This is a genomic window from Bradyrhizobium sp. UFLA05-89, assembly GCF_059803475.1.
This window is the reverse complement of the sequence record NZ_JBANBA010000057.1, coordinates 1-57,671: the sequence shown is the minus strand read 5'-3', so window position 1 is coordinate 57,671 and position 57,671 is coordinate 1. Positions and strand designations below refer to the sequence as shown.

Sequence of the window (57,671 nt, the reverse complement as noted above, 5' to 3'; positions counted from 1 at the left end):
GTTGCCACCAATAATTCCCTCCCCGGCGACGGCGCTTTTGCGCTCTTTCGTCCATTTCCTTGGGCCGATCCTATATCGGCCGTTCGGACGAAACCATGCAGCCGATGGTCCCGGCCCGATCACGCGATGCGGCGTTGTCCCCATTGGGAACAAAAGCCGCACCGCGAGAGGTGGTCCTCAATAGGGTAAAGCGCTATTTTGAAATGTCTTGTGCCTGACAATTCGTCGGCAAAGTTTTTCGCGGGGTGGGGCCTGCTTCTTTTGCCGCAGGGCGAACGATGCGATCTTGCTGCGGTGCAGCAATCGGGCGGGGTGACGTTACGGTGCGGTTGGGCTTGGGATCATGATTTCGGAGGATCAGTTGAAGCGCGTCGCCGCCTGGTCGCGCGAGCTCACCATGCGCGAGATTGAGGTTGCCCGCGCCGGGATCATCGAAAAATCCTACGTCAACGGCGAGACCGTCTTCATGCGCGGCGACAAGTTCGACTATTGGGCCGGCGTGGTCAGTGGGCTCGCGCGGATGGGCGGGGTATCGCGCGACGGCAAGGAGACGAGTTTGGCGGGGCTCACCGCGGGAGCCTGGTTCGGCGAGGGCAGCGTGCTCAAGAACGAGCCGCGGCGTTACGACGTGGTCGCGCTCCGCGACAGCCGTCTCGCGCTCATGGAGCGCAGTGCCTTCCTGTGGCTGTTCGAGAACAGCGTCGGCTTCAACCGCTTCCTGGTGCGCCAGCTCAACGAGCGGCTCGGCCAGTTCATCGGCATGCTCGAGGTCAACCGCACGCTGGACGCCACCGCACGCCTTGCCCGCAGCATCGCTTCGCTGTTCAACCCGATCCTCTATCCGGATTCCAAGACGCATCTGGAGATCACGCAGGAGGAGATCGGCGCACTCTCGGGCATGTCGCGGCAGAACGCGAACCGCGCGCTGAACCGGCTCGAGAAGGAGGGGCTGCTGCGGCTCGAATATGGTGGTATCACCATCCTCGATGTCGAGCGGTTGCGCGGATATGGGGATTAGGGCTGGCGGCGCCAATCCTTCATCGCGCATTGGCTGGCGCGTGTGCCGGCCACAGATCGTCGCGCCAGCGCACCGCAATCGCCATCATCGCGATGAACCCAGAGATCGCATACAGCGAGCCCGTCGCCGAATAGCCGATGCGATCGATCAAGCTGCCCGCCGCGAGCAGCCCGAGCGGCAAGCCGTAGATCACCATCATGCGCACCCCCATCACGCGGCCCCGGAGGTGCGCGCTCGCGGCACGCATCAGGATCACTGCGGCTGATATCATCGACATGCTCTGGGCGATGCCGGCGAGCACGAGGCAGGCCATGGCGACCGGCATGATCCTCAGTCCGACGAACACCAGCAGCATCGCGTACCAGGCGAGTGTCGCGCCGATCAGAAGCCGGGCGATGCGCAAGCCGCCCATAAGGCTGAGCGTGATCGAACCGATCAGCGAGCCCACGGCGAAACTCGCCGACAGATAGCCGAGACCGGTCTGATCGGTATGAAAGATGTCGCGCGCGACGAAAGGCAATAGTCCGTTCGTCAGCGGAAATGCCGTCAGATTGGCCAAAAACGCGACGCAGAGCGCCGCTCTCATCCCTGGGCCATTCCAGGCGTAAACGATGCCCTCCTTCAGGTCGCGCATCAGTCTCGCGCCGGTGCGGTCGTCCACCGGGCGATGGCTTGCGGCAGAGGACTTTGGCGGCCGGGTCAGGCAGAGCATCAGGATCGCGGCCACGAAGTAGAGACAGGCGATCGCCACATAAACGAGGCCGATACCAAGGGTGGCAAACAGTCCGGCGCCGCTCAAGGCGCCCGCGATGCGCGCACTATCCTGGGTCGTGCGCGACAGGCTGATGGCACCAACCAGTTGTTCGGCCGGCATGATGCTGGCGAGCAGCGCGCCGCGAATGCCGAGATCCGAAGGACGGATCAGGCCCATGACCGCGACGATGATCATCACATTGAGCGGTGCCAGATGGCCGCTTAGGGCCAGCGCCATGATGGTCGAGGACAGCGCCGTATAGGCAAGACGCATGGCGACGAGAAGATCCCGGTGACCCATGCGGTCTCCGATCATCCCGAACACCGGTGCGGTCAGTGTCCCGACATATTGCAACGATGCCAGGATCGTGAGCAGCAGCACCGAGCCGGTCTCCACCATGATGTACCAGCCGAGCACCAGCGTCTCCACCTCGAATGCCCAGGAGGTGAGCAGATCGGATGGCCATTGAAAGCGATAGTTGCGGATGCGGAACGGCGCGAGCGCGGAAGGTCGTGTGGCTGTGCTCAAGATGTGATGACGGGTTTCACGGCGATTCCCTGCCCTTATTATTTGCTTTTTCTGTTCGTCAGCGTAGTGCCGGCGATGCGCGTGTCAATTAACGCTACCGCATGCCGCCATGCTAGCCGACATCAGGCGATGTGCCATGCGTTGCGCAACCCGTCTCGTGGAGGGATAGACGAGCCGCCGCTTGCTCTTCCGGCGCGCCGAGCCCATTCTGGTCCACACCCCGGACCCATTCGGCAGGGGCCAGGGGATCGCGCCATCGCGGCGTACACGAGGTCTTGGGCCATGAAAGGTCTTGGACAGGGTCTTGGGCCATGAACTGCTCGGGTTGCGGTTTCGAGGTTCAGAGTGGCTTTGCCTTCTGCCCGAAGTGCGGCACGAAGCAGCCGAGCGCGTGCCCTGGCTGCGGCTTTCCATGCGCGCCGGATTTCGCATATTGCCCGAAATGCGGCGCTCTCGTCTGTGAGGCCCCCCAAGGCGGCGGGCAGGCATCGGTGCGGACGAGCCCGACGATCATCCCGATCAGGTCCTCCTCTCCGCCGCTTGCGCCGACGGTTGAGACTCAACACGCGTTTCGACCGCAGCCCGAGAAGATCGATAGCGAGGCAAATCGTCGTACCATCACCGTGCTGTTTGCCGACCTCAGCGGCTTCACTGCGATGAGCGAGCGGCTCGACCCCGAGGTCATGCAGACGCTTCAGAACGAATTATTCGAGGAGCTGACGGCCGCGGTGCAGAGCTTTGGCGGCTTCGTGGACAAATTCATCGGCGATGCGCTGCTTGCTCTTTTTGGTGCGCCAGCCGCGCACGAGGACGACCCGGAGCGGGCGATCCGCGCGGCTCTGGACATGATCAGCCGGACGGCGCGCCTCAGCGAACGCGCGAAGGCGTATGCCGGCGCACCGCTGCTGCTCCATGTCGGTATCAACACCGGGCATGTCGTTGCGGGAGGGTTGGGGGTGGGTGTTGCCAAATCCTATTCGGTAACCGGCGACACGGTGAATACCGCACAGCGATTGCAGTCCATGGCGCCTCCGGGCGAGATCCTGGTCGGGCCGCTGACCCACCGTCTGACCCGGCATGCTTTCTCCTATGACTCGCTTGGCGAGGTCTCGCTCAAGGGCAAGATGGGTAGCGTCCTGGTCCATCGTCTGAAGGGGGCGCTCGAGACGCCCCGTGCAGCAAGAGGCCTCGACACGCTGGGCCTCAGCGCGCCCCTGATCGGGCGCGACACCGAGCTTGCCCGCGTGATCGGCAGCCTTGATCGCGCGTGCAGCGGCGCGGCTCAACTGGTGCGGCTGGTCGGCGAAGCAGGAATCGGGAAAACGCGCCTGGTGAACGAATTCGTCGCTCGCATCCGCGATGAGGATCGCTTCGCGGGTGTGGCGATCCGGCAGGCCGTCTGCTCGCCTCTGGGCGAACAATCCTACGGCACGCTCGCCGCGGTGCTGCGCAGCGCCTATGGCATCGCGCAGAAGGCCAGCGCCGCAGAGGCGGAGGCGAAGCTTGCCGAAGCGCTGTCGGAGCTTGGCCTCGCGGCCGAGGAGACCGACCGCTTGATGCCCCTCTATCTGCACGTTCTTGGCCTCGGCGACCCCAGCGCGGTGCTCAGGCATGTCGAGCCCGAACAGCTCCGTCGACAGATCTTTTTCGCGATCCGCACCGTCTTCGAACGCCGCCTCGCCTTGTCACCGCTTCTGATCATCGTCGAGGACCTGCACTGGGCCGATGCGGTGTCGCTTGAAGCACTGCGATTCCTTATGGATCGGCTGGAGCGGACGCGCCTGATGCTGCTGTTCACCCATCGGCCAATGCTCGAGCTTGATCAGTTCGGTTCGAGTCGGATCAGTCACACGACCCTTCGGCTGTCTCCGCTTGGCGATGCTGACGGACAAAAATTGCTCGCGGCCTACTTCAGTCATGGTTGGCGTGAGGCACCGGGACATCTGTTCAGTAGGATCCTCGAGCGCGCGAGCGGCAACCCGCTTTTCCTCGAGGAGATCATTCGCGGCCTCATCGAAGCCGGCGCCCTGGAGCGTGATGGTGCGCAGTGGCGGATGAAGTCGGATGAAGCCGCTACCGATATTCCGGCAAGCGTTCAGGCGCTTTTGCTGGCGCGCCTGGACCGGCTGCCGCACGAGGTGCGCCGCCTGGCTCAGGAGGCTGCGGTGATCGGTCCGCGCTTTGATGCGGCTGTTCTCGGTGCGACAGCAACGGAGCGGGCGAGGGTCGAGGCAGGGCTCGAACGTCTGTGCGACGCCGAGATCATCGAGGAGGTCGCAGGCTCGAACTCGATTTCGCTGCGGAGCTATCGCTTCACGCAAACCATGCTCCAGGACGTGATCTATCAGAACCTGCTATTGCAGCGACGGATCGAGCTCCATGGTCGCATTGGTGCCGCTCTGGAGCGGCTCTATGGCAACGAGCCCGAGCGGCTCGAAGATCTCATCTTGCTTGGACACCACTTCAGTCTGAGTGCAAGCAAGCCGAAAGGAGCGCGTTATCTGCGCGCGGCCGGCGATCGCGCGCGCGCGAGCTATGCCAACGACGATGCCCTGCGTTTCTACCAGCAGTCCCTCTCCGTGCTGTCGACCGGTAGCGAACGGGAGCCGGAGTGCCTGGTCTTGTGCGAGCGCATCGCGGACCTGTGTCGCGTGGCCGGCCGCCGAAGTACTGCCGAGGAGCACTACCAGAGTGCCCTGGAGGGGCACCGCACCGCGCGGGACAGCATCGGTGAAGCGCGAATTCTTCGCAAGCTCGGCCGATTGTTGTGGGACGCCGGCAAGCGCATCAAGGCAGAGGCGCACTATGCCGAAGCGGCTGACCGGCTTGGCGGCATCGAGGCGCCGATCGAGTGGGCGCACCTCCTGCAAGAACGCGGCCGCCTTGCGTTTCGCGTGGGTGATCACGTCGCTGCCGCAAGATGGGCGGAGGAGGCACTCGGCTATGCGAGGTCCGTGCCGGCGGACGCGGACGGGCAGGCCGGGCTCGAGGCGGCGCGCGCCATTGCGGAGGCGCTCAACACCAAGGGGGTCGCGCTGGCGCGGCTTGGACGGCACCAAGAGGCCGTGGGCGAGGTGGAGCAAAGTGTCGCGGCAGCGGAAGCCGCCGGCCTGCTCAACGCGGCGTGTCGCGGCTACACCAACCTCAGCGTGCTCTATACGATCGTCGATCCGGCGCAAGCCATGGAGGTTTGCCGGCGCGGACTCGGGGTGGCGCATCGCATAGGCGATCTCGGCTTCCAGGCGCGACTCCTCGCCAACTTTGCCGTCGCCTGTTGCACTTTCACGGACAGATGTACCGACGAGGGAGTGCCGGCTGCCGAAAAGGCGGTCGAGATCGATCGTGCGCTCGACCAGCGCGAGCATCTCCCGGTGCCGCTGATCGTTCTTGGGCAGATCCATCAATGCCATTTCCGTCCCGACCTCGCCGTCCGCTGCTACAACGAGGCCATCGAGGTGGCGAACGAAACCGGCGAGCCGCAGCAGCTGTTTCCGTGCTATGATGGTCTTGCGACGCTGAACCTTGATCGCGGCGACATGCCCGAGGCCGAGCGATATTTCGCGCTAGCCCAGGACGTCTGCGCCCGGCACGGGCTTGATCCTGCTGGACTGATCGTACTGCCGTTTCTTGACTAGCCAATGTGAGGGAGTTCAATGATGTCAGACCGCCATCTCGATGGACCACTTCAACCGGGCGATCGCGCACCAAACATCGTGCTGGACGCCATCACGCGCGAAGGAAAGATCGCACTCGAGGATTATCGCGGGCACAGTCCAATATTGGTCGGCTTGTTTCGTGGCCTGCACTGCCCGTTCTGCCGGCGCCATATCGCGGCGCAGGCGCAGCTTGACGGCGCGCTGCGCGGGAAGGGCATCGAAAGTCTCACGGTCGTCAATACGCCGATCGATCGCGCGCGGCTCTACTTCCGCTATCATCCATTGCCCAACCTGCTCGCCGCGTCCGACCCCGAGCGGGTCTCGCATCGCGCGTTCGGCCTGCCCAATCTCGAGTTCACGGAAAACGAAACCGAGTGGCCGCGTAAGGTGGGCATGGATGTGGTCATGAGCATGCCGGTCGCGATGCCAGGCGAATTGCCCGGGCCGATGAATCGGCCGGCGGCGGCCGAGTACCTCAACAACAAGGACGGCTACGAGATGATGGAAGCCGATCAGCGCATGGCGGCGACCGGCCAAGGCCAGCTGTTCGGCCAGTTCCTGCTCGATCGGGAAGGGATCGTGCGCTGGACGTTTACGGAGGTTCCTGACGGCGGCCAACGCATGTTCGGAGCGCCGAGCCCACAGGAGTTGATGTCGGCCGCCTCGCAGGTGGCGGGCTAGGTGCCTGGCGATTGACCCGCCACGTTCGGCCGTTTCTCTGCGAGCGCCGCCGCCACCGCCGAGATGAGCGGGCGCATGAAGTAGTGGTCTTCCACCGGTGCGACGTCGGTGCGCAAGCCGTGCGCCGCGAGCTCGCTCGAGACAGCCGGCCCCACCGATGCAATCAGCGTCCGCTCGAACCCAGCGCGCAGGCGCGCCTCGGTGCCATGCGCCCTCGCGGCTTCGATCAGGCGGCGCACCTGGCCTAGATTGGTGAGCGCGATGGCATCGATCCGCCCTTCCGCCATGTCGTCGATCGCGGTGACGATATTCGTATCCGCCGCCTTCGGATCGTAGACATAGGGCAACACGGTATCGACTTCGGCGCCTTGCGCCTCGAGCGAGCCGATCAGCGCGCTGTGATCCTTGTCCGGATAGACCTGCAGGCCGAGGCGGTGCCCCCCGAGATCGATCTTTGCCAGCATCTCGATGACGCCCTCGGTGGTCGGCTTTTCCGTGGTCTGCTGCGCCTCCAGCCCAACCTCGCGCAGGGCGCGCCCCGGCTTCGGCCCGCGGGTGAATTTTCGCGATTTGGCGAGCGCTGCGACAAACGCCTGATCGATCCCGCGCTCGCGCGCGAGCTTCATCATCCGTCGCAGGCCTTCGCCGGTCATCAGCACGAGGTCGTCGAGCGGCTTGTCGATACAGCGTCGGATCCAGGCCTCGACCGGCGCGGGATCCGGCGCGTCGTGAATGGCGAACATCGGGCATTGCACGACGTCGGCGCCTTGTTCGGCGAGAAGCTTGGAAAATTGGGCCTCCTCGCGCGTTTCCAGGATCAGGATGCGGTAGCCGTTCAGCCGGTCGGCCATGGTCGAGCCTCGCTTTGCAATTGCAATGTTACGTTCATCCTGACTCCGCTCTTGGGATTGGCGCAAGGCCGGCGCCGGTGATAGAGCAGGGCGCAAATCGGCCTGTTCCGTATCGTTTGCCCAAACCTTCATCAAGCTCATGCCCGACCATCAATACGTTCTGACGCTTTCCTGTCCGGATCGCCCCGGCATCGTCTCGGCAGTGTCGACCTTCCTTGCCCATAACGGACAGAACATTCTCGACGCCCAGCAGTTCGACGACGTCGAGACCAAGAAGTTCTTCATGCGAGTCGTGTTCACGGCGGCCGATCTCGCCGTCGAACTGTCGGCCTTGCAGACCGGCTTTGCCGCGATCGCGGAGCGCTTCGGCATGGAATGGCAGATGCGCGACCGCGCCGCGCATCGCCGCGTGATGCTGCTGGCGTCGAAGTCCGACCACTGCCTGGTCGACATCCTCTATCGCTGGCGGACCGGCGAATTGCCGATGAGCCCGACCGCGATCGTCTCCAACCATCCGCGCGAGGCCTATGCCGGGCTCGATTTCGGCGAGATCCCGTTCCACCATCTGCCGATCACCAGGGAAACCAAGCGCGAGCAGGAGGGGCAGATCCTCGATCTCGTCGCCAGGACGAAGACCGATCTCGTGGTGCTCGCCCGCTACATGCAGATCCTGTCGGACGATCTATCCGCAAAGCTGTCGGGACGCTGCATCAACATCCACCACTCGTTCCTGCCGGGCTTCAAGGGCGCAAAGCCCTATCACCAGGCTCATGAGCGCGGTGTGAAGCTGATTGGAGCGACCGCGCATTACGTCACGCGCGATCTGGACGAAGGTCCGATCATCGACCAGGACGTCGAGCGGATCAGCCATCGCGACACGCCGGCGGATCTCGTCCGCAAGGGCCGCGACATCGAACGCCGCGTGCTGGCGCGCGCGATGCGCTACCATCTCGACGACCGCGTCATCCTCAACGGGCGCAAGACCGTGGTGTTCGTGGATTAGTGGATGACGAGTGGCGAATAGTGGGTGGAAGAAGCGGAGCTTCCTATTCGCTACTCCCTATTCGCCATTCGCCATTCAATGCACCGCGTCGCCTGATGTCGCGCCCGTGGTGCCTTTCTGCGCCTGCTCTCCTTTTTCGCGATCCGCAGCCGGCATCATCCGCTTGCGTTCGCGTTCCTTCATCCAGGCGTCGTATTGCGGCGTGCCCGGGCGGGGAGGGGCGTCGGCTGGCAGGCCGCCGGCCCACTGCGGAACGTAATCGCCCATCCCGGCGACAAACTTCTCGTTGACTGTACCGCAGCCCGACAGCGCCGCAGCGAGCACGAGGAGGATCAGGAGACTGCTGAAACGTTTCGACATTGTAAGTAGCGTAGGGAATCGGAACGGGTTAGCCGGAGGCCGGCTGGAGCCGGCGCCGAGGAGACGAGCCATCAACAAGGTAAAATAGACTTATTCGAGATGGGTAATTTGATACCATTTCAGGGCCGGCTAGAGAATTTCCGGATATACAGATTCTGCAAGGAGAAGACGATCCTCCATCCACGCCGCTCGTCCCATCTGTGGACTGCCGCGGCGGCTTCGCGACAAAGTGCCCTGTTCGGCGACGGGGTTTTTCGTTGACAAGTCCATTTTATTTGTACAAGCGTACAAATAGTATGGCTAGCGTCGGGGTGCTCGGGTTACCTCGACGTAACCGCAATACGGCTCCCGCTGCTGGCAACCGGAACGCGGCTTGCGCCGAATGGTCGCCAAACGTCCGATTGACAATGGGGGCGCGAAAGACGCCATGTGGCGCGCGACAACGCTCGCGCGCGAGCCAGGGTGAGGCAAGGACCAGGCGCTCGGTCCGGCACACGAGAGGTCGAGAATGAAGGGGAGGGACATCTGATGTTCGAACGCAACGTGTTTTCTCGGGCCGCCGCGGTGGCCGCTATCGCGGGCCTTGCGGCCGTCGCGCCTGCCAGGGCGGAGGATACCGTGAAGGTCGGCCTGATCCTGCCAATGACCGGCGGCCAGGCCTCGACCGGCAAGCAGATCGAGAACGCGATCAAGCTCTACATGCAGCAGAAGGGCGACACCGTCGCCGGCAAGAAGGTCGAGATCATCGTCAAGGACGATGCCGCGATTCCAGATAAGACCAAGACGGCCGCGCAGGAGCTGATCGTCAACGACAAGGTCAATTTCATCGCCGGTTTCGGCGTGACGCCGGCGGCACTCGCCGCTGCGCCGCTCGCCACCCAAGCCAAGATTCCGGAAGTCGTGATGGCGGCCGGCACCTCGATCATCACCGAGCGCTCGCCCTACATCGTGCGCACCAGCTTCACGCTGGCGCAGTCCTCGACCATCATCGGCGATTGGGCGGTGAAGAACGGCATCAAGAAGGTCGCGACGCTGACCTCGGACTATGCGCCGGGCAATGACGCGCTCAACTTCTTCAAGGAGCATTTTGTCGCCGGCGGCGGTGAGGTGGTCGAAGAGGTCAAGACGCCGCTCGCCAATCCCGACTTTGCGCCGTTTCTCCAGCGCATGAAGGACGCAAAACCCGACGCGATCTTCGTGTTCGTGCCGGCCGGCCAGGGCGGCAACTTCATGAAGCAGTATGCCGAACGTGGCCTCGACAAGGCAGGCATCAAGGTGATCGGGCCGGGCGACGTCACCGACGACGATCTCCTCAACAACATGGGCGATGCCGTGCTGGGCACCGTGACCGCGCATCTCTACTCCGCGGCGCATCCCTCGCAGATGAACAAGGACTTCGTCGCTGCCTACAAGAAGGCGTTCGGCAACCGTCCGGGCTTCATGGCCGTGAGCGGCTATGATGGCATCCATTTGATCTACGAGGCGCTCAAGAAGACGAATGGCGACACCGACGGCACCAAGCTGATCGAGGCCATGAAGGGGCAGAAGTGGGAGAGCCCGCGCGGCCCGATCTCGATCGATCCCGAGACCCGCGACATCGTGCAGAGCATCTACATCCGCAAGGTCGAGAAGGTCGACGGCGAGCTCTACAATGTCGAATTCCAGACGTTCGAAGCCGTCAAGGATCTCGGCAAGACCAAGAAGTGACGCGCTCTTCTAAACCTCTCCCGCTTGCGAGAGAGGTCGGCGCGAAGCGACGGGTGAGGGCTCGCTCAATACGGGGATTGTCCCATTGCGGAGAGACCCACTCCCCAGCCCTCTCCCGCAAGCGGGAGAGGGAGCACAGCAGACCTCATATCTTTTCGACAACGATCTGCCCTCGATGACCGCAATCCTCACCAACCTGTTCGATGGCGTTGCCTACGGCATGCTGCTGTTCGTGCTCGCTTGCGGGCTCGCGGTCACGCTCGGCCTGATGAACTTCGTCAATCTCGCGCACGGCGCCTTTGCGATGTCCGGCGGCTACATCTGCGCCGTGCTGGTCAACCAGCAGGGCTGGCCGTTTTTCGCTGCACTACCGCTCGCCTTCGTCTCCGCCGCCGTGATCGGCATCGCGCTGGAGCGAACGCTCTACCGCCACCTCTATGCGCGCAGCCATCTCGACCAGGTGCTGTTCACGATTGGCTTGACGTTCATGTCGGTCGCCGCGGTCGACTACGTCATGGGATCGTCGCGGGTGTTCATCAATCTGCCGGCGGCGCTCCAGGGCCAGTTCGACCTGTTCGGCGTCGGTATCGGCCGCTACCGCCTGATGATCATCATCATCTGCGGGCTCCTCACCATCGCGCTCCAGCTCGTGCTGGCGAAGACCCGCTTTGGCAGCCGTCTGCGTGCCGCCGTCGACGATCCGCGCGCCGCGAGTGGCCTCGGCATCAACGTGCCACAGGTGTTCGCCTTCACCTTTGCTTTCGGCTGCGGCCTCGCGGGCCTCGGCGGCGCGCTGAGCGCGGAGATCCTCGGGCTCGATCCGTATTTCCCGCTGAAATTCATGATCTACTTCCTGATCGTGGTCACCGTCGGCGGCTCCTCCTCAATTACCGGTCCATTTCTGGCGTCGCTGCTGCTCGGCATCGGCGACGTCGCCGGCAAGTACTACGTGCCCAAGATGGGTCCGTTCGTGATCTACACCATGATGATCGTGATCCTGATCTGGCGCCCGAACGGCCTGTTCGGCCGCACGGCCGCGCGTTGAGTTGAGCCGATGAGCGCTGCATCCGACGTCGGTTATCACGCCCAGCGACATGCGCGCTGGCACTATGGCGAAGTCGCATTCTGGCTGATCGTGCTGGCCTGCGGCTTCGTGTTTCCCTCGCGCTACCTGATCATGACCGACATCGTGCGGCTTGCGCTGTTTGCGATGTCGCTCGATCTGATCCTTGGCTATGCCGGTATCGTTTCGCTCGGTCATGCCGCCTTCTTTGGCGTCGGCGCCTATGGCGCGGGGCTTCTTGCGCTGCACGGAATCATCAACGAACCCGTGATCGCGCTTATTGTCGCAGGTCTTGCTGCGATGGTGCTCGGCTTTGCCACCAGCTTCCTGGTCATCCGCGGCGTCGATCTGACCCGTCTGATGGTGACGCTCGGCATCGCGCTGCTGCTCGAGGCGCTCGCCGAGCGCTTCTCCAACGTCACCGGCGGCACCGATGGCCTGCAAGGCATCGAGATGCAGCCGATTTTTGGGGTGCTTGCCTTCGACATGTTCGGCAAGACCGGGTTCTTCTATTCCGTCGCCGTCCTGTTCGTCCTGTTTCTGCTTGCGCGCCGCATCGTGCATTCGCCGTTCGGCCTGTCGCTGCGCGCCATCAAGAACAATCCGCTGCGGGCCGCCGCCATCGGCATTCCCGTCAACCGCCGCCTGATCGCGATCTATACGCTCGCCGCGTTTTACGCGGGGATTGCGGGCGGGCTGTTCACCCAGACCACCGCGATCGCCTCGCTCGACGTGTTTGCTTTCGAGCGTTCCGCCGACCTGATGCTCGTGCTCGTGATCGGCGGCACCGGTTATCTTTATGGCGGGCTGATCGGCGCGGTTGTGTTCCGCATGCTCCAGGAATGGTTCTCGACCATCACCCCGCAATATTGGCAATTCTGGATCGGCCTCGTGCTGGTCGTGATCGTGCTGGTCGGCCGCCAGCGCCTGCATCGCTGGGTCCTCTTCGTTCCCAACCTGATTATCAAGCAGATTGCCGGTCGCAAGGCGGTCGTCGCCGTGCCGGAGGGCGACGCATGACCATCGCGCTCGAAACCCGGAATCTCGAAAAGACCTTCGGCGGCCTGCGCGTGACGCGCGACCTGTCGCTCAAGATCGAGCAGGGCGCCCGCCACGCCTTGATCGGTCCGAACGGCGCCGGCAAGACTACGGTGATCAACCAGCTCACCGGCGCGCTCAAGCCGAATTCGGGGCGCATCCTGCTCGAAGGTCAGGACATCACCCATCTACCCGTGCACAAGCGCGTGCTGCGCGGCCTGTCGCGCACCTTCCAGATCAACCAGCTCTATCCCGACCTGACGCCGCTCGAAACCATTGGGCTAGCGGTTTCCGAACGCCTCGGCCATGGCGGCGACTGGTGGCGGCGCATGGGCACCCGCGGCGACGTCAATGGCGAGATCGCCGAGCTCCTCAAACACTTCCATTTGCTCGACGTCATGAACGAGCAGACCGTGACGTTGCCCTACGGCAAGCAGCGTCTGCTCGAGATCGCGGTCGCAATCGCGGCCAAGCCGCGCGTGCTGCTGTTAGATGAACCCGCCGCCGGCGTGCCCGAAAGCGAACGCCACGACATCCTGGCCGTAGTCGCAGCGCTGCCCCGTGACGTCACCGTGCTCCTGATCGAGCATGACATGGATCTCGTCTTCTCGTTCGCCGACCGCATCTCGGTACTGGTTGCCGGCGCGCTGCTCACGGAGGGTCCGCCGGATCAAGTGGCGCGCGACCCGCAAGTCAAGGCCGTCTATCTCGGCGAGGAGGCGGTCAATGTCTGACCTGCTCGCAATCGACTCACTTCGCGCCGGCTACGGCGAGGCGGTGGTGCTGCCCAACATGTCCTTACGCCTCGCCGAGGGGCAGGTGCTGGCGCTGCTGGGCCGCAACGGTACCGGCAAGACCACGCTGATCAACTCCATCGTCGGCGTCACCCGGCGCTTTTCCGGCTGGGTCGCGCTCGCCGGCGCCGATGTCACCGCGCTGCGGCCCGACCAGCGCGCGCGCGCCGGCATCGGCTGGGTGCCGCAGGAGCGCAACATCTTCCGCTCGCTGACGGTGGAGGAGAACATGACCGCCGTGGCTCAGCCCGGCCTCTGGACGGTCGAGAAGGTCTACGAGATGTTCCCGCGGCTGAAGGAGCGGCGGAGCAATTTTGGCAACCAGCTCTCCGGCGGCGAGCAGCAGATGCTGGCGATCGGCCGCGCGCTGACCCTCAATCCCAAGGTCCTGTTGCTGGACGAGCCGACCGAGGGTCTTGCGCCCATCATCGTCGAGGAGCTTCTGAAGGCGATCGGGACCATCACCCGGGCCGGCGGCATCTGCTCGATCATCGTCGAGCAGAACGCCCAAAAGATTCTGGGGCTTGCCGACCGCGTTGTGATATTGGAGCGCGGAACGATCGTCCACGACGCCCCGAGCGCCGCGCTGAAGGCCGACCCATCGGTCCTCGAGCGCCATCTGGGCGTCGCCGGGGCGGCCGCCCACTAGTCTGTCTGACGCGTCTTCTTCACGCGAACCGGTACCCACTTCGCTTGAAAACGCTATTGAAAATTCGGGAGTGAACCAATGCAGCGAACCAAGGCCCCCTTCCGCGCCGACGAGGTCGGCAGCCTCCTGCGTCCGGCGAAGATCAAGGAAGCTCGCGCGAAGCTGGAGAAGGGCGAGATCTCGGCCGATGATCTGCGCAAGATCGAGGACGTGGAGATCGAGAAGGTCGTGCACAAGCAGGCCTCGATCGGCTTGAAGCTCGCGACTGACGGCGAATTCCGCCGCTCCTGGTGGCATTTCGACTTCCTGGCGAAGCTCACCGGGTGCGAAATATTCCACCCGGACACCGGCATCCAGTTCGCGGGCGTCGAGACACGGCATGACGCGGTGCGGGTGATCGGCAAGCTCGATTTCCCCGACCACCACCCGATGCTCGACCACTTCAAGTTCTTGAAGAAGTATGCCGATCAGGCCCACGTCACCGCCAAGATGACGATTCCCTCGCCCGCGGTGCTGCATTTCCGCGGCGGCCGCAAGGCGATCTCCAAGGACGTCTATCCCGATCTCGATGCTTTCTACGAGGACCTCGGCAAGACCTATCGCAAGGCCGTCAAGGCCTTCTACGACGCCGGCTGCCGCTATCTCCAGTTCGACGACACCGTGTGGGCCTATCTCTGCTCGCAGGACGAATTGAAGAAGGCGCGCGAGCGCGGCGACAATCCCGATGGTCTGCAGCAGATCTATTCGCGCATCATCAACTACGCGCTGGCCGAAAAGCCCGCGGATATGGTGATCTCGACCCACGTCTGCCGCGGCAATTTCCGCTCGACCTGGATCTCCTCGGGTGGCTACGAGCCGGTCGCCGAAACCCTGCTCGCCGGCACCAACTACGACGGCTACTTCCTGGAATATGACTCAGACCGCGCCGGCGGCTTCGAGCCGCTGCGCTTCCTGCCCAAGGGCAACAAGGTCGTCGTGGTCGGCGTCATCACCTCGAAGTTCGGCGAGCTCGAGAAGAAGGACGACATCAAGCGCCGTCTCGAGGAAGCCGCCAAGTTCGCGCCGGTGGAGCAGCTCGCGCTCTCCCCGCAGTGCGGCTTCGCCTCGACCGAGGAAGGCAACATCCTCTCCGAGGAGGAGCAGTGGGCCAAGCTCAGCCTGGCGGTTGAGATCGCGAAGGAAGTGTGGGGCAACTAAGAGCACCACGTAATCCGTCACGTGAGTGACGGGACGCCCTACCGCTGTCATTCCCCGCGAAGGCGGGGAATCCAGTACGCCGCGGCTTTTCCGTACCTTGCACTGTCTCTGGAATACTGGATCGGTCAAGCCGGGCGATGACACTTGAGCGTGATGCGAGCAGCGCCGCGCTCCTGTTGGGCAGCGCGCCAGCGCCCTCACTTCTCCGCCAGATAAACCTCGCCCAGCAGCGACGAGTTCGACCACGGCACCTGCTTGTTCCTGGTGGATGAGACCACCTCGGCGCGCACGCGCGTCAGCATCTGCTGCACCTCGAGCCCAGGCGTGCCGATATGGCGGGAAAGGGCCGACGAGAATGGCGAATTGGCGCCTTCGCCGTCGAGCGCAACCTGGCCGGGCGCGGTGGCGAATGCGATCAGCGTGCCGGCCCCCAGCGTCGCGCCCGCGCCGAGACTGGTCGGAGCCGCGAGACCCGAGGCGGCCTCGATGCCGCGATTGGCGCCTGCGCTCGCGATCTGCGGCGCCATCGGGTTGTTACGGCAGGCATCGAAGATCAGGATGTTGGTGCGGACCTGATCATCGAGGCCTGTCATGATCGTATCCATGTCGATCATCGCCTCCGTCAGGTGGGCGCCTGCCTTCAGCTCCACATCGATCGGGATGAGATAGTTGCGGCCGTCGATCTGCACGCCGTGGCCGGCGTAGTAGACCACCGCGACCTGCGCCCGCGCCGCATCGCGCAGGAAGTCGCGCGTCATCTTCTGCATCGCGGCGCGATCGAGGTCGATGCCCTCCGACACCGTGAAGCCGATGTCGCGCAGGCTCTTTGCGACCGCGCGCGCATCGTTGGGCGGATTGGGCAGCGCCTTGACGTGGGCATAGGCGCCGTTGCCGATGATCAGCGCCATGCGCTTGCCGCGGCCTGCCGGAGCGGGCGAGGGCGCCGTGCTTGCTTGCTGCGCGGGCGCTGTCGTCTGCTGCGCCGTCGAGGTCGGCGCATCGCGCGGCGTTGGCACGGTTGCATCTGATAGCAGCGACAGCCGCACCTTTGCGGTCGCCTGATTGGACTTGCTGCCGGCGTCCGACGCAGTGACGCCGAGCGCGCCCTTGTAGTCCTCCCTGGCGTGTGCGTAATCGCCCTTGGCCTCAAAGGCGAGCCCGCGGAACGTGTAGGCCGAGATCAGCACGCTGTTCGGCGGCGTCATGATGTTGACAGGTGGCTTGTCCTTGGCGAGCCGGATCGCCTCGCTGCCGTCGGCAATGGCGCGGTCGAGCTCGCCCTTGGCGCGCCAGATCGTGGTTCGGTGCACCAGCGGCTGCGACAGGATGGGGTCGATGCGGATGGCCTGGTTGATGTCGGCAAGCGCAGCGTCGAGGTCGCCGAGCGCTTCCTTGCAGGCGCCGCGGTTCTGGTAGGAGAAGGCCGATTTCGGGTCGGCCTTTATCGCCGCGTCGAAATCCGCAATCGCCTTGGCGTAGTCCTTCTTGCCTTGATAGGCGTTGCCGCGGTTGTGGAAGATGATTCCGCTCGGCGGCCCGAGCTTCAGCGCGTCGTCGAAATCGGCGATCGCGATGTCGTACTCGCCTTTGTCGAAATAGGCCGAGCCGCGCAGGTTGAAGACCGCCTGGCTCGGCTCCAGGCGGATCGCTTCGGTCGCATCCGCGATGACCTTCGCGTAGTCGCCCTTCTTGTTCCAGCCCACTGCGCGCCAGAAATAGACGGTTGCGAGCTGTCCGCCCTTGAACACCTTCAGCGCGATGATCTTGTTGCAGGCATCGATCTGCTGGTCGGCCGGCGTGGTGTCTGTGGTGCAGAGCGGCCCGAGCTGGCTGCGCGACTGCGCAAGGACGGGTGCGCTCCAGAACGCTGAGACAAGCAGAGAGAGCGCGACAAGCAGGCGGCGCATTTGGCGGAATCCCGGGGGTGAGCGTCCCTTGTTTGTTGCCGGGGCGGGAACGATGGTTCAAGGGCAGAAACAATGACCCAACACGAAGATCGAGTTGGGCCAGTGCGGCAAGGCCGGCTCCTGCTATTTCCTCTGCGTCACGCCGTCGTAACCTGATACGATCCGGGCATTGCTCGGACGTCCAGAGGCGTTGTGCAATGAGGCGGCGGGATTTCACAACGGGTCTCTTGCTTGCCACGGCGATCCAACCCGCGCGGGCGCAGCGGGGGACGCCACCGCGGATTGCGATCTTCCATCCGGCCATCCCCGTTGGCCTCCTGACCGAAACGGGCGGGGGGACGGCGTGGCGCGCGTTTTTCGGAGAGCTCCGTCGGCTGGGTTACGTCGAAGGACAAAATCTGATCGTCGAGCGCTATTCCGCCGAGGGGCATCACGAGCGCTATGCTGATTTCGCCCGGGATATTGTGGCGCGCAATCCGGATTTGATCGTCACCGGGACCAATCCGGTCGTGGTCGCCTTCAAGGCCACGACCAGCACGATACCGCTTGTGGCGTTTATGCTGGATCCGCTGAAGGCGGGGCTGATCGCCAGTCTGGCCCGACCCGGCGGCAACCTGACCGGTATCACGCTCGACGCAGGCATCGAGATTTGGGGGAAGCGCCTCGCGTTGCTGAAGGAGGCCGTCTCTCAGGCTGCGAGCGTCGCCTTCCTCGGGATGCGTGACGGGTGGGAAGGCTCATTTGGGCAGGCCTTGCGCGATGTCAGCAGCCGGTTGGGAATTTCACTGGTCTCGATGGTCCCGAACATCGGGACGACCACGGAGATCGAGCGTGTCTTCACTGATATGGCCGAGCAACGGCCGGACGCAGTCTTGATCACGGGCGAAGGCGACCTCTACGCTCACCGGCAGCTGATTGCCGAACTCGCCCTGAAATACCGCCTGCCGACAATGTGTCCGTACCGCGATTACGTCGATGCCGGCGGACTGATGGCCTATACGGTCGACCTCGCGGAATTGCTCAGGCGCATGGCCCAGGACGTGCACCAAATCCTGAAGGGAGCCAGGCCCGGCGACATCCCGATTTATCAGCCGACCAAGTTCGAGCTCCTGATCAACCTGAAAACGGCCAAAGCGCTCGGCCTCGTCCTGCCGCCCGCGCTGCTGTCGAATGCCGACGAGATGATCGACTGAACCGTCAGGCAGGGCACTAGCCATCTATTCAAAACCCAAACTTCCCCCATTGGGCAGGCCGTGGTAGGAACTGCTTATTCCAACCCGCTGCCCACCTCCGTCCCACTCATGAAGAACGACGAAATCCTCAGCCAGATCACCGAGTTCTGCCGCAAGGCGGACATGGCTGAATCGACGTTTGGCCGGCGGGCGGTGAACGATGGGAAGCTGGTGCAGCGCCTGCGCGAGGGTAAGCGCATCACCATCGATACGCTGGAGCGGATCCAGGCCTATATGGCCGCATCGATGACCGGAGGCCTGCCGCCGCCGCGAGGGCTTCAGGTGCCCCCGGAGAAGCGCGATCCGCGCGGTAATTTCCGCTTTTTCGAGAACCGGCAGAAATACCTGCTGTTCGTCCATACCTGCAGCGAGAAACGCGTGATCGCCGAGCGCGTGGCGCTCGAGCTCACCAGCATCCATCCGCGCCCACCGGCTCTGCGCGTATTCGACGCGGGCGTCGGTGACGGCACCGTGCTGGCGCGGGTGCTGCGCGCCACCCACCAGCGCTTTCCGCACATGCCGTTCTATGTCGCCGGCAAGGAGCTCAGTCTCGAGGACCTGCGCCTGACGTTGGAGAAGGTGCCGGACCGCATTTTTGAGCATCCCGCGTCGGTTTTCGTCTTTACCAACATGTTCTACTCGGAGGCACCCTGGTTGACGCCGGCCTCGCCCGCCGCGGCGGCCGCGACCGTCTGGCACGAAGTTCCGCTGCGGGGCGCTTCCTCGGGCGAGTTCGAGCAGCAGATCGCCGAGCTGAGGCCGTTCCTGGAGCAGAACTGGCGCGCCGCGATCAGCCCGCGCACGGCCATGCCGCTCTATGAGCGGCCCGTCGTCCTCGTGCTCTATCGCGAGGATCACAGATTCCTGCTGGATTCGACCATTCCGCGTCCGGGCCAGACCGAGGCCAATTTCGACCTGGTTATTGCATCCCAGCCGTACCGCGCCCTGTCCTCGGTTAATTTTCGGGCAAAGCGGATCATTGCGCCTCTGGCGCGGGCATTGCGGCCAGGGGGGCGCCTGATCGGTATTCACTCTCATGGTCACGATCCGGGCATGGAAATGATCCAGGCGATCTGGCCCGGAGAAAATCCTTTCGCGGTGAGCCGTCATGAGCTATTGCGCGCAGTTAAGTATGAGCTCGGATCGTTGGGCCGCGATCTAAATTTTAATGCATATGCTGATAACCGCTCGATCTTCAGGTATGATATGGAAGCGCTGCCCAACGAGGTGACGGGTACCATCGGAACCTCGACGGCCTTTGCAGCGTGGAATGCGGCGGTGTATGTCGCTCAGATTGAGGACGACCGATTGACGGAAATGACTCAAAACGGCCGTACTCTGGATGCTGCCAGGGACGTGCTGCGGAAGTACAACGGGCTCTGGTTTTACGACGAATCCTACGTCATCTCGCGCCGGCGCGATTGACATCATCCAAAAGTAAACATCGCAAACGACTGCCCAACGGGGCGGGACAAGGGGTTACTGATGCGAGCGTCCTATCTCTTCACCAGCGAGTCCGTGTCCGAAGGCCATCCGGACAAGGTCTGCGACCGGATCTCCGATGAGATCGTCGATCTGTTCTACCGCGAAGGACCGAAAGCCGGCATTGACCCGTGGCAGATCCGCGCGGCCTGCGAAACGCTCGCGACCACCAACAAGGTCGTGATCGCGGGCGAGACCCGTGGTCCCGCATCGGTCACCAACGAGCAGATCGAGAGCGTCGTGCGCGGCGCGATCAAGGACATCGGCTACGAGCAGGAAGGTTTTCACTGGAAGACCGCGGATATCGAGATCCTCCTGCATCCGCAGTCGGCCGACATCGCGCAGGGCGTCGATGCGCTTCAGCCGGGCGAGGTCAAGGAAGAGGGCGCAGGCGACCAGGGCATCATGTTCGGCTACGCCACCAACGAGACGCCCGACCTGATGCCGGCGCCGATCTTCTATGCCCACAAGATCCTGCGGTTGATCTCCGAAGCGCGTCATTCCGGCCGCGAGAAGGTCCTGGGTCCAGACTCCAAGAGCCAGGTCACCGTGCAGTACGAGAACGGCAAGCCGGTCGGCGTGCGCGAGATCGTGGTCTCGCACCAGCACCTGGTCGAGGATCTCACCTCGAACCAGGTCCGCGACATCGTCGAGCCCTATGTGCGTGAGGCGCTGCCGAAGGATTGGATCAACGGCAAGACCATCTGGCACATCAATCCGACCGGCAAGTTCTACATCGGCGGTCCCGATGGCGACTCCGGCCTGACCGGCCGCAAGATCATCGTCGACACCTATGGCGGCGCGGCCCCGCATGGCGGCGGCGCGTTCTCCGGCAAGGATCCGACCAAGGTCGATCGCTCGGCCGCGTATGCCGCGCGCTACGTCGCCAAGAACATCGTCGCGGCCGGTCTCGCCGACCGCTGCACGCTCCAGCTCGCTTATGCCATCGGCGTGGCGCGCCCGCTGTCGATCTACATTGACACCCACGGCACCGGTAAGGTGCCGGAGGATCAACTCGAGAAGGCGGCGGCGCAGGCAATGGATCTCACCCCGCGCGGCATCCGCACTCATCTCGACCTCAATCGCCCGATCTACGCGCGCACTTCGGCCTACGGCCATTTCGGGCGCACGCCCGACAACGAAGGCGGCTTCTCCTGGGAGAAGACCGACCTCGTCGAACCGCTCAAGCGCGCAGTCTGATCAATTCCGTCATTCCGGGACGCCACGATAGCGGTGAACCCGGGATCTCGAACCTCTGGATTCCGGGTTCGCTCGTTTCACGAGCGCCCCGGAATGAGTTTTTCAAACAACAGGAAGCTCGACATGAATGCGAAGCCTGGCTTCACCGATTACATCGTCAAGGACATTTCGCTGGCCGATTTCGGCCGCAAGGAGATCTCGCTCGCAGAGACCGAGATGCCCGGCCTGATGGCCACCCGTGAGGAGTTCGGTCCGAAGCAGCCGCTGAAGGGCGCGCGCATCGCCGGCTCGCTGCACATGACGATCCAGACTGCGGTGCTGATCGAGACGCTCGCCGCGCTCGGTGCCGACATCCGCTGGGTCTCCTGCAACATCTATTCGACGCAGGATCACGCCGCCGCCGCGATCGCCGCGGCTGGCATTCCCGTCTTCGCCGTGAAGGGCGAGACGCTGACCGAATACTGGGACTACACCGCAAAGCTGTTCGACTGGCACGGCGGCGGCACGCCGAACATGATTCTCGATGACGGCGGCGACGCGACCATGCTGGTGCACGCCGGCGTCCGCGCCGAGAACAGCGACACCGCTTTCCTCGACAAGCCTGCTTCCGAGGAAGAGGAAATCTTCTATGCCCTGATCAAGCGCCTGTTGAAGGAGAAGCCCAAGGGCTGGTTCGGCGAGATCGCCAAGAACATCAAGGGCGTCTCGGAAGAGACCACCACGGGCGTGCATCGCCTCTACGAGATGGCCAACAAGGGCACGCTGCTCTTCCCCGCCATCAACGTCAACGACAGCGTCACCAAGTCGAAGTTCGATAACCTCTATGGCTGCCGTGAATCGCTCGTCGACGGCATCCGCCGCGGCACCGACGTGATGCTGTCGGGCAAGGTGGCGATGGTCGCGGGCTTCGGCGACGTCGGCAAGGGCTCGGCCGCCTCGCTGCGCCAGGCCGGCTGCCGCGTGATGGTGTCGGAAGTCGATCCGATCTGCGCGCTCCAGGCAGCGATGGAAGGCTACGAGGTCGTGACCATGGAAGACGCCGCGCCCCGCGCCGACATCTTCGTCACTGCGACCGGCAACAAGGACATCATCACCATCGAGCATATGCGCGCGATGAAGGATCGCGCCATCGTCTGCAACATCGGTCACTTCGACAACGAGATCCAGATCGCGGCTCTGCGCAATCTGAAGTGGACCAACATCAAGCCTCAGGTCGACGAGATCGAATTCCCCGACAAGCACCGCATCATCATGCTGTCGGAAGGCCGCCTCGTGAACCTCGGCAACGCCATGGGCCATCCGAGCTTCGTGATGTCCGCGTCCTTCACCAACCAGACGCTGGCGCAGATCGAGCTGTTCGCCAACAACAAGGACGGCAAGTACGAGAAGAAGGTCTACGTGCTGCCGAAGACGCTCGACGAGAAGGTCGCGCGTCTGCACCTCGCGAAGATCGGCGTCAAGCTGACCGAGCTGCGCAAGGACCAGGCCGACTACATCGGCGTCAAGCAGGAAGGCCCGTACAAGTCGGATCACTACCGCTACTGAGGTCCGATCGCCTCGCAACATGCAGAAGCCCCGGAGCAATCCGGGGCTTTTTGTTTTGCAGGCCGGAAACTACGGGATTCTCCTCCCGGTTGCATCGGAGGCCGATTAGCGATTGACGAGCGGCAATGATGGCCGGACAATCTTGGGCGGCGGAGGAAACCATGCAACAAGAACACTTCGACGTCCTCATCGTCGGTGCCGGCCTGTCCGGCATCGGCGCGGGCTATCATCTCAAGACGAAATGCCCGGGCAAGAGCTACGTTATCCTCGAAGGGCGCGATTGCATCGGCGGTACCTGGGATCTGTTCCGCTATCCCGGCGTCCGCTCCGACAGCGACATGTTCACGCTGGGCTATTCCTTCAAGCCGTGGACCGATCCGAAGGCGATTGCCGACGGGCCGCAAATTCTCAACTACGTGCGCGAGACGGCATCCGAGAACGGTATCGACAGGAAGATCCGCGTCCGCCATCGCGTCAAGCGCGCGTCGTGGTCGACGCCGGATGCGCGCTGGACCGTCGAAGCCGAGCGTCCGACGAGCGAAGGTGCATCCGAGATCGTACGCTTCACCTGCAATTTCCTGTTCATGTGCTCCGGCTACTATAAATACGAAGAAGGCTACACGCCGGAATTCAAGGGCACTACGGATTTCAAAGGCCGCATCGTGCATCCGCAGAAGTGGACCGAGGACATCGACTACGCCGATAAGCGCGTCGTGGTGATCGGATCGGGCGCCACTGCCGTGACGCTGGTGCCGGAGCTTGCGAAGAAAGCCTCGGAGGTCGTCATGCTTCAGCGTTCGCCGACCTATGTCGTGTCGCGTCCTGCGCAGGATCCGCTCGCCAACCAGCTGCGCCGCAACCTGCCGGCGACGCTCGCCTATCATTTGATCCGCTGGCGCAACGTGATGTGGGGCATATTCTTCTTCCAGCTCAGCCGGCGTCGGCCCGCCAAGGTGAAGGACTTGATCCTGAAGGGCGTCCAGATGGCGCTGGGACCGGACTACGATGTCGCGACGCATTTTACGCCGCGCTACAATCCCTGGGATCAGCGGCTGTGCCTGGTGCCCGATGGCGACCTCTTCATGGCGATCCGCGAGAAGCGTGCCTGCGTCGTTACCAACGAGATCGACACCTTCACGAAAGACGGAATTCGCCTCAAGGATGGCAGCGAACTCGCCGCCGATATCATCGTCACTGCGACCGGGCTCGTACTTCAGATCGTCGGCGGACTCGAGATCAGCGTCGACGGGCGGGTGATCGATTTTGCCAAGACGCTGACCTACAAGGGCATGATGTACGCGGACGTGCCCAACCTCGCCTCGGCCTTCGGCTACACCAACGCGTCGTGGACGCTGAAATGCGATCTCACCTGCGAATATGTCTGCCGGATCGTCAACTACATGGACCGGCATAATTTCCGCCAATGCGTGCCGCACAATGGCGATGCGACGGTCACCGCCCAGCCTTCGCTCGATTTCACCTCGGGCTATGTACAGCGCTCGATTGCAAAGCTGCCGAAGCAGGGCTCGAAGCGACCGTGGCGACTGTATCAGAACTATGCAATCGACATCGTCTCGCTCCGCTTCGGCAAGGTCGACGACGGCGTGATGCAGTATTCGTGAGTGCAGCCGTCCTCGCGCTTATTGCTTGCGCAGAGTCAGCGCAAGGCCGAGATCGATCGCCAGCGCCAGTATCACGGCGCCTCCGCCGAGACCGAACAGGACCAGATAGTCACCGCCGGTCTGCACGTACAACCAGGAGAAGCCATAGGCCGCGGCCGCCTGGAACAGCGCAAAGCTGGTGGTCGCGTGGCTCCATGTGGCACGCTGCTGCTCGGAGCTGTGCCGGATGAGCTCATGGATGCGCCCGAGCACAAGCGGAACGATGCCGGGCGTGAAGGCGCCGACGACCACGCTCGACACGATCAGGGAGACCGGTGCGGTGCTGACCGTCGGAAGCAGGACTGCGGCGGCCTCGATCAGGAAAGCTGCGCGCAAAGAGGGGCCGAATCCGCTCCGGTCGCCGAGATGGCCCGTGACCAGCGGCCCCACGATCGCGCCGAGACCATAGAGCACCCAGTAGTGTGATCCCGCCGCGATACCCTGGCCAAGGCCGCGCGCCACGAAATCGACGATGAAGACCATGTGCGGCACGAGTGCCACGGCGTTGAGGCCATACTGGACCAACAGGGCGCGGGCGGCGAGCGAGGTGCGACCATGCTTGGCATGATGAGCTGAAGTCGCAGCTTCGGCCGGCCCGTCCGCAGGCCAGTTCCACCAGCTGAGAAGGGTCAACAGTCCGGAGAGAATCCCGAGCCCATACCAGCTCTGCCGCAAACCCTGTTGCAGCAACAGCGGCACCAGCGTGCCCGAGGCGGCGACGCCGAGGCCGACACCTGCGAAAATCACGCCGCCAACGATGCCTCGCTTGGCGGGCGAGGTGTGCGGCAGCACGACCGAGGCTGCCAGCACCATGATGATGCCGCCGGTGAAGCCCGCCAGGAAACGCCAGGCGAAGAACCAGGTGAAGGATACCGGCACCGCGCAGGCAAAGCAGGACAGCGTGGCGAGCAGCATCATGATGCGCAGCGCGCGGACAGCGCCAACGCGCGCGGCGGCGGGCCGCGCGATCAGCGCGCCGGCGAGATAGCCGGCGAGGTTCGCAGCGCCAAGATAGACAACGTCGGAAGCGCTGAACCATTTGCCCGCGATCAGGGCTGGAATCAACGGCGTGTAGGCGAAGCGAGCGAGACCTAATCCAACCAGCGAAGCACACAAGCCCGCCATTGCAAACCGCCAGGCCGCCCCCGGCCGCTCATGCGGCCGGACGTTGGCGTGGGGCTTGCGGGCATCTGCATTCAGTTCGGTCATGTCATCCTCCTGCGCGCTTCATCGCGCACGGATCAGCCTGGTTGCCTCGCGCGGCGGCGCCGGAATTTGAGGACGGGCAGGCCGCCCCAACCCCAATTGTAGGTGTCGACCTCTTCGATCACGACAAAGGTCGAATCCAGCGGTTTGCCGAGGACATCGAGCAGCAACTGGCGCGAGCCCTTGATCAGCGCGGCTTTCTCCTCCGCGGTGAGCGACGTCGCGCCGGCCGTCGTTCCTTCGCGGGTCACTTGAATGGTGACGATGGGCTCGGTGAACTCTCCTGTCGGATCAATGGCCGGCGCTCTGGCCGCCGTCGACATGCAGGATCTCGCCGGTCACGAAGCCGGCTTGCTCGAGATAGAGCACAGCGTTGACGATGTCGGACGTCTCGCCCATGTGGCCGAGCGGGTGCATCGCGCCGAGCTGGGCATGCGTCTCGACGGGATGCATCGGCGTCTTGATGATGCCGGGCGAAACCGCGTTCACGCGAATGCCACGCTTGGCGTATTCGATTGCCAGCGACTTCGTCGCGGCCGCGAGCCCGCCCTTGCTTAGCGAAGCCAGCACCGATGGTACGTTCGAGTTGGCCTGATCGACGAGGGTGGTCGTGATCTGGACGACGTGACCCGAGCCCTGCTTTTCCATCTCGGCGATGGCAAGCTGCGTGATGCGGAAGAAACCCGTGACGTTGATGCCCATCACCGCCGCATAGTCCTCGGCCGTGTACTGCGTGAACGGCTTTGCGACGAAGATGCCGGCATTGTTCACCAGCGTGTCGACGCGGCCGAAGCGGGCGACAGCCTGCGAGACCACGCGCTCGGCGGTGGTCCAGTCGGCAATGTCGCCGGGAACGGCGAGGACTTCGTCATCGCTCGACGGCTTGATGCTACGGGCCGTTGCGACGACCCGATAATTGCGGTCGCGGTAGGCTTGGACGAGGGCGGCGCCGATGCCCTGTGACGCACCGGTGATGATGGCGACTTTCTGCTCGATACCCATGATAGGCTCCTATTGTTGGGGCGAACGGGTGCCAATCGGCTGGCGACTGGCTCGCCGTGACACGTACGCTGCGGTGAGGTCTGCGCGAATACGCGCTGTCCGGCAGACACTCTTTCGCGGCGCGATCGAATGGCGGATCAGCCCTTGCGGCGGTTGTCGTGCCGCGCGCGAGCGCCTAGCTTGCGGTCGGACTTTGCTGGGGCAACGGAAGGCGCATGGATCGTCTCGACGCGATGAAGGTGTTCGTCCTTACGGTGGAGGAGGGCAGCCTTGCTGCTGCTGGCCGCAAACTCGGTCGGTCGCCGGCCGCGGTGAGCCGTGCCATCGCCTTCCTGGAAGAGCGGGTCGGCACCGAGCTCCTGCACCGCACGACGCGGTCGATCAAGCTCAGCGAGGAGGGCGAGCGTTATGTCGAGATCTGCCGCCGCGTGCTGACCGAGCTGGAGGAGGCCGACGATATCGCGGCGGGGCCGCGTGCCGCGCCGCGCGGAACGCTTGCGATCACTGCGCCTGTGGTCTCCGGCGAGATGGTGCTGCGGCCAATCCTCGACACGTTCCTGGATGCTTACCCGACGGTGTCGGCAAAACTGTTGCTGTTCGACCGGGCGGTCAACTTGATCGAGGAGGGCATCGACGTGGCGCTCCGCATCGGTCCTCTCTCGGACTCCGCGATGGTCGCGATGAAGCTCGGCGACGTGCGCCGTGTCGTGGTGGCTGCTCCGCGATATCTCAACCAGCATCCACGCATCGTGCAGCCCGGCGATCTCGCCAAGCATCAGATCGTCGCCATGGCCCACCTGCCGAATTCCTGGACGTTTGCGCCGGAGCCCGGCTCGGTGGTGCCACGAACTGTTCAGTTCACGCCGCGGCTCGTGATCAACAGCACCTATGCAGCGGTCGCTTCCGCCGTCGCCGGGCGCGGCGTCGCGCGGATGTATTCCTATCAAGTCGCCGAGCAGGTGCATCGCGGCGAGCTCGACATTGTGCTTGCCGGCGACGAGGATCCCGAAATGCCCGTGCACCTGATTTCGCCGCAGGGCCGGCTCTCGGTCCCGAAGGTGCGGGCCTTCACGGATTTTGCCGTGCCGCGGTTGAAGAAGCAGTTCGCGGTTCTCAAGAAGGCCATCGACACTCGCTGAATTGTGACTCGTTCGCCGCGCGAAGAGTGTTTATCGCAGACCGGCCATTTGGCGCGTCTTGATCGCGCGTACATCCGTCGCGATTCAGCGGCTGCTCGGCCGCATTGCGCGCCTTTCCAAATGCAGGAGATGAAGATGTCAAAAGAGATAAACAGAGAGCGTCGTCGTTTCCTGACCACTGCCGCGATTGGCGTCGCCGCACCATTCGTTCTCGGCAGCGCTGCCGCCGCGCAGTCCGGCAAGGCGAGCCCCTCGACCTTGCCCGCGATCAAGCCGGGTACGAACACGTCCTTTGCCGCGATCAAGCAGATCGATGCCGGCGTCCTCAACGTGGGATACGCCGAGGCCGGTCCGGCCGACGGTTCCATGGTGATCCTGCTGCATGGCTGGCCCTATGACATCCACAGTTTCGTCGATGTCGCGCCTGCGCTGGCGGAGGCCGGTTTTCGCGTCATCGTGCCGCATCTGCGCGGCTATGGCACGACGCGCTTCCTGTCGGGCGAGACGATGCGCAACGGCGAGCCCGGGGCGCTCGCCGTCGACCTCGTCGCGCTGATGGACGCGCTCAACATCAAGCAGGCGACGCTCGCCGGCTACGATTGGGGCGGGCGGACCGCCAACATCATTGCGGCGCTCTGGCCGGAGCGCGTCAAGGCGATGGTCTTAGTCAGTGGCTATCTGATTTCCAGCCAGGCGGCGGGCAAGATGCCGCTGCCGCCGGCTGCCGAGCTGCAATGGTGGTATCAGTTCTATTTCGCCACCGAGCGCGGCCGCGAAGGCTACGCGAAGAACACGCATGATTTCGCCAAGCTGATCTGGAAGCTCGCCTCGCCCAAATGGCATTTCGACGACGCCACCTACGACCGTAGCGCGGCCTCGCTCGACAATCCCGATCATGTCGACGTCGCGATCCATAATTATCGCTGGCGGCTCGGGCTGGCCGAGGGCGAAGCAAAATATGCCGAGGTCGAGCAACGGCTGGCGGGCCTGCCGGTGATCACCGTGCCGACCATTACCATGGAGGGCGATGCCAATGGGGCACCGCACCCGGAGCCCTCCGCCTACGCGAAGATGTTTTCCGGCAGGTACGAGCACCGGACGATCACCGGCGGCATCGGGCACAACCTGCCGCAGGAAGCGCCGCAGGCCTTTGCCCAGGCGGTCGTCGATATCGCCGCGAGCTGACGGGCCGACCGCGCCATGCGTTGTTTTGCGTATTCGAGGCCGGAGATGAATCGGCCATGCTGCCCAAACGGTTAACGCCGGATTAACCGGCGCCTCCTAGGCTCTCTCGGCCGGGGTGCTCGCTAACTAAGGGTAGCCCAATGGAAGCCCAGAAGATCGCGGTCGACGCCGTTGTCGCGCTGACCGATTGTGACCGCGACGCCGTCGCCACCTTCATCCGCCGGTTCTATCTCGAAGGCGTCAGGGACCCCAAGCGCCTCACTTTCAAGGGGCTGCAGGCGCTCGCGCGGGCCTGATCGCAGTCCCAGCCGTCTCAACTGTCTGTGCCGAGAACGGCGGAACCCGCCTGCGGCGCCTTGCCGCTGACGGCGGGCCCGGCTACACGAGACGCGGCTGGGTCACTTGGGATCGGGGAAATGCTGAAACAGCTCTTTGCGCCGCAACTTGTCATCCTCTATGTGCTTGCGGCATCAACGATTTACGTCCACTTCCGGGGCAAGCAGCGGCTCCGCTTTGCGCGCCAGCTTGGCGATCATTCGACCTATCTCGCACCCTACAACGTGCTGATGTATGCCGGCTCGGCGGTGCCGAACAAGCCGGTGATCTCGGTCGAGCAGTTTCCCGAGCTGAAGCCACTCAGCGAGAATTGGGAGACGATCCGCGACGAGGCGGTGCGCCTGTTCGATGAGGGCTTCATCCGCGCCGCCGCCAAGAACAACGACTGGGGTTTCTATTCGTTCTTCAAGAGCGGCTGGAAGCGCTTTTACCTGAAATGGTACGATGACTTCCTGCCCTCGGCGCGCACGCTGTGCCCGAAGACGGTGGAGCTTCTGAACTCGATTCCGTCGGTGCATGGCGCGATGTTCGCGATGCTGCCGCCCGGCGGCAAGCTCGGCGCGCACCGCGATCCCTTCGCCGGATCGCTGCGCTATCACCTCGGCCTCGTGACGCCGAACTCGAACAAGTGCCGGATTCTCGTCGACGGCGTCGAATGCGTCTGGCGCGACGGCGAAGCCTTCATGTTCGACGAGACCTTCATCCACAGCGCCGAGAACGCGACCGACGTCAACCGCATCATCCTGTTCTGCGACGTCGAGCGCCCGATGAAGTTTGGCTTCATGACCGCGATGAATCGCTGGGTCAGCCATCACATCGTCAAGGCGTCGGCGACCCAGAACGTCGATGGCGAGAGCGTCGGCGTGCTCAACAAGGTGTTCGGCAAGCTCTACGAGATCCACCTTGCGAGCCGCAAGGTCAAGGAATGGAACCGCAACGTCTACTACACGCTGAAATATTCGCTGACGGCGTTGATCCTCGGTCTCATCGTGATGTCGGCGTTGAAGTGATCGAAGCGCGTAGGGTGGATTAGCGCAGCGTAATCCACTGATTGCAAGAAGCCCCGGAGCGTGCTCCGGGGCTTTGTTTTCGTGGACTTGGCGGTGACGCTACGCCGGGCGGGCGCCGGTCTGAATGATCGTCCCCACGTGCTGGCCGCGCAGCGCCGCCGTGAGCCGGCCCGGAACGAGACCATTCACGACCTGCACGCGCGCGATATGCCGCGCGTTCGCCATCACTTCGAGCAGCGCGGGATCGAACGGCAGCGTGCCCTTGAGCTTGTCAAGCTCGGCGACGTTGGTCTCGCGCAGCAGCTCCGCCTTCTTGCCGTCGGCGCCATTGGGATCGACGGTATAGACGCCATCGACGTCCTCGACGATCGTCAGCCCCGCGGCCCCTAGTGCGTCGGCGAGCAGGAACGCGCCGGTGTCGGCCCGATGCAGCGGGATGCGCGAGGTCGGGAATTCGTGATGGTGGTACGGCGGAAACGCGCTGCCCACGACCGCGCGGGCGGCCGAGAGATGAATGGCGAGCTGGCTCGCGATGGTGGGGTGCTCGACATAGGAGACGCCTTCCGGCGCGAGCAGGCTCGCAAGGATATGGCCGTTCTGGCCGGCCTCGCTCGCGGCGAGCGGCGCGAGCGACCCGACGGGGAGCCCGAGGTCGAGGCCGACGCTGTAGAGATGGCGGGCGCGGACGCCGGCGCCGGTCAGAATCAGCAGGCGATGCTCCGATAGCAGCGAGCGCAGCTCGTCGACGAGCGGGAGAATCGCTTCATGACCGCGATCCATGAGGCGGCCACCGATCTTGACGACCTGCACCCAGGGCAGAAGCTTGATCGGGCGGCTACCTGCAACCGGGCGCGTGAGATCGCCGTCGAGAAGGGTCTGGCGTGCGAGCGGCGAGGCGACGTGCTTGATCTGGTTGGTGACAGTCATGGCGCTAATCTCTTCAGCTCGCAGTGATGATGGTGCCGACATGCTCGCCCGCGAGCGCGCGGGTCAGATTGCCGGGAACGAGGCCATTGACGATCTGCACCTCGCGGACATGGCGCGCTGAGGCGAGGAGATCGAGCACCGGGAATTCCAGGATCGAGTCCTGCAAGCCCTTGGCCTTCATTTCAGCCACCGAGATTTTTGGGATGAAGGTGGCGCTCTCTGAGGTCTTGGGATTCGCGGTGTAGAGGCCGTTCTCGTCCTTCACATAGATCATCGCCTTGCAGCCGAACTGCTCGGCCACGAGGAAGCAGCCGGCGTCGGTGCGGTAGGGCGGAATCACACCCTCGGCCGCGGGACGCATCCACAGGCTATAGGGCGGCATGCCGCTGAAGATGACGGCGTTCACCTCGGCGAGGAACAGCGGCACGGACGAGAGCCCGGCGCTGCTGACCGCGGAGATGCCGTGCTTGGCGAGGAGTTGCCCGAGCATCGCGGCGTTCTGATCGGCAACGGAGGCGCCGAGCTGCGAAAGCACGCCAGCCGGCAGGCGAAGCCCCGCCGCGATCGAATAGAGATGCCGCGCGCGGGTGCCTGCGCCGGTCCCGATCAGGAGCTTGTGGGCCTTGCGCGCAGCGATGATCTCCTCGACCAGCGGATAAACCGCGGCGCGGCCGCGATCGATGACGCTCTGCCCGCCGATCTTGATCACCGTGGCATCCGGCAGGATCCGGAAGTCCGGAGCTGCTTCCGACGCCGCGACGAGCTTGGGATCGGTGAGCGAGCGCTGCATCAGGAGTGCTTCAAGCTCCGTGGTCGTGTTCGGCATCCGAGACATCCTCTCGTTTCAGCGCATTCGCGATGCTGGCCCGCCGGCCGAGCCCCGGGATCAGTCTAATATAGAAAAGCCCCGGAATGCACTCCGGGGTCCTGATTCCCAGTGCGTAGGTGGATTAGCGAAGCGTAATCCACCTTTCGACTGGAGCAACAATCGACGTGCTCAGTTGCCACGCGCCCATGGTGGCGGATTATGCTTCGCTAATCCGCCCTGCGCTCCGAGCTTGACGCTGTGCGAGTTTCACTCCGGCTGGCCGATCGAGACCTTCAGCGTGCCGACGCCGTCGACGCCGCATTCGAGCTCGTCGCCGGGCTGGAGCTGCGACACGCCGGCGGGCGTGCCGGTCAGGATGATGTCGCCGGCAGCGAGCTTCACCTGCTGCGAGAGCTGCCAGATGATCTCCGGCACGTTCCAGATCAGCTCGGTGAGGTCGCCCTTCTGGGCTTCCTTACCGTTGACGGTGAGCCAGATCTTGCCCTTCGACGGATGACCGATCTTCGAGGCCGGCTGCACCGCGGAGCAGGGCGCCGAACCGTCGAACGACTTGCCGATCTCCCAGGGCCGCTCCTTCTTGCGCGAGGCGATCTGGAGGTCGCGGCGGGTCAGGTCGATGCCGACGGCATAGCCGTAGACATGGTCGAGCGCCTTCTCAGCGGGAATATTGAGACCGCCGCTCTTCATCGCGACGACCAGCTCGACCTCGTGATGCAGGTCCTTGGTGAGGGGCGGATAGGGGATGGTGGCGCCATCGGGCACCAGCATGTCGGCGTGCTTGGCGAAGAAGAACGGCGGGGCGCGCTCGTCATTGCCCATTTCGCGGATGTGCTCGAGATAGTTGCGGCCGACGCACCAGATCCGGCGCACCGGATAACGGCCGGTCTCGCCGACGACGGGAAGCGAAGCCTGAGGCGGAAGCGGGATGACGTAGGAGGCGGCGTTCATGAAGCGATCTCGCTGCTCTTGGGTGATAAGAATTCCTAAGCGGTTGCGCTGATTGGCGCCAGCCCCAGCGGGCTGGTGTCGTGATGCTGGAGACGGAAGAACGAGGCGTAGCGGCCCGAGCGGCGCAAGAGCTCGTCATGCCGTCCGCGCTCGACGATCTCGCCGCCCTCGACCACCAGGATGGCGTCCGCGTGCATGATGGTGTGCAGACGGTGCGCGATCACGATGGTGGTGCGGTTCCGGCAGAGATGCTCGATCGCCTCCTGCACCTGCTTCTCGGATTCGGAATCGAGCGCGGCGGTGGCCTCGTCGAGCAGGATGATCGGGGCGTTCTTGAGCAGCGCGCGGGCGACAGCGATGCGCTGGCGCTGGCCGCCTGAGAGCTGCGTGCCATGCTCGCCGACCGGCGTGTCGTAGCCGAGCGGGAAGCCCATGATGAAATCGTGAGCGCAGGCCGCCTTGGCGGCATCGACGATCTCATCTTCGCTGGCGCCAGACCTGCCGAAGGCGATGTTGTTGCGGATGGTGTCGCGGAACAGATAGACGTCCTGGCCGACATAGGCGGTCTGCGCGCGCAGCGATTTGCGCGACACCGACGCGATCGGCTGGCCGTCGATCAGGATGTCACCCTGCGTCGCCTCGTAAAAGCGCAGCAACAGCGCCAGCACGGTCGACTTGCCGCCGCCGGAAGGGCCGACCAGCGCGGTGACCTTGCCGGGCTCGGCAGTGAAGCTCATGCAGTTGAGCACGGTCTCGCCCGCGCGGTAGGCGAAGCTGACATCGCTGAGCTCGATCCGCGCGTCCGACAGTTTCAGTGCCGGCTTGTCGTCATCGGATTGCTCGCTCGCCGGGCTGTCGACGACTTCGAGCAGCATGCGCGCGCCGACGAGCTGGCTGTTGAGGTCGATGTTGAGCCGCGCCAGCCGCTTGGCCGGCTCGGTTGCCATCAGGAACGCGGTCATGAAGGAGAAGAACTGCCCCGGGGTGGCACCGAGTGCGACCACGCTGTAGCCGCCATAGAGCAGGCAGCCGGCGACAGCGAAGCCCCCCAGCATCTCCATCAGCGGATTGGAGCGGTTGGCGACGCGCGCCATCTTGTTGGCGTTGCGCTCCACGACTGCGATGTTCTCGTCGATGCGGCTTTGCATCGTGTCTTCCAGCGTGAACGCCTTGACCGTGCGGATGCCTTGCAGCGATTCCTGCATGGTCTCCAGGATGTCCGCGGTGCCGGTGAACTGGTTGTAGGCGAGGCCCTTGATACGCTTGACCAGCTTGCGCAGCACCAGCATTGCCGGTGGCACCGCAACGAGGCCGATGAACGACATCAGCGGATCCTGCCACACCATCACGCCGATCATGGCGAGCAGCATCAACAGGTCGCGCCCGATCGCGTTGACCAGCATGTTGAGGACGTCGGTGATCGATTTGGCGCCGGCGGTGAGGCGCGCCAGGAATTCCGAGGAGTGCCGCTCGGAGAAGAAGCCGATGCTTTCGCGCATCAGCTTGGCGAAGAGCTGCCGCTGGTTGGTGGCGAGGATAGCGTTGCTGATCTTGGTCAGGATCACCATGTGGCCGTAGGTCGCCACGCCCTTGATGAACAAGAGGATCACCGTCACGCCGGACAGCATCGCGATGCCGGGAACGTTCTTGTCGACATAGGCCTGGTTGATGACCTGGCCGAGAACGTAGGTCGCGGCCGCGGTCGCCCCGGCGGCCGTTGCCATCAGCGCGAAGGCGACCAGATAGCGCCGCCAATAGGTGATCCCCTGTTCCATGACAAGGCGGCGAATCAGGATCGCTGCCGCATAGGGATCGTCGGTGATTTTCTTTGGAAACTGGGCCATCCGTAGTCCATTGACGGCCGGGGGCAAGCCTGCCCGCGCGTCAGGGATCGAATGGCCTCTGTGCCCGCTCAGACGGGGTTTTTCAAGCCCAATTAAGGACTTGCAAACCTAACGATTCTAGGCCGACGCCGCCTGGCGAAGCTCGCCGTGGCGCTCGCGGAACAGCTGTTCCTCCCAGGCCAGCGCATGGGCCGCAATCGTTTCGAGGTTCTCATATTGCGGCTTCCAGTCCAGCACGCTGCGGATGCGGCTGGTATCGGCGACCATGGTCATGATGTCGCCGGGCCGGCGCGGCGCGTACTGGACCGCAAAGCTGCGCCCGGCAACCCGACGCACGGCATCGATTGTCTCGAGCACGGAATAGCCGCGGCCATAGCCGCAGTTCAGCGTTATCGAGGGGCCGCCGCGGCGCAGGTAAGCCAATGCCGAGTGATGCGCCTGCGACAGATCGGTGACGTGGATGAAGTCGCGGATGCAGCTTCCGTCCGGTGTCGGATAGTCGGTGCCGAACACGTCGATCTTGGCGCGCTGGCCGGTGGCGGCTTCGACTGCGATCTTGAGCAGATGCGTGGCGCCGACGGTGGCGAGCCCGATGCGCGCCTGCGGATCGGCGCCGGCCACGTTGAAATAGCGCAGCACGACATATTGCATGCCGTAGGCCGAGGCGACGTCGTGCAGCATGATCTCGGTCATCAGCTTCGAGGAGCCGTAAGGCGAGAGCGGACGCGTCGGCGCCTGCTCGGGCACCGGCACCTGGTCAGGATTGCCGTAGACGGCGGCGGTCGACGAGAAGATGAAGCGGTTGATACCGCGCTTGACTGCGACATTGAGTAGGTTGCGTGCGGTCATGAAGTTGTTGCGGTAGTAGCCGAGCGGATCGCGCATCGACTGCGGTACCACGACCGAGCCTGCGAAATGGATGATGCTGTCGATGTTGTGCTGGGCGATCACACCTTCGACGAGGTTCTCGTCGCCGGCGTCCCCAATGAACAGCGGCACGCCTTCCGGCAGGTAAGCGGAAAAGCCCGTGGAGAGATCGTCGATCACGACGACGTCCTCGCCGGCTTCCGCCAGCGCCAGAACCGTGTGACTTCCGATATAGCCGGCACCGCCGGTGACAAGCACAGTCATGATCTCACCCGTCTTGCGATCATCCGGTGATGCTAACGTTTGCGTGGTGAAGAGGGGGTATCGGCGCGGCTGAACTGGTCACTATGCTTAATGTTGCGTATAGGAGCCGCACGAAACGGAGCGTGACGTGGCCAATTTCCCGGGCGATCTCGAACTGATCGTGCCAAATGTGCACAGGCGCTATTCCGGCGTGACCGCGACCAACCGGATGGTCGCGCCGCGCCTGGCAAGGCTGTTTCGCGCCGCCTGGTTCGGCTCCGATGCGCCGGAGGGGATCCCGCGCCTTGGCGTTGCCGACTTCCTGAAACTATGGCGCCGGCGCGCGCCGCTGATCTGGCACGCGCGCCGCAACAACGAGATGATCGCGGGCGTGCTGCTGCGCGCGCTCGGCTGGCCCTTGAAGCTGGTGTTCACCTCGGCCGCGCAGCGGCATCATAGCTGGATCACGCGCTGGCTGATCCGGCGAATGGACGCGATCATCGCAACCTCTGACGTCTCGGCGTCGTTCCTGAAGGTGAAGGCGATCGTGATTCCGCATGGCGTCGACACCGACATCTACGCGCCGCCTTTGGATCGCGGCGCAGCGTTTGCGGAAGCCGCGCTGCCGGGTCGCTACGCGATCGGCTGCTTCGGCCGCGTGCGTGCGCAGAAGGGCAGCGATGTCTTCGTCGATGCGATGTGCCGCCTGTTGCCGCACCATCCGGATTTCACCGCCGTCATCGTCGGTGCGATCACGCCGGAGCAGATGCAGTTCGCGAATGATCTGAAAAAGCGGATCGAGGCCGCCGGCCTGCAATCGCGCATCGTCATCACCGGCGAGCTGCCGATCGAACAGGTACAGCGCTGGTATCAGCGGCTGACGATCTACGCCTTCACCTCGCGCAACGAAGGCTTTGGCCTGACGCTGATCGAGGCGATGGCGGCGGGCAGCGCGCTTGCAGCGTCACGCGCCGGCGCGGCCGAGCTCGTAGTCGAGGACGGCGTTACCGGCGTCTTGATGCCGCCAGGCGATGCGGATGCGCTGGTCGCCGCGCTCGAGCCGCTGATGCGCGACCCAGCCGCCGCGCTGGCCATGGGCGCGCGCGGGCGGGCACGGGTGCTCGAACGGTTCAGCCTGGATGCCGAAGCGGCCCGGATCGGCAACGTCTATCGTCCGCTGCTCTGAACCGGCGCTTTCGGGGGTCGGGACAAAAAACTCGAAAACAACCCCATGCAAAGTAGCGGTGAGGGTTGGGGCAACAACCTACGGGTTTTGCGAAATCGTTCGCCGCCACGGGCAAATTGCCAAACAGGCATCATCGCAGAAGTGATCGAGCTCGCACCGCGTCACCGGCCGCGGGCTTTGTTGGTTTTCGACGTCCTTGACACATTGTTCTTGTTTTGTTCTTATTCTGCCATCCCTGAAGTGGAGACGGCCATGGACAATCGCATCAACGAAATCCGAAGACTTATCAGGGCGTTACGCATGAGTATGCTGGAGGCTGAAGCTATCATGCGTGACCAGATCAACCGGGATGAGGGCTGCGCCTTCGTGGCGCAGGAGATCATGAAGATGCGCTCGGTCATGAGCCTGCTGGTCCAGGAGCGGACAGCGGTCGGAGATACCGATCCCATTCTCGTCAATAGTTTTTTCCTTCCCCGTCGGCGGTCGGCAGAGAAGTCTGTTGCTCGGCCACCTCTCCCCAGCGGGGAGAGGCCGGATTGCGCAGCAATCCGGGTGAAGGGCTGCGGCGCTCAGTGAGACTGTAACCCCTCACCCGGATCGCATCTTTCGATGCGATCCGACCTCTCCCTTCGGGAGAGGTGATCTGGATCCTCGACTCACTTCCGATTCCAACCAAAAACCATCCCGCTTCAGTGCGCTTGTCACGTCGTGGCGCGTGCGCCGCTTTCGCTGAGCACGCGCTGCGCGATGGCGACGACCTCGGAGGCCGCGATGTCGCGCATGCAGCGGTGGTCGTTCATCCGGCAGATCGTGCTCTGGCAAGGCTGGCAGGAAAGGATCGACTTGTTCTGCACGACGGTGGCGGCAAGGCCGTTGAGCGGCGCCCAAAGGTAAGGGCTGGTCGGGCCGAAGATGCCCATGGTCGGCGTGCCCAGGGCGGCTGCGATGTGCATCAGTCCGGAGTCGTTGGAAATGGCAACGCCGGCTGCCGCCATCGCGAGCACGCCGTTGCGCAAGTCCGTGCCGGTCAGGTCGCGCACGCGCGGCCCACCGGCAGCGACGATCTCCTGTGCCATGGCCTTCTCGCCGGGGCCGCCGACCACCCAGACTTCCAGGCCCTTCTCCACGAACTGGCGGGCCGCTTCCGGATAGTAAGTCCAGCGCTTGGAGGCGCCGACCGATCCCGGCCCCAATGCGACTGCGGTGACCCCGGTCAGGCCGTTCGTCTGGCGCCAGCGTGCGACCTCCTCGGGCGGAACGCGCAATTGCGGCACCGGCCATTCCGGCGGCAGCGGCGCGCCGTCGGGCTGGGCGAGCGAGGCGTTCTTGTCGATGAAGCGGGGTAGCCGTTTCTCGCCCCAGCGCCAGCGGTTGATCAGGCCGAATCGGAATTCGCCGACGAAGCCGACCCGTTCGGGGATGCCGGCCAGCGCGGGCGCGATGGCCGCCTTCCAGGTCCGGGGCAGCACCAGGGCGGTGCCATAGTTCCGCTCGCGCAGCAGCCCTGCGAGGCCGAATTGCCTGGTCACGGCGAGCCGGCTGCGCGGTAGGTCCCAAGCGATTCCCTCTCGCACGCCCGGCATGTAATCGACCAGCGGAGCGCAGAGCGGGGTGGTCAGGAGGTCGACCGGCCGATTCGGCCAGCGCTCCTTCAGGACCCGCACCACGGTATGGTTCCGAACGAAATCGCCGATCCACATGTAGGGGATGATCAGAATCGGCCGCGTGTCGGCCGGATCCTCAAATCCACTAAATTGCGAATATTCGTTCATTTGTTAATGGGGCCCAGGTGACGTCGACAGGGTCCGTTCGGTAGCTGCTCTGCACAGGCAGGACAAGGCGGGACAGTTCCGATCCCCAAAACCGCTTACACTTTGGCGGATCATGCGCTACGGCAGGGCTTGCGACGGGTTCTTGGGTCGTTTCTTGGTCAGTTCCTTGGGCCGTCGCACTGAATTTGGCAAATCGGGCAGGGACGGTTGAATGTTGCTGGTGACCGGCGGGGCCGGTTTTATCGGATCGAACGTCGTGGCGGCGCTCAATGATGCGGGCCGCAGCGACGTGGCGGTCTGCGACCTCCTTGGCCACGAGGGCAAATGGCGCAATCTCGCCAAGCGGCAGCTCGCCGACATCGTGCCGCCCGCGGAGCTGATCGACTGGCTGAGCGGGCACAAGCTCGATGCCGTGATTCACCTCGGGGCCATTTCCGAGACAACCGCGACGGATGGCGATCTCGTCGTCGAGACCAATTTCCGTCTGTCGATGCGCCTTCTGGACTGGTGCACTGCGAACGCCGTGCCGTTCATCTATGCCTCATCAGCCGCCACCTATGGCGACGGCGCGGAGGGCTTCGGCGATGACGCCTCGCTCGCCGCGCTGAAGGCGTTGCGGCCGATGAATCTCTACGGCTGGAGCAAGCATCTGTTCGATCTCACTGTCGCCGGGCGCGTCGCGCGCGGCGACAAGCTGCCGCCGCAATGGGCGGGGCTCAAGTTCTTCAACGTGTTCGGCCCGAACGAATACCACAAGGGCACGATGATGAGCGTGCTGGCGAAGCGCTTCGACGACATCAGGACCGGCCGCGTCGTGCAATTGTTCAAGTCGCATCGCGAGGGCATTGCCGACGGCGATCAGCGGCGTGATTTCATCTATGTCGACGACGTCGTGCGGGTCATCATGTGGCTCCTTGCAACGCCCTCGGTCTCCGGGTTGTTCAATGTCGGAACCGGCAGGGCGCGCAGCTTCAAGGACATGATGCTCGCGGCCTACGCGGCGCTCGGCACGAGGCCCAACATCGAATACATCGATATGCCCGAGACGATCCGGGGCAGTTATCAGTATTTCACCCAGAGCGAGGTCGATCGCCTGTGCCGCGCCGGCTATAACGGCGGCTTCACGGCGCTCGAAGATGCGGTGACGGCCTATGTCAGGGGCTACCTTGACCGGCCCGACCGTTTCCGCTGAGGCGTTGAGGACCATGCAGACGCCCATCTTCGATTTCGATACGCTCGCGGAGGCCGTCGCTGGCCGCACGGTGCTCTGCATCGGCGATCTCATGCTCGACGAATTCGTCTATGGCGAGGTCTCGCGGATTTCGCCGGAGGCGCCGGCGCCCGTCATCGTCGCGCAGCGCAGCGAGACCCATATCGGCGGCGCCGGTAACGTGGCGCGCAACATCGCGTCCCTCGGCGCGCGCTGCATCTTCGTCGCGCTGGTCGGCGAGGACGAGGCGGGGGCGCGGCTCAAGGGCGCGCTGACGGAGATCGCCCGCATTGAAAGCGTGCTGGTCAGCGATCCCTCGCGCCCGACCACGCGGAAAGTGCGTTTCGTCTCCGAACATTTTTCCACCCACATGCTGCGCGCCGACTGGGAGCAGGCGGTGCCGGCCTCCCCCGAAATCGAGCTGAAGCTGATCGAGGCGATCCTGCCGCAGATCTCGCGCGCCGACATCGTGCTGCTCTCCGATTACGCCAAGGGCGTGCTGACCGCGCGCGTGATCCGCAACGTGATCGACGCCGCGCGCAAACTCGGCAAGCGCGTGATCGTCGATCCCAAGAGCCTCAACTGGGCGATCTATCGCGGCGCCACCCTGCTCACGCCCAACCGCAGGGAATTTGCCGAGGCGACCCGCAGCCGCGCCGACACAGTCGGGAGCATCACCGAAGCCGCGCAGGACGTGATGCGGCTTGCCGATTGCGAGGCGATCCTGGTGACGCAAAGCGAGCACGGCATGACACTGGTGCCGCGCGAGGGCGAGGCGGTCCACGTGCCGGCCTATCCGGCGAAGGTGCGCGACGTCTCGGGCGCCGGCGACACCGTCGCTGCCGCGCTTGCCGCGACGCTCGCGACAGGCGCCGATTGGGATACGTCGCTGCGCATGGCCAGTGCCGCCGCTGCGGTCGCGGTCGGCAAAAAGGGCACCGCGAGCGTGAGCGCGGCCGAGCTGCGGCGAAAAATCCTGCCGCATGCCTTTCTCGCGGCCGAGGAAAAGATCGTGCTCGCGCCCGCCGCGCTTGCCGAGCAGCTTGCGGAGTGGCGCAAGCAGGCTCTGCGCGTTGGCTTCACCAATGGCTGCTTCGACATCCTGCATCCCGGCCACGTCAAGGTGCTGACCGCGGCACGTGCGGCCTGCGACCGCCTCGTCGTCGGCCTGAACAGCGATGCCTCGGTGCGCCGGCTGAAGGGCGAGGACCGGCCGGTGCAGAACGAGCTCGCGCGAGCCGAGGTGCTGGCCGCGCTCGAAGCCGTCGACCTCGTCGTCATCTTCGAAGAGGACACGCCGATCGATCTGATCACCGATATCAAGCCGAGCGTGCTGGTGAAGGGCGGTGACTACACCCGCGAGCAGGTGGTCGGACATGAGGTCGTCGAAGCCGCGGGCGGAACGGTGGTGCTGGTCGACATCCTCAGGGGATTCAGCACGACCGCACTCGTCAACCGGGCGCGGGGAGGGATGACGTGACGACGCTGGCGCGGGAAACCACCGGTGCAATGGTGCTCCGCCGACTGCGCAGCCCCGCTGCGTGGGGTGAGACCGTGGACCTGTTCGCGATCCTGACCGCGGCCTCGCTGCCCTGGTCGACGTCGCTCGCTGCGATCTTCAATGCTCTCATGCTGGTCTGCATGGTGCCGTTTCTCGATGTCAGGGATTTCCTACAATCGTTAAAGCGGCCGATCTGTGCGGCGCCGATCGCCCTGTTCCTGCTCGCGCTGGTCGGAACGCTGTGGTCGGATGCGGCCTGGGGTGCGCGGCTCTATGCCGTGAACCCGACCGTCAAGCTGCTCGTGATCCCGGTCCTGCTTTATCATTTCGAGCGCTCCGCGCGCGGACAGTGGGTGTTCGTTGCCTTTCTGGTTTCCTGCGCGCTGTTGTCGGTGATGTCCTGGCTTGTCGCCTTCAATCCCGCACTCTCGATCAAGCCCGGAAATGACGAGCGTGGCATCTTCGTCAAGAATTACATCGACCAGAGTCAGGAATTCACGCTGTGCGCGGTGGCGCTCGCCTATCCGATCGTGACTTTTTTGCGGGATAAGAGATATTGGCTTGCGGGACTGCTCACCGCGCTCGCGCTGAGCTTCTTTGTGAACATGGCATTCGTGATTGTTTCTCGCACGGCGCTACTTACGGTACCAATCATGCTGGTGGCGTTTGCGGTGCTTCACCTGAGGTGGCGGAGCATTCTCGTCGTTCTCTTGGTCTCACTGGTCCTCGCAATGCTAGCGTGGCAGACCTCATCTCAGCTTCACAACACTATTGATACGTTTTCAAGCCAGTATCGGCTTTATATGGAGCAGGGCAGTTCGACGTCGATCGGGCAGCGGTTGGAGTTCTGGCGAAAGTCTCTGACCTTCTTCGCGGAAGCGCCCATCAAGGGACACGGTACCGGTTCGACGCGCAGTCTATTTGAGCAAGCTGCGACCGGCGATCGCGGGCAAGCCTCCAGCGAAGTGATCGGTAATCCGCATAACCAGACGCTGAACGTGGCGGTGCAATGGGGGCTCATTGGAATCGTCATCCTGTACGCGATATGGCTGTCTCATCTCCTCTTGTTTCGGGGTGATCAACTTGCCAACTGGATTGGACTTTTGGTTGTGGTCCAGAATGTCTTCACTTCACTATTCAACTCCCATCTATTCGATTTTCACGAGGGATGGATGTACGTGCTCGGTGTTGGCGTTGCGGGCGGTATGGTCATCAGAGCGCGGCGTTCTGAGACGAAGGTGGGAGAAGCCCGTGCTTGAAACTTGCCTTGTTGCTGGCAACTCCCCGTTAGATGGGTTATCAGCGATTAGGTTGTAGTAACTGGATATTCATCGGTCGGCGGATGACGCGTCTTTCGCATCTCACCTCGCGCAATTTCTTGATCGCGCTCCACGATCTCCTCGCAACCGGTGCGGCGCTGTTCGTCGCCTTCTATCTGCGCTTCGAGGGCGGGGAGGGCTTTTTCGTCCGCCTCCCGCTGCTGTTCAATATCCTGCCTTATTTCTTAGCGCTTAGCGTGGTCGTGTGTTTCATCTTCAACCTGACGACGACGAAATGGCGATTCATTTCGCTGCCCGATGCGCTGAACATTGCCCGTGTTGCGACAGTTTTGACGGTCGTGCTGCTTGTGCTCGACTACATCTTAGTCGCCCCGAACGTCCATGGCGCCTTCTTCCTTGGCAAGGTCACGATCGTTCTCTATTGGTTTCTGGAAATTACGTTTCTGAGCACATTGCGGTTCTCCTATCGCTATTTCCGTTATACGCGCGTGCGGCGTCATGCCCGGATTGAGGACGCGTCGCCGACGCTGCTCATCGGGCGCACCGCGGATGCCGAGGTTCTCTTGCGCGGCATCGAGAGCGGTGCCATCAAGCGTATTTGGCCGGTCGGTGTGCTATCGCCGTCGAGCTCGGATCGCGGTCAATTCATCCGCAACGTGCCGGTGTTAGGCAGCATCGACGACATCGAAGACATCGTTGCTGATTTTGCCAAGCGCGACAAGCCCATCGCTCGGCTGGTGATGACACCCTCTGCGTTCGAGCCTGAAGCCCATCCCGAAGCAATCCTGATGCGGGCGCGCCGCTCTGGTCTGATTGTTAGTCGTCTGCCGTCGCTCGAGAGCGGAGATATTCCGCGGCTCACCTCCGTTGCGGTTGAGGACCTGCTGTTGCGCCCGAGCGAGAAGATTGACTATGCGCGGCTCGAAGCGCTGATTAGGGACAAGGCGGTCATCGTTACAGGAGGCGGCGGTTCGATCGGCTCGGAGGTCTGCGAACGCGTGGTCGCGTTCGGTGCCAGGCGTCTGCTAATCATCGAGCACTCAGAGCCTGCGCTCTACGCAATCACGGAGACACTCGCCGCGCGCGCCACCGGTGCGGCCATCGAGGGACGGATCGCCGATATTCGGGATCGGGAGCGCGTCATGCGCCTGATGGCCGAGTTCAAGCCGGACATCGTGTTCCATGCTGCCGCGCTCAAGCACGTGCCCATTCTGGAGCGCGACTGGAGCGAGGGGGTCAAGACCAACATTTTCGGCTCGATCAATGTCGCTGACGCGGCTCTTGCTGCGGGTGCTGAGGCCATGGTCATGATCTCGACCGACAAGGCGATCGAACCGGTTTCGATGCTCGGCCTGACCAAGCGCTTTGCGGAAATGTACTGCCAGGCGCTCGACCACGATCTAGTATCTCTGGTTGGGGCCAAGCTGCCGATGCGGCTGATCTCTGTTAGGTTCGGCAATGTGTTGGCGTCGAACGGGTCGGTCGTGCCTAAATTTAAGGCGCAAATTGAGTCTGGCGGACCTGTGACGGTTACCCATCCCGATATGGTTCGCTACTTTATGACTATCCGCGAGGCTTGCGACCTCGTCATCATGGCGGCGGCCCATGCGCTCAGCATGGAGCGTTCGGACATTTCGGTCTATGTGCTCAACATGGGCCAACCGGTTAAGATCGTCGATCTGGCTGAGCGTATGATCCGGCTGTCCGGGCTGCAGCCCGGCTATGACATCGAGATCGTGTTCACGGGGATGCGGCCTGGAGAGCGTCTGAACGAGATCTTGTTCGCCACCGAAGAGCCGACGGTCGAGATCGGCATCGCCGGCATCATGGCCGCGCGACCCAACGAGCCGCCGATGCAGACGCTACGCAAATGGATCACGGCGCTCGAGCAGGCGATTGCGCGGGAGGATCGAGCCACCATCAGGACTATCCTGAAGGATGCTGTTCCAGAATTCGGGTCGACTGCTGCTTGAAAAACTGGTGCTCATCATCATCGTTAGTGCAGCGCAGGGTTAGGGAATTTTTGATACGGTCTCCGGGAAAGATCGTCGTCGCTAGACAGCACTACTGCTGCGGACCTATACCAAGCCTGAGACGCTTCAATTCCCGAGTGCTGAGGACGTCAGTCGCGCGACTAACCGGTGAATCTTCAAAAGGCGCTTCGCAACACCCTAGGGGCACGACCTTAGGCCTTCCCACGGACTAAGCTGCGAGAGAACCTGCGCAGCACGAAGCTGACCGCGACTGCGCCCGCGAGCAGTGCAAGCGTGGTGAACGTCGCCGACTGGATGCGGATCATGAGAATGGCGAGCAGCGCGAGCAGAAGATTGAGCGAAAACACCTCGCCGACCACGCGGGACACGGTAAAGCCGTTGTCGGTGGCGCGCTGATAGAAATGCGAGCGATGCGCCGACCAGAATGGCTCGCGCCTGGCCATGCGGCGAAACAGCGTGACGGTGGAATCGGCGAGATAGTAAGCCGGCAGCAGCAGCGCCGCTGTCACCTCGTGGTGCCAGGCAAGTTCGAGCAGGCACCAGCCGAGCAGGAGCCCGATCGGCAGGCTGCCGACGTCGCCGAGAAACACCTTTGCAACGGGACGGTTGAATGGCGCAAACCCGAGCATGCCGCCGCACAGGGCTGCTGCGACGAGCGCAGCCGGCAAGGGTAGATCGCCGAGCCATCCGAGCAACAGCAGCGCTGCGGTGACGGGCACCACCTCTGACACCGTCATCAGGTCGAGCCCGTCCATGAAATTGACGAGGTTCACGAACCAGACGCCCGCGACGATGATGAGGACTCGTTCAAGCGCAAGCGGCAGCGCCGGGACGATCCGCAGATCGTCCGGCGTCGTGAACACGACGGCACCAACGGCAGCAGCCTGGAGCACGAGCCGCGCCAGGACCGGCAGCGACTTGATATCGTCGGCAAAACCGACCAGTGCAATCAGCACCGTCGCAGCCACGAGAGCCGGCGGGATCGCGACGGCCGAGCATGCCGCCCAGGCTGGTCCGACCAACAGCGTTGCGGCGATCACTGCAATGCCTGCTCCCTGCGGCGTCGGGATGCGATGCGAGGAGCGCACGTTCGGTCTCGCCAGCGCATAGCGCTGCAGCAAGGGACGGCTCAGCCAGGTGATGACGGCCGACAGCAGAGCCGCGACCGCGACCGCGAGCAGCAACGAGGTCATCGCAACGGGAAGGGCCGGCGTGCTCACTCAGGCACTCCGATCGGCTCCGATCCCTGCTGAGCTTTCTCCGCGCTGAAGATCCAGACCAGTCCGCCGAACGCGCCGACAATGAAGGACACCGCACCGTACAGCAGCGAGACGTTGACGCCCTCATTGGCGGCGAGGCCCGCAAAGCCGAAGGCAAGGCCCATGGTCGCTTCGCGTACGCCCCAGCCGGCGATCGAGATCGGCACCATGGTGATCAGCATCACCGGCGGAATGAGCAGGAAGGTCTCGCCGAAGCTGACAGGCGCCGCGATCGATTGCACGACGCACCAGGCGATCATGACGGCCAGCACGTGAACGAGCAGCGACAGGATGGTGACGATCGGCCCGCGCGAACGGTTGAAGATGACGCGGTTGGCAATCACGGCGCAGGCGTGAATGTGGTGGGTGCCCCACCACCGCTTCAGCCAAGGCCAGTTCAGGGCACCGAAGACCAGGAATCCGAGGCCGGCCGCGAGCGCCGCAACGTCCAGCAGCAACAGCGCCGAGCGTCCCTGCGGGTCGGCAATCAGAGGATAGCTCCAGGGCAGGCTGGCGAAGATGACGATCGCGAGCGCGATCAGGCCGATCGCGCGATCGACGAAGATCGAATAGGTCGCCGCGCGCCAGCCGGCGCCAGCGCGCGCGACGAGCCAGAGCCGGACGGCATCGCCGCCGATCGCCGAGGGCAGGGTCTGGTTGAAGAAGGTTCCGATCACGTTGTAGCGCATGGCGCGCTCGAGCTCGAGCGGCGCGCCGCACTCCGCGCTGATCTCGCGCCAGCGCAGCACACCGACGAAGATCTGGAGGAACGTCACCGCGATCGCGAGCGTGATCCAGTACAGGCTGCTCACGGTGAAACGCGACAACAGATCGGAAGGGTTCACCTTGCGCAGCGCCAGATAGAGCAGCGCCCCGGAAACGGTGATCTTGGCCGCAGAAAGCAGGATTCGGCGCATCTCGCCCGCGTTTGAACAGGGGTTTCTTCAGAGTTGGCATAACCCGACGCCCTGCGCCGAATTCGGCCGCTTTGGTATGGTCTTGGTGCCAATCTTGCAATAGCTGTCGTGAGGGGGGCGCGACAGCTATTGCCGTCCCCTTGAGGTGGCGGCTAAAGAGAGGCCTTGGAATATGACGCCTTGGGAACATGATGGCAGATCAGGCGATTTTGGTCACGGGCGCGGCCGGCTTCATCGGATTTCACGTCGCCCGGCAGCTTCTGGCCGAAGGCCGGCCGGTCGTCGGGCTCGATAATCTCAACAGCTATTACGATCCGGCCTTGAAGCGGGCGCGGCTGGAGGTGTTGCAGCGGCATGGCGGCCTTTCCTTCGTCCAGGCCGATCTCGCCGATCGCGACACGATTGCGAACCTATTTGCGCGGCACCGGTTCGCGACCGTCGTGCATCTGGCCGCTCAGGCCGGCGTGCGTTACTCAATCGATCATCCGCAGACCTACGTCGAGTCCAATCTTCAGGGCTTTCTCAACGTGCTCGAGGGCTGCCGGCACAATGGCTGTCGTCATCTCGTCTATGCTTCGTCATCCTCTGTTTACGGCGCCAACACAAAACTGCCATTTGCCGTCGAGGACGGAACAGACCATGCCGTAAGCTTCTACGCCGCGACCAAGAAGGCCAATGAGGTGATGGCGCAGTCCTACAGCCATCTGTACCGGCTGGCGGTCACGGGCTTGCGCTTCTTCACCATTTACGGCCCCTGGGGCCGGCCCGACATGGCCATGTTTCTGTTTGTAAACGCCATCATGGAGGGCAGGCCGATCCGGCTCTTTAACCATGGCAGGATGCGGCGCGACTTCACCTATGTTGACGACGTCACGCGTGTAGTATCCAAACTAATTGATCGTGTGCCGGTGGATAACCCGGCCGCCGCAAATGCGCCGTCTCGGCTATACAATGTCGGTAACCACCATCCGGAAGAGCTGATGCACGTCGTCGGACTGCTGGAAAGGGAGCTGGGCCGGACGGCTGTCAAGGATCTGTTGCCGATGCAGCCGGGAGACGTACTGGAGACTTTCGCCGATGTCGGGGATCTGATGCGCGACACGGGGTTCGCACCATCAACTCCGATCGAGATCGGTGTCCGGAATTTCGTGGGCTGGTATCGCGACTACTACAAGGTTTGAGATGATGATGGACAAACGCATTATTCCACTAATCATGTGCGGCGGCGCGGGCACGCGGCTGTGGCCGGCTTCGCGCGAGGTGCGGCCCAAACAGTTTTTGCCACTGTTCGGCACGCGCTCGACGTTCCAGGACACGCTCTTGCGCGTCTCCGATGGCGCGCTGTTCGATCGCCCGATCGTCATCACCAATGCGGCCTATCGCTTCATGGTGCTGGAGCAGCTCGTCGAGATTGGCGTCGAGGCCGATGTACTGCTGGAGCCGATGCGGCGCGACTCGGGACCTGCGATTGCGGCCGGCGCTGCCTTTGCGCAGGGCCGCGACAACGCGGCGATCGTGCTAGCGCTCGCCGCCGATCATGTCGTGCGCGACAACGCCGCGTTCGTCGCGGCGTGCCGGCAAGGGCTCGTTGCCACGGGCGAAGGGCACATCGTCACCTTCGGCGTCAAACCGGAACGGCCGGCGACCGAATATGGCTACATCAACCCCGGTGACGCGATCGCGGGCGAGGTGCGCGCGGTCACGAAATTCGTCGAGAAGCCGGACGCGGCGAAGGCGGCCGACTACGTCAATTCGGGCTATCTCTGGAACAGCGGCAACTTCATGTTCCCGGCCGCCGTGCTGCTTGACGAATATCGCAAGGTCGATGCGACGAGCGTGCAGGCGGTCTCCGAGGCCGTCGCCAATTCTGGTCGCGATCTCGGCTTCGTGACGCTCGAGCCGAAGGCGTTTGGTTCCGCCAAGGCGATCTCGATCGACTATGCGGTGATGGAAAAGACTACGCGTGCCGCCGTCGTCCCGGTATCGTGTGGCTGGTCCGATGTCGGCTCCTGGCTTGCGGTATGGGAGCTCTCGGAGAAGGATGCGCAAGGCAATTCCGCGCACGGCACTGCCGTGTTCGAGGATTCGCGCAATTGCAACGTCACGACCGACTCTGCGCTGGTCGCGCTCGAAGGTGTCGACGATCTCGTCGTGGTGGCGACCGCCGATGCCGTGCTGGTCTCGCGCCAGAAGGATGCCAACGGCCTCAAGCGCCTCGTGACCAAGCTGAAGACGGTAGCCCCGAAGGTCACTGAGGAGCATCTCAAGGTGCATCGCCCCTGGGGCAGCTATCAGTCGGTCGACAATGGCGAACGTCACCAGGTCAAGCGCATCGTGGTGAAGCCGGGCGGGCGGCTGTCGCTCCAGAAGCATCATCATCGCGCCGAGCACTGGATCGTGGTCCGCGGCGCGGCCCGGGTCACCGTGAACGAGACCGTCAAGACGGTGCACGAGAACGAGTCGATCTACATCCCGATGGGCGCGGTGCACCGGATGGAGAACCCCGGTAAAATCATGCTGGAGCTGATCGAGGTCCAGACCGGCAGCTATCTCGGGGAAGACGATATCATCCGGATTGAAGACGACTATCAAAGGTCGTAACCAGCAACTCCGAATCGCGTGATCCGGGCTCAAGGCCGGCCTCCGATCGTGGCCTAAGGCCCGGGGAACGTGTAATTTTTTGAATCAAATCGTGTCCGGTCTACTATCTCGGCATTCGCCACAAATGTGGCGCCGTGCTAGGAGTGGCGCCGGGGATTTGGGTTGAATCGGGGTTCGATCAGATGAGTTCCAAAGGATCTGCACCGGCCAAGGCCGGCTTGCGCGTCGGTGTCATCGGCGCGGGCGTGATGGGCAGCAACCACGCGCGCGTGCTCGCGGGGCTTCCCGGCGTCAGCCTGGTCGGTGTGGTCGATCCCTCGCCGGCGCACCGCGTGCGTGCGACCGAGCTTGCCAATTGCCAGTGCTTCGAGACGCTCGATCAGCTCGTCTCCGAAGGCGTCGATGCCGTCACGATTGCGGCGCCGACCCATCTGCACCACGAGATCTCGCTCGCCTGCATCGCCAGGAAGGTCCACCTGCTGGTCGAGAAGCCGATCGCGTCTTCCGTGGAAGAGGGGCGCGAGATCGTCACTGCTGCGCGCGAGGCTGGCGTGACGCTGATGGTCGGCCATGTCGAGCGCTTCAATCCGGCGGTCGCTGCGGTCAAGCAGGCGATCGCGGGCGAGGACATCCTGTCGATCGCGATCACGCGCGTCGGTCCGTTCCCGCCGCGCATGTCGAATGTCGGCGTGGTGATCGACCTCGCCGTGCATGACATCGACCTGATCCGCTGGTTCACCGAGTCCGATATCGTCGAGGTGCAGCCGCAATTGTCGAGCGCTGTCGCCGAGCGCGAGGACATCGCGCTGTTGCAGTTCCGCACCGCGTCGGGTGTGCTTGCCCACATCAACACCAACTGGTTGACGCCGTTCAAGGCGCGCAGCGTCACGGTCGCGACGCGCGGCAAATACGTCATGGGCGATCTGTTGACGCGCCAGGTCACCGAATGCTTCGGCTTCAAGCCGGACGGCGCCTATTCGATGCGGCATCTGCCGGTCGGCCATGACGAGCCGCTGCGTGCCGAGCTGATCTCGTTCCTCAACGCGGTGCGCCATGGCGAGACGCCGGCGGTGACCGGCGATGAGGGCGTTGCGAGCCTCGAGATCGCGACGCGCTGCCTGGAGGCGCCGAGCCGTCCCGCGGCGGCATCCGCGGCCCGCAAGGGGCCGCGCCGCGTCGCCGGCTGATCCGTCTCGATGTCGACCACCCAGAATCTGCCAGACAACCCGCAAGGCGCCATGAACCAGCATCTGCGTTCCGATCCCATTCCCTTCATCGATGTCGGCGCGCAGCGCCGCCGGCTCGGCGCTTCGCTCGATGCCGCCGTCACGCGCGTCCTCGACCATTGCCAGTTCGTCAACGGACCGGAGGTCACCGAGCTCGAGAAGCAGCTCGCGGCCTATTGCGGCGCCAAGCATGTGGTGGGCTGCGCCAGCGGCACCGATGCGCTGCTGATGGTGCTGATGGCGAAGAACGTCGGGCCCGGCGATGCCGTGCTGTGTCCGTCGTTCACCTTCATTGCAACCGCTTCGCCGGCGGCGCGGACCGGTGCTACGCCGGTCTACGTCGATGTGGATGAGGCGACCTTCAACATGAGTGCCGAGTCCCTGAAGCGCGGCATTGCGACCGCCCGGAAGGCCGGCTTGAGGCCTGTCGCGATCATTCCGGTCGATCTGTTCGGACAGCCCGCCGATCACGACGCCATTGCCGCGATTGCGGAGGCCGAGGGCCTGTTCGTGATCGACGACGCCGCGCAAAGTTTTGGCGCGAGCTACAAGGACCGCAAGCTCGGCACGCTGGCGCTGGCAACCACGACCAGCTTCTTCCCGGCCAAGCCGCTCGGCTGTTTCGGCGACGGCGGCGCCATCTTCACCGATGATGACGAGCTCGCGCACACGCTGCGCAGCATCCGCGTCCACGGCCAGGGCGCGGACAAGTACGATAACGTGCGCCTCGGCCTGACCGGCCGGCTCGACACCATGCAGGCCGCAATCCTGATCGAGAAGCTCAAGATTTTCGACGACGAGATCGCGGCGCGCAACAAGGTGGCCGAACGCTATGCCCGTGGCCTGTCCAACGTCGTCACCGTTCCGCGACTTGCGCCCGGGTGCACCTCGGTCTGGGCGCAGTACACCATCCGCCTGCCTAAGGGCACCGACCGCGACGGCTTTGCCGCCGCACTGAAGGCCCAGGGCGTGCCGACCGCGATCTACTATGCGAAGTCCATGCATCAGCAGACCGCCTACAGGCACTATCCGGTCGCCGACGGCGGCCTGCCGGCCTGCGAGAGCCTGTCGGAGGACGTCATCAGCCTGCCGATGCACGCCTATCTCGACGAAGCGGCCCAGGAGCGAATCATCGCCGCCGTGCGCGGCGCGATTTCAACCTGATTGTCCTGATTTTGTGGTGCCACCTTGGGGGTACCTCTCCCGCTTGCGGGAGAGGTCGGATTGCGAAGCAATCCGACTGAGGGCTCTCTCCACACGGAGAGCGTTTCTTGTGGAAACACCCTCTCCCCAACCCTCCCCCGCAAGCGGGGGAGGGGGCGCACCTTCGTCGCGGTTTGCACCTGGACCTAATCTCGCCATGCTGTAGAGCCTTATCGGTTGACCGATTAGCCTCTAGAAGAGCTGCATGCTTGGACGCATCTTCACGGTTGGTGGCTATACGCTGCTCTCGCGGCTGACGGGGTTTGCCCGCGACATCATGCTCGCGGCGATCCTGGGCGCCGGCCCCGTTGCCGACGCCTTCTTCGTGGCGCTGCGGCTGCCCAATCATTTCCGCGCGATCTTTGCCGAAGGCGCCTTCAACGCCGCCTGGGTGCCGGCCTATGCCCATGTCCATGGCGAGAAGGGCGAGGCGGCCGCAAGACTGTTCGCCGACCGCATCTTCACGCTGCTGCTCGCATCCCAGCTCGTGCTGCTGATTGTCGCCTGGCTGTTCATGCCGCAGGCAATGAGCATCCTGGCGCCAGGCTTTAGTGAGGACGCCGAGCAGCGCAAGCTCGCGATCGAGCTGACCCGGATCACTTTCCCCTATCTGCTTTTGATCACGCTGGTGACGCTCTACGGCGGCATGCTCAACGTGATGCAGCGTTTTGCAAGCGCCGCGGCTGCGTCGATCTTCCTCAACGTCTCGATGATGATGACGCTGGCGCTGGCCGCCTGGTTTCCCAGCGCGGGGCACGCTGCCGCCTGGGGCGTCCTGATTTCGGGCTTCCTTCAGTATTTCCTGCTCGCGGGTGATCTCGCGCGCCATGGCGGCCTGCCGCGCTTTGCGCCGCTGAGGCTCGATGAGGATGTCCGCAGCTTCTTCAAGGCGCTGGGCCCGGCGACGCTGGGCTCGATGGGCACGCAGGTCGCACTGTTCGCCGACACCATCATCGCGACCTTCCTGCCCGCAGGCGCGCTGTCGGCGCTCTACTATGCCGATCGCCTCAACCAGCTACCGATCGGCGTCATCGGCATCGCCATCGGCACAGTGCTGCTGCCGGAGATGTCACGGCGGATCACGGCCAATGACCATGACGGCGCGATGAAGGCGCAGCGCCGCGCGTTCGACTTCACGCTGCTGTTCTCGGTGCCCTTCGTCGCGGCCTTCATCACCGTGCCCGAGGCGATCATGCGCGCGCTGTTCGCCCGTGGTGCCTTCTCCAAGGCCGATGCGGCAGCCGCGGGCGCGACGCTCGCGGCCTATGCGATCGGCCTGATTCCCTTCGTGCTGATCCGCAGCGCGGTCGCGACCTTCTACGCGCGCAAGGATACGGCGACGCCGGTTCGGGCATCGCTGACCGGCATCGCGGTCAACGTCGCCCTGAAGGTCGCCTTGATGGGATCGCTCGCCCAGATCGGCCTGGCGCTGGCAACAGCCGTTGGCGTCTGGACCAATCTGCTGCTGGTGCTCTTCTTCGCGGTGCGGCGAGGCTTTCTCCTGCTGGACCGCGCCTGGCTGTTGTCGCTCGTCAAATTCCTGCTGACCGGATTAATCCTGGCAGCCGCCTTCTGGCTGATCGCGCGCTTCAGCGGTGCCTATCTTGCCCCGATGCGCTTCCACGACGAACTGACGCTGGTCCTGTTGGCCGTCGGGGGCACGATCGTCTACGCCCTCGCGATCCTCGTGCTGTTTGGCCGCCGCTGGCTGGTCTCGCTGGTGCGCGGCTAGGCGAACTCCAATAGATTCGTTGTGTCCGTTTTACGGGGGACGAATGCGCCGGTGCGAGGTTCTCGCCTCTAGGATGCAACGGAGCTCCGCACATCCCTTGATTTTGCGCGATTGCCGTGGTATTGGCGCCTCATGAACAAAGTAGTGCGCAACGTCAACTTCAAGGACATGACCCGCTTCGGCTGGGCCGTGGAAGGAGTCGCGCGCTAGGAATTCGACGACGACATCTTTTCACCAGGCCCCGCCGGCATCGGACGGGGCCTTTTGTTTGGCCACGCTCCCTGCCGGCACAACAGCAGGAGCATTCGATGCCACCCCAACAGACGAACGTTACATCCGAGACCGAGCGCGATGCCGCGGCGCTCCGCCTCGACCTCTCCATTGCAACGCTGGACGACACTTTGTCGGAAAAGGACGCTGCTGGAGCGGCCGCAGCGACAGGGAGCGTCTTAAGCCTGCTCAAGCGATATTGGCGTGCGTTTCAGGAACAGCGCCAGCGCCAGAGCTTGCGAGCCAGCTTGCAGGACCTGAGTGACAGGGAGCTGATGGATATCGGCTTGACGCGCGGCGAGATCGACTACCTCACACCTGAACGGGCTATCGATACGCTTAGAGATAGCACGAGGCATCTATGGAGCCGTGGTGGGATGTGACAGATCAACCGTCCTGCCCCCGCCATCCGCGCGGGGGCGCGGCGCTTTACCCGGCCTGCGGCCATCATGCATGGTAAAGCCGTTTGCGCTGCCCGCCGTTCCGCTGCAATATGCGGCAAAACAACCATGAGGGCATGGAGAGAACATGGCTGCTCCCATCAAGTTCGGCGTTGGCCAAAGCGTGCTGCGCAAGGAGGATGACGTACTGATCCGCGGCAAGGGCCGCTACACCGACGACTATGCGCCGCACGCGGCCTTGCGCTGCCTGATGCTGCGCTCTCCGCACGCGCATGCCAAATACACCATCGATGTGAGTCGCGCCCGCACGCTGCCCGGCGTCGCGTTGATCCTGACCGCCGACGACGTCGGGGATCTCGGGAATCTGCCGTGCCTGTTCAACCTCGAGACCGATCCGTTCACCGGCCCGCCTTACCCGATCCTCGCCATGGACGAGGTGCGCCATGTCGGCGATTCCATCGCCTTCGTGGTGGCCGAGACCATCGACCAGGCCCGCGACGCGATCGAGGCGATTGAGGTCAAGTGGGCGCCGCTGCCGGCGGTGACGGGCGTCGTCAACGCCGTGAAGCAGGGCGCACCGCAGGTCTGGCCGGACAAGCCCGGCAACGTCTTGTTCGACGTCTCCATCGGCGACAAGGCCGCAACCGAAGCTGCCTTTGCGAAAGCGCATGCGGTCGCCGAAATCTCCATCGTCAATCCGCGCGTGGTCGCGAGCTTCATGGAGACGCGTGCCGCGGTCTGCGAATACGACGCCAAGCGCGACCATCTGACGCTGACGGTCGGCAGCCAGGGGAGCCACCGCCTGCGCGACATCCTCTGCCAGAACGTGCTCAACATCCCGACTGACAAGATGCGGGTGATCTGCCCGGATGTGGGCGGCGGCTTCGGCACGAAGCTGTTTCCGTACCGCGAATACGCGTTGATGGCGGTCGCGGCGCGAAAGCTGAAGAAGGCCGTGAAATGGGCGGCCGACCGCTCCGAGCATTTCATGGGCGACGCGCAGGGCCGTGACAACGTCACCACCGCCAAGATGGCGCTGGCCGAGGACGGCAAATTCCTCGCCATGGATTGCGACCTGATGGGCGACATGGGCGCCTATCTGTCGACCTTCGGGCCCTATATCCCGCATGGTGGCGCCGGCATGCTGCCGGGTCTCTACGACATCCAGGCCTTCCACTGCCGGGTGCGCACGGTGTTCACCCACAGTGTGCCGGTCGATGCCTATCGCGGCGCGGGCCGTCCCGAGGCCGCTTACGTCATCGAGCGCCTTGTGGACGCGTGCGCGCGAAAACTCGACATGACGCCGGACGCCATCCGCCGCAAGAACTTCATCCAGCCGAAGGCGCTGCCCTACAAGACCGCGACGGGCAAGATCTACGATTCCGGCGACTTCGCCGCGCATCTGAAGCGCGCGATGGAGATCGCGGAGTGGAAGGAGTTTCCAAAGCGCGCCAAGGCGGCCAAGAAGCAGGGCCTGGTCCGCGGCATTGGCTTGGCGAGCTACGTCGAGATCTGCGGCGTGATGGGGGAGGAGACCGCCAATGTCAGGCTCGACCCCAACGGCGACGTCACCGTCCTGATCGGCACGCAGTCGAGCGGGCAGGGGCACCAGACGGCTTACGCCCAGATCGTTGCCGAGCAGTTCGGCCTGCCGCCGGAGCGCGTGCATATCCGCCAGGGTGACACCGACGAGATCGCGACCGGCCTCGGCACCGGCGGCTCGGCCTCGATCCCGACAGGCGGCGTCTGCGTGGAACGTGCCACGGGTGAGCTCGGCAACAAGCTGAAGGAGATTGCGGCGCAGGCGCTGGAGGCAAGCGCCGGCGACCTCGAGATCTCGGGCGGCGCAATCCGTATCGCCGGTACCGACCGCTCGATCTCCTTTGCCGATCTCGCCAAGCGCCCCGGCGCCGACCCATCGAAGATGAACGGCAGCGCGACCTTTGCCAGCGCCGACGGCACTTATCCGAACGGCACGCATCTGGCGGAGGTCGAGATCGACCCGGCCACCGGCGTGATCAAGATCGTCAACTACGTGATCGTCGACGATTTTGGCAAGACGCTCAATCCGCTGCTGCTCGCCGGCCAGGTGCATGGCGGCGCCATGCAGGGCATCGGCCAGGCGCTGATGGAGCAGGTGGTCTATGGCGCGGGTGACGGCCAGCTCGTCACCGGCACCTACATGGACTACGCGCTGCCGCGCGCGGCGGATGGTCCGGCCTTCGTGTTCGAGACCCACAACGTGCCCTGCAAGACCAATCCGCTGGGGGTGAAGGGTGCGGGCGAAGCCGGTGCGATCGGCTCGTGCCCAGCGGTCGTCAATGCCATCGTCGATGGCCTCTGGCGCGAATACAAGATCGACCACATCGACATGCCGGCAACGCCGGAGCGGGTGTGGATCGCGATCACCGAGCACCATCGCCGTCACAGCCTATAATGTGTGATCTCCGCACGCGGGAATAAAACCCCGCGGCGGGGTTCTATTCAGGGATGGGCCGTGCCTCCCGCAATGCGGAGGGTGGTTCTGAGTGTTTGAGCATGATCTTTTTCGGAAAACCGCGTCACACTTTTCCCGGATCATGCTCTTGAAACGTCTGCGAGCCCGGAGAAATACCAGATGAAACGGACGATTATTGTCGTGGGCACTTTGTTGCTGGGTGCGGGCGCCGTGATGGCGCAGCAGGAGATTGCCGTTCAGCAGGACAATCTGATGCGCTCGCAGGCCAAGAGCATGTATGGCGTCATCCTGAAGATGACCAAAGGCGAGATCCCCTACAACCAGAAGGCCGTCGACGAGGCGATTGCCAACCTCGAGACCGATGTCGCCAAGATAGCCAAGACCTTCGAGGTCAATCCCAAGCAGGACGTCGTGAACGCGACCTACGGCGCGTCGCCAAAAGTCTGGCAAAACAAGGCTGATTTCGACTCCAAGATTCCGCCGGTGCAGAAGGCGATCGCGGACGTCAAGGGCAAGGTCAAGGACCTCGCGAGCCTGAAGGCCGCTTACACCAGCATGAATGATCGCTGCACCGACTGCCACGAAACCTATCGCGTGAAGTTGAAGTAGCGGGGCGGGCGTTGCCGCTCCGGCAGCTCTCTTCGCGATCACCGAATCGTGGCATGCGCGCATCACATCTGCGCTGTCATCGCCCGCGAAAGCGGGGCATCCAGTACGCCGCGGCGGTTGTGCTGAACTCGATGTCTCTGGAATACTTGTATGGGCTTGGTCAAGGATGAGTGGTTGTTAGATCATTTCA

Annotated in this window: 49 protein-coding genes (1 of these 49 running past the window's edge); 33 read left to right on the top strand and 16 right to left on the bottom strand. The window is 63.7% G+C overall.

Annotation, left to right across the window (positions count from 1 at the left end; translation table 11 throughout):
- Window positions 1–8: part of an ATP-binding cassette domain-containing protein coding region (locus SO139_RS26380; RefSeq protein ID WP_498540884.1), annotated on the bottom strand (this coding region is incomplete at its 3' end). 226 nt of the annotated region lie to the left of the window's left edge; the window shows 8 of its 234 annotated nt.
- 335 nt (window positions 9–343) lie between these two features.
- Between SO139_RS26380 and SO139_RS26375 the strand changes: the two genes are divergently transcribed.
- Window positions 344–1,018, top strand: a complete 675-nt coding sequence (locus SO139_RS26375) for a Crp/Fnr family transcriptional regulator (RefSeq protein ID WP_498540883.1) — start codon at window positions 344–346, stop codon at window positions 1,016–1,018.
- A gap of 19 nt (window positions 1,019–1,037) precedes the next feature.
- Here the strand turns inward: SO139_RS26375 and SO139_RS26370 are convergent, their stop codons facing one another.
- Window positions 1,038–2,300, bottom strand: a complete 1,263-nt coding sequence (locus SO139_RS26370; protein WP_498540882.1) for an MFS transporter — start codon at window positions 2,298–2,300, stop codon at window positions 1,038–1,040.
- A gap of 311 nt (window positions 2,301–2,611) precedes the next feature.
- On the opposite strand from SO139_RS26370, the gene SO139_RS26365 reads away from it, so the two are divergent.
- Entirely contained in the window at window positions 2,612–5,935 is a 3,324-nt protein-coding gene (locus SO139_RS26365) for an adenylate/guanylate cyclase domain-containing protein (protein ID WP_498540881.1), read from the top strand.
- A gap of 21 nt (window positions 5,936–5,956) precedes the next feature.
- A complete protein-coding gene (locus SO139_RS26360) occupies window positions 5,957–6,637 on the top strand; it encodes a redoxin domain-containing protein (protein ID WP_449379070.1) in 681 nt (226 codons plus the stop codon).
- On the opposite strand, the gene SO139_RS26355 is transcribed toward SO139_RS26360, so the two are convergent.
- A complete protein-coding gene (locus SO139_RS26355; RefSeq protein WP_498540880.1) occupies window positions 6,634–7,488 on the bottom strand; it encodes a uroporphyrinogen-III synthase in 855 nt (284 codons plus the stop codon). The two genes, SO139_RS26360 and SO139_RS26355, sit on opposite strands and share 4 nt — an antisense overlap.
- Window positions 7,489–7,627: 139 nt before the next feature.
- On the opposite strand from SO139_RS26355, the gene purU reads away from it, so the two are divergent.
- Window positions 7,628–8,491, top strand: a complete 864-nt coding sequence (gene purU, locus SO139_RS26350; protein ID WP_498540879.1) for a formyltetrahydrofolate deformylase — start codon at window positions 7,628–7,630, stop codon at window positions 8,489–8,491.
- A gap of 75 nt (window positions 8,492–8,566) precedes the next feature.
- Here purU and SO139_RS26345 read toward each other — a convergent pair whose 3' ends face one another.
- Window positions 8,567–8,851, bottom strand: coding sequence for a hypothetical protein (locus tag SO139_RS26345; protein ID WP_498540878.1), 285 nt, complete (start codon window positions 8,849–8,851; stop codon window positions 8,567–8,569).
- A 528-nt stretch (window positions 8,852–9,379) separates the two neighbouring features.
- Here SO139_RS26345 and SO139_RS26340 point away from each other — a divergent pair.
- The 6 genes from SO139_RS26340 (at window position 9,380) to SO139_RS26315 (ending at window position 15,299) form a co-directional block, all read left to right on the top strand.
- Entirely contained in the window at window positions 9,380–10,558 is a 1,179-nt protein-coding gene (locus tag SO139_RS26340) for an ABC transporter substrate-binding protein (protein ID WP_498540877.1), read from the top strand.
- A gap of 175 nt (window positions 10,559–10,733) precedes the next feature.
- Window positions 10,734–11,603 (top strand): branched-chain amino acid ABC transporter permease, encoded by an 870-nt coding sequence (locus SO139_RS26335; protein WP_498540876.1) that lies wholly within the window; start codon window positions 10,734–10,736, stop codon window positions 11,601–11,603.
- Between the two features lie 9 nt (window positions 11,604–11,612).
- Entirely contained in the window at window positions 11,613–12,641 is a 1,029-nt protein-coding gene (locus tag SO139_RS26330; protein ID WP_498540875.1) for a branched-chain amino acid ABC transporter permease, read from the top strand.
- On the top strand, window positions 12,638–13,393 hold the full coding sequence (locus SO139_RS26325; RefSeq protein WP_498540874.1) for an ABC transporter ATP-binding protein: 756 nt from the start codon (window positions 12,638–12,640) through the stop codon (window positions 13,391–13,393). The genes SO139_RS26330 and SO139_RS26325 overlap by 4 nt, the downstream gene beginning before the upstream one ends.
- On the top strand, window positions 13,386–14,102 hold the full coding sequence (locus tag SO139_RS26320; RefSeq protein ID WP_498540873.1) for an ABC transporter ATP-binding protein: 717 nt from the start codon (window positions 13,386–13,388) through the stop codon (window positions 14,100–14,102). Before SO139_RS26325 ends, SO139_RS26320 begins: the two co-directional genes overlap by 8 nt.
- A gap of 78 nt (window positions 14,103–14,180) precedes the next feature.
- Entirely contained in the window at window positions 14,181–15,299 is a 1,119-nt protein-coding gene (locus SO139_RS26315; RefSeq protein WP_498540872.1) for a cobalamin-independent methionine synthase II family protein, read from the top strand.
- 197 nt (window positions 15,300–15,496) lie between these two features.
- On the opposite strand, the gene SO139_RS26310 is transcribed toward SO139_RS26315, so the two are convergent.
- Complete coding sequence (locus tag SO139_RS26310; RefSeq protein WP_498540871.1) at window positions 15,497–17,206, bottom strand: caspase family protein; 1,710 nt, start codon at window positions 17,204–17,206, stop codon at window positions 15,497–15,499.
- Window positions 17,207–17,403: 197 nt separating this feature from the next.
- Between SO139_RS26310 and SO139_RS26305 the strand changes: the two genes are divergently transcribed.
- The 5 genes from SO139_RS26305 to SO139_RS26285 all read left to right on the top strand — a co-directional run bounded on the left by SO139_RS26305 (window position 17,404) and on the right by SO139_RS26285 (window position 24,287).
- Window positions 17,404–18,399, top strand: coding sequence for an ABC transporter substrate-binding protein (locus tag SO139_RS26305; RefSeq protein ID WP_498540870.1), 996 nt, complete (start codon window positions 17,404–17,406; stop codon window positions 18,397–18,399).
- A 108-nt stretch (window positions 18,400–18,507) separates the two neighbouring features.
- Window positions 18,508–19,863 carry a hypothetical protein gene (locus tag SO139_RS26300; protein ID WP_498540869.1) on the top strand — a complete coding sequence of 452 codons (1,356 nt, stop codon included), beginning with the start codon at window positions 18,508–18,510 and terminating at the stop codon, window positions 19,861–19,863.
- Between the two features lie 60 nt (window positions 19,864–19,923).
- Window positions 19,924–21,120 (top strand): methionine adenosyltransferase, encoded by a 1,197-nt coding sequence (metK, locus tag SO139_RS26295; RefSeq protein WP_449379083.1) that lies wholly within the window; start codon window positions 19,924–19,926, stop codon window positions 21,118–21,120.
- A gap of 123 nt (window positions 21,121–21,243) precedes the next feature.
- Window positions 21,244–22,665, top strand: a complete 1,422-nt coding sequence (gene ahcY, locus SO139_RS26290) for an adenosylhomocysteinase (protein WP_498540868.1) — start codon at window positions 21,244–21,246, stop codon at window positions 22,663–22,665.
- 161 nt (window positions 22,666–22,826) lie between these two features.
- Window positions 22,827–24,287 (top strand): flavin-containing monooxygenase, encoded by a 1,461-nt coding sequence (locus tag SO139_RS26285; RefSeq protein WP_498540867.1) that lies wholly within the window; start codon window positions 22,827–22,829, stop codon window positions 24,285–24,287.
- 18 nt (window positions 24,288–24,305) lie between these two features.
- Here the strand turns inward: SO139_RS26285 and SO139_RS26280 are convergent, their stop codons facing one another.
- The 3 genes from SO139_RS26280 to SO139_RS26270 are packed head-to-tail and all read right to left on the bottom strand — an operon-like array spanning window position 24,306 to window position 26,534.
- Window positions 24,306–25,535: an MFS transporter gene (locus SO139_RS26280; RefSeq protein ID WP_498540866.1), complete on the bottom strand. Its 1,230-nt coding sequence runs from the start codon at window positions 25,533–25,535 to the stop codon at window positions 24,306–24,308.
- A gap of 32 nt (window positions 25,536–25,567) precedes the next feature.
- The gene (locus tag SO139_RS26275; RefSeq protein WP_498540865.1) at window positions 25,568–25,855 is read right to left on the bottom strand and encodes a tautomerase family protein; all 288 of its coding nucleotides are present in this window, start codon (window positions 25,853–25,855) and stop codon (window positions 25,568–25,570) included.
- Window positions 25,824–26,534, bottom strand: a complete 711-nt coding sequence (locus tag SO139_RS26270; RefSeq protein WP_498540864.1) for an SDR family NAD(P)-dependent oxidoreductase — start codon at window positions 26,532–26,534, stop codon at window positions 25,824–25,826. Before SO139_RS26270 ends, SO139_RS26275 begins: the two co-directional genes overlap by 32 nt.
- Before the next feature lie 215 nt (window positions 26,535–26,749).
- Between SO139_RS26270 and SO139_RS26265 the strand changes: the two genes are divergently transcribed.
- The 4 genes from SO139_RS26265 (at window position 26,750) to SO139_RS26250 (ending at window position 30,204) form a co-directional block, all read left to right on the top strand.
- On the top strand, window positions 26,750–27,673 hold the full coding sequence (locus SO139_RS26265; protein WP_498540863.1) for a LysR family transcriptional regulator: 924 nt from the start codon (window positions 26,750–26,752) through the stop codon (window positions 27,671–27,673).
- Between the two features lie 135 nt (window positions 27,674–27,808).
- Entirely contained in the window at window positions 27,809–28,858 is a 1,050-nt protein-coding gene (locus SO139_RS26260) for an alpha/beta fold hydrolase (RefSeq protein WP_498540862.1), read from the top strand.
- A 140-nt stretch (window positions 28,859–28,998) separates the two neighbouring features.
- Window positions 28,999–29,154: a hypothetical protein gene (locus tag SO139_RS26255; RefSeq protein WP_498540861.1), complete on the top strand. Its 156-nt coding sequence runs from the start codon at window positions 28,999–29,001 to the stop codon at window positions 29,152–29,154.
- A gap of 120 nt (window positions 29,155–29,274) precedes the next feature.
- Window positions 29,275–30,204, top strand: a complete 930-nt coding sequence (locus SO139_RS26250) for an aspartyl/asparaginyl beta-hydroxylase domain-containing protein (protein WP_449379091.1) — start codon at window positions 29,275–29,277, stop codon at window positions 30,202–30,204.
- Between the two features lie 99 nt (window positions 30,205–30,303).
- Here SO139_RS26250 and SO139_RS26245 read toward each other — a convergent pair whose 3' ends face one another.
- From SO139_RS26245 to galE, 5 genes are all read right to left on the bottom strand, one after another.
- On the bottom strand, window positions 30,304–31,131 hold the full coding sequence (locus SO139_RS26245) for an amino acid kinase family protein (protein WP_498540860.1): 828 nt from the start codon (window positions 31,129–31,131) through the stop codon (window positions 30,304–30,306).
- A 13-nt stretch (window positions 31,132–31,144) separates the two neighbouring features.
- Window positions 31,145–31,957, bottom strand: a complete 813-nt coding sequence (locus SO139_RS26240; RefSeq protein ID WP_498540859.1) for an amino acid kinase family protein — start codon at window positions 31,955–31,957, stop codon at window positions 31,145–31,147.
- Between the two features lie 249 nt (window positions 31,958–32,206).
- Window positions 32,207–32,908 (bottom strand): fumarylacetoacetate hydrolase family protein, encoded by a 702-nt coding sequence (locus tag SO139_RS26235; protein WP_449379094.1) that lies wholly within the window; start codon window positions 32,906–32,908, stop codon window positions 32,207–32,209.
- 35 nt (window positions 32,909–32,943) lie between these two features.
- Entirely contained in the window at window positions 32,944–34,752 is a 1,809-nt protein-coding gene (locus SO139_RS26230; protein WP_498540858.1) for an ABC transporter ATP-binding protein, read from the bottom strand.
- Between the two features lie 117 nt (window positions 34,753–34,869).
- Complete coding sequence (gene galE / locus SO139_RS26225; protein ID WP_449379096.1) at window positions 34,870–35,883, bottom strand: UDP-glucose 4-epimerase GalE; 1,014 nt, start codon at window positions 35,881–35,883, stop codon at window positions 34,870–34,872.
- Between the two features lie 127 nt (window positions 35,884–36,010).
- On the opposite strand from galE, the gene SO139_RS26220 reads away from it, so the two are divergent.
- Window positions 36,011–37,048 (top strand): glycosyltransferase family 4 protein, encoded by a 1,038-nt coding sequence (locus tag SO139_RS26220; RefSeq protein WP_498540857.1) that lies wholly within the window; start codon window positions 36,011–36,013, stop codon window positions 37,046–37,048.
- Between the two features lie 252 nt (window positions 37,049–37,300).
- Complete coding sequence (locus SO139_RS26215) at window positions 37,301–37,624, top strand: hypothetical protein (protein WP_498540856.1); 324 nt, start codon at window positions 37,301–37,303, stop codon at window positions 37,622–37,624.
- Between the two features lie 125 nt (window positions 37,625–37,749).
- Here the strand turns inward: SO139_RS26215 and waaF are convergent, their stop codons facing one another.
- Window positions 37,750–38,820, bottom strand: a complete 1,071-nt coding sequence (waaF, locus tag SO139_RS26210; RefSeq protein WP_498540855.1) for a lipopolysaccharide heptosyltransferase II — start codon at window positions 38,818–38,820, stop codon at window positions 37,750–37,752.
- A gap of 211 nt (window positions 38,821–39,031) precedes the next feature.
- On the opposite strand from waaF, the gene rfaD reads away from it, so the two are divergent.
- From rfaD to SO139_RS26190, 4 genes are all read left to right on the top strand, one after another.
- A complete protein-coding gene (gene rfaD, locus SO139_RS26205) occupies window positions 39,032–40,012 on the top strand; it encodes an ADP-glyceromanno-heptose 6-epimerase (RefSeq protein WP_498540854.1) in 981 nt (326 codons plus the stop codon).
- Between the two features lie 25 nt (window positions 40,013–40,037).
- Window positions 40,038–41,510, top strand: a complete 1,473-nt coding sequence (gene rfaE1 / locus SO139_RS26200) for a D-glycero-beta-D-manno-heptose-7-phosphate kinase (protein WP_498540887.1) — start codon at window positions 40,038–40,040, stop codon at window positions 41,508–41,510.
- On the top strand, window positions 41,507–42,790 hold the full coding sequence (locus SO139_RS26195; protein ID WP_498540853.1) for an O-antigen ligase family protein: 1,284 nt from the start codon (window positions 41,507–41,509) through the stop codon (window positions 42,788–42,790). The genes rfaE1 and SO139_RS26195 overlap by 4 nt, the downstream gene beginning before the upstream one ends.
- Before the next feature lie 83 nt (window positions 42,791–42,873).
- The gene (locus SO139_RS26190; RefSeq protein WP_498540852.1) at window positions 42,874–44,784 is read left to right on the top strand and encodes an SDR family NAD(P)-dependent oxidoreductase; all 1,911 of its coding nucleotides are present in this window, start codon (window positions 42,874–42,876) and stop codon (window positions 44,782–44,784) included.
- Between the two features lie 212 nt (window positions 44,785–44,996).
- Here the strand turns inward: SO139_RS26190 and SO139_RS26185 are convergent, their stop codons facing one another.
- On the bottom strand, window positions 44,997–45,998 hold the full coding sequence (locus tag SO139_RS26185; protein WP_498540886.1) for an MraY family glycosyltransferase: 1,002 nt from the start codon (window positions 45,996–45,998) through the stop codon (window positions 44,997–44,999).
- Window positions 45,999–46,021: 23 nt separating this feature from the next.
- Window positions 46,022–46,981, bottom strand: coding sequence for a lysylphosphatidylglycerol synthase transmembrane domain-containing protein (locus SO139_RS26180; RefSeq protein WP_498540851.1), 960 nt, complete (start codon window positions 46,979–46,981; stop codon window positions 46,022–46,024).
- 191 nt (window positions 46,982–47,172) lie between these two features.
- Between SO139_RS26180 and SO139_RS26175 the strand changes: the two genes are divergently transcribed.
- From SO139_RS26175 to SO139_RS26140, 8 genes are all read left to right on the top strand, one after another.
- Entirely contained in the window at window positions 47,173–48,162 is a 990-nt protein-coding gene (locus tag SO139_RS26175) for an SDR family NAD(P)-dependent oxidoreductase (protein WP_498540885.1), read from the top strand.
- Window positions 48,163–48,169: 7 nt separating this feature from the next.
- Window positions 48,170–49,582 carry a mannose-1-phosphate guanylyltransferase/mannose-6-phosphate isomerase gene (locus SO139_RS26170; RefSeq protein WP_498540850.1) on the top strand — a complete coding sequence of 471 codons (1,413 nt, stop codon included), beginning with the start codon at window positions 48,170–48,172 and terminating at the stop codon, window positions 49,580–49,582.
- A gap of 182 nt (window positions 49,583–49,764) precedes the next feature.
- Window positions 49,765–50,769 (top strand): Gfo/Idh/MocA family oxidoreductase, encoded by a 1,005-nt coding sequence (locus SO139_RS26165; protein ID WP_449379107.1) that lies wholly within the window; start codon window positions 49,765–49,767, stop codon window positions 50,767–50,769.
- Between the two features lie 51 nt (window positions 50,770–50,820).
- Window positions 50,821–51,972 carry a DegT/DnrJ/EryC1/StrS family aminotransferase gene (locus tag SO139_RS26160; RefSeq protein WP_449379118.1) on the top strand — a complete coding sequence of 384 codons (1,152 nt, stop codon included), beginning with the start codon at window positions 50,821–50,823 and terminating at the stop codon, window positions 51,970–51,972.
- A gap of 244 nt (window positions 51,973–52,216) precedes the next feature.
- Entirely contained in the window at window positions 52,217–53,743 is a 1,527-nt protein-coding gene (gene murJ / locus SO139_RS26155; RefSeq protein ID WP_498540849.1) for a murein biosynthesis integral membrane protein MurJ, read from the top strand.
- A 308-nt stretch (window positions 53,744–54,051) separates the two neighbouring features.
- Complete coding sequence (locus SO139_RS26150; RefSeq protein WP_498540848.1) at window positions 54,052–54,396, top strand: DUF1127 domain-containing protein; 345 nt, start codon at window positions 54,052–54,054, stop codon at window positions 54,394–54,396.
- Between the two features lie 145 nt (window positions 54,397–54,541).
- Window positions 54,542–56,851 (top strand): xanthine dehydrogenase family protein molybdopterin-binding subunit, encoded by a 2,310-nt coding sequence (locus SO139_RS26145; RefSeq protein WP_498540847.1) that lies wholly within the window; start codon window positions 54,542–54,544, stop codon window positions 56,849–56,851.
- A 180-nt stretch (window positions 56,852–57,031) separates the two neighbouring features.
- A complete protein-coding gene (locus SO139_RS26140; RefSeq protein ID WP_449379111.1) occupies window positions 57,032–57,481 on the top strand; it encodes a c-type cytochrome in 450 nt (149 codons plus the stop codon).
- Window positions 57,482–57,671: the final 190 nt, after the last annotated feature.

Bases quoted from the DNA above. Each gene is read 5' to 3' on its own strand.
- SO139_RS26375 (WP_498540883.1), top strand. From the start codon at position 344: ATGATTTCGGAGGATCAGTTGAAGCGCGTCGCCGCCTGGTCGCGCGAG.
- SO139_RS26365 (WP_498540881.1), top strand. From the start codon at position 2,612: ATGAACTGCTCGGGTTGCGGTTTCGAGGTTCAGAGTGGCTTTGCCTTC.
- SO139_RS26360 (WP_449379070.1), top strand. From the start codon at position 5,957: ATGTCAGACCGCCATCTCGATGGACCACTTCAACCGGGCGATCGCGCA.
- SO139_RS26355 (WP_498540880.1), bottom strand. From the start codon at position 7,488: ATGGCCGACCGGCTGAACGGCTACCGCATCCTGATCCTGGAAACGCGC.
- purU (WP_498540879.1), top strand. From the start codon at position 7,628: ATGCCCGACCATCAATACGTTCTGACGCTTTCCTGTCCGGATCGCCCC.
- SO139_RS26345 (WP_498540878.1), bottom strand. From the start codon at position 8,851: ATGTCGAAACGTTTCAGCAGTCTCCTGATCCTCCTCGTGCTCGCTGCG.
- SO139_RS26340 (WP_498540877.1), top strand. From the start codon at position 9,380: ATGTTCGAACGCAACGTGTTTTCTCGGGCCGCCGCGGTGGCCGCTATC.
- SO139_RS26335 (WP_498540876.1), top strand. From the start codon at position 10,734: ATGACCGCAATCCTCACCAACCTGTTCGATGGCGTTGCCTACGGCATG.
- SO139_RS26330 (WP_498540875.1), top strand. From the start codon at position 11,613: ATGAGCGCTGCATCCGACGTCGGTTATCACGCCCAGCGACATGCGCGC.
- SO139_RS26325 (WP_498540874.1), top strand. From the start codon at position 12,638: ATGACCATCGCGCTCGAAACCCGGAATCTCGAAAAGACCTTCGGCGGC.
- SO139_RS26320 (WP_498540873.1), top strand. From the start codon at position 13,386: ATGTCTGACCTGCTCGCAATCGACTCACTTCGCGCCGGCTACGGCGAG.
- SO139_RS26315 (WP_498540872.1), top strand. From the start codon at position 14,181: ATGCAGCGAACCAAGGCCCCCTTCCGCGCCGACGAGGTCGGCAGCCTC.
- SO139_RS26310 (WP_498540871.1), bottom strand. From the start codon at position 17,206: ATGCGCCGCCTGCTTGTCGCGCTCTCTCTGCTTGTCTCAGCGTTCTGG.
- SO139_RS26305 (WP_498540870.1), top strand. From the start codon at position 17,404: ATGAGGCGGCGGGATTTCACAACGGGTCTCTTGCTTGCCACGGCGATC.
- SO139_RS26300 (WP_498540869.1), top strand. From the start codon at position 18,508: ATGAAGAACGACGAAATCCTCAGCCAGATCACCGAGTTCTGCCGCAAG.
- metK (WP_449379083.1), top strand. From the start codon at position 19,924: ATGCGAGCGTCCTATCTCTTCACCAGCGAGTCCGTGTCCGAAGGCCAT.
- ahcY (WP_498540868.1), top strand. From the start codon at position 21,244: ATGAATGCGAAGCCTGGCTTCACCGATTACATCGTCAAGGACATTTCG.
- SO139_RS26285 (WP_498540867.1), top strand. From the start codon at position 22,827: ATGCAACAAGAACACTTCGACGTCCTCATCGTCGGTGCCGGCCTGTCC.
- SO139_RS26280 (WP_498540866.1), bottom strand. From the start codon at position 25,535: ATGACCGAACTGAATGCAGATGCCCGCAAGCCCCACGCCAACGTCCGG.
- SO139_RS26275 (WP_498540865.1), bottom strand. From the start codon at position 25,855: ATGTCGACGGCGGCCAGAGCGCCGGCCATTGATCCGACAGGAGAGTTC.
- SO139_RS26270 (WP_498540864.1), bottom strand. From the start codon at position 26,534: ATGGGTATCGAGCAGAAAGTCGCCATCATCACCGGTGCGTCACAGGGC.
- SO139_RS26265 (WP_498540863.1), top strand. From the start codon at position 26,750: ATGGATCGTCTCGACGCGATGAAGGTGTTCGTCCTTACGGTGGAGGAG.
- SO139_RS26260 (WP_498540862.1), top strand. From the start codon at position 27,809: ATGTCAAAAGAGATAAACAGAGAGCGTCGTCGTTTCCTGACCACTGCC.
- SO139_RS26255 (WP_498540861.1), top strand. From the start codon at position 28,999: ATGGAAGCCCAGAAGATCGCGGTCGACGCCGTTGTCGCGCTGACCGAT.
- SO139_RS26250 (WP_449379091.1), top strand. From the start codon at position 29,275: ATGCTGAAACAGCTCTTTGCGCCGCAACTTGTCATCCTCTATGTGCTT.
- SO139_RS26245 (WP_498540860.1), bottom strand. From the start codon at position 31,131: ATGACTGTCACCAACCAGATCAAGCACGTCGCCTCGCCGCTCGCACGC.
- SO139_RS26240 (WP_498540859.1), bottom strand. From the start codon at position 31,957: ATGCCGAACACGACCACGGAGCTTGAAGCACTCCTGATGCAGCGCTCG.
- SO139_RS26235 (WP_449379094.1), bottom strand. From the start codon at position 32,908: ATGAACGCCGCCTCCTACGTCATCCCGCTTCCGCCTCAGGCTTCGCTT.
- SO139_RS26230 (WP_498540858.1), bottom strand. From the start codon at position 34,752: ATGGCCCAGTTTCCAAAGAAAATCACCGACGATCCCTATGCGGCAGCG.
- galE (WP_449379096.1), bottom strand. From the start codon at position 35,883: ATGACTGTGCTTGTCACCGGCGGTGCCGGCTATATCGGAAGTCACACG.
- SO139_RS26215 (WP_498540856.1), top strand. From the start codon at position 37,301: ATGGACAATCGCATCAACGAAATCCGAAGACTTATCAGGGCGTTACGC.
- waaF (WP_498540855.1), bottom strand. From the start codon at position 38,820: ATGAACGAATATTCGCAATTTAGTGGATTTGAGGATCCGGCCGACACG.
- rfaD (WP_498540854.1), top strand. From the start codon at position 39,032: ATGTTGCTGGTGACCGGCGGGGCCGGTTTTATCGGATCGAACGTCGTG.
- SO139_RS26190 (WP_498540852.1), top strand. From the start codon at position 42,874: ATGACGCGTCTTTCGCATCTCACCTCGCGCAATTTCTTGATCGCGCTC.
- SO139_RS26185 (WP_498540886.1), bottom strand. From the start codon at position 45,998: ATGACCTCGTTGCTGCTCGCGGTCGCGGTCGCGGCTCTGCTGTCGGCC.
- SO139_RS26180 (WP_498540851.1), bottom strand. From the start codon at position 46,981: ATGCGCCGAATCCTGCTTTCTGCGGCCAAGATCACCGTTTCCGGGGCG.
- SO139_RS26175 (WP_498540885.1), top strand. From the start codon at position 47,173: ATGGCAGATCAGGCGATTTTGGTCACGGGCGCGGCCGGCTTCATCGGA.
- SO139_RS26170 (WP_498540850.1), top strand. From the start codon at position 48,170: ATGGACAAACGCATTATTCCACTAATCATGTGCGGCGGCGCGGGCACG.
- SO139_RS26165 (WP_449379107.1), top strand. From the start codon at position 49,765: ATGAGTTCCAAAGGATCTGCACCGGCCAAGGCCGGCTTGCGCGTCGGT.
- SO139_RS26160 (WP_449379118.1), top strand. From the start codon at position 50,821: ATGAACCAGCATCTGCGTTCCGATCCCATTCCCTTCATCGATGTCGGC.
- murJ (WP_498540849.1), top strand. From the start codon at position 52,217: ATGCTTGGACGCATCTTCACGGTTGGTGGCTATACGCTGCTCTCGCGG.
- SO139_RS26150 (WP_498540848.1), top strand. From the start codon at position 54,052: ATGCCACCCCAACAGACGAACGTTACATCCGAGACCGAGCGCGATGCC.
- SO139_RS26145 (WP_498540847.1), top strand. From the start codon at position 54,542: ATGGCTGCTCCCATCAAGTTCGGCGTTGGCCAAAGCGTGCTGCGCAAG.
- SO139_RS26140 (WP_449379111.1), top strand. From the start codon at position 57,032: ATGAAACGGACGATTATTGTCGTGGGCACTTTGTTGCTGGGTGCGGGC.